This window comes from Bombella apis, assembly GCF_018221685.1.
Classification (GTDB): Bacteria; Pseudomonadota; Alphaproteobacteria; order Acetobacterales; family Acetobacteraceae; genus Bombella; species Bombella apis.
In genome coordinates this window covers 1-57,089 of record NZ_JAGJTM010000003.1, presented here as the reverse complement: position 1 = coordinate 57,089, position 57,089 = coordinate 1, and the positions used below count along the sequence as shown (strand labels likewise).

Below are 57,089 nucleotides of genomic sequence, written 5' to 3'. Positions count from 1 at the left end.
GGGTGGCAAAATTGACCATGGACATTCTGAGGGCTGTCTCTGCTGATTCAGCAAGGGCGCCATGAGGCCGGATGTCCGCCATCCCGGCTGAGAGGATCAGGATGTCGATCGGCAGCTGGTCATCGGTATAGGCAAGGGCTTTCAGGGCCTCATCGGCCTGTGTCAGGTCGATGCTGAAGATGTCCACGCTGGCACCTTTTGCACGCACTGCGGACGCCGTTTTTCCCAGCCGCTCTTCACTCCGTCCCCACAGTGTCAGATGTACGCCGGGACGGGCATAATACTCCGCCAGAGCCGCCCCGATGCCGCTGGAAGCGCCAGTTATGAGGATGTGATGCCGAGGCATCGTTGAGTTTTTTTCTGGTCTGGACATGAAGCCCCTTTCATTTTTGCCCTCTAGCGGGAAGGCTCGTGTACGAGTATAGCCATTGCTATGCAATGTGAAGCGCCAAACTCTCAATCTGCCAAGGTCGATGTTCGTCCCGTGACCACACGGGGAGATTTACGTCGTTTTATCACACTTCCGCGCCATATCTATAAAGGAATGGACGGCTTCGTCCCCCCGCTGGACATGGAGCAGAGGCACCTGCTCAGCCCCAAGGAATCCCCGGTTTTCCGCCATGCGGAGATACAGTATTTCTTGGCTTGGTGCGATGGTCGCCCCGTTGGACGAATCGCCGCGATTGTCGATCATAAGGCAATTGATCACTGGCAGGAAGTTATTGGGCAGTTTGGTGCGCTTGATGCCATTCCTGAACGGGAGATTGTCTCAGCCCTTCTACAGGCTGTTGAGGATTGGCTGAAAAAACGGCAGATTTCCAAGATCCGCGGCCCAGTCACGCTGAGCGGAAATGCGGAGACCGGGACCATGGTGGAAGGGCAGCGCTCCGCCCCCATGATTGCCATTCCCTGGCACCCGAAAGGTCTGGATGCCCTCATCCGTCAATGTGGATATGAGAAGGCGCAGGACCTGCTGAGCTACCGGCTGGAGTTGGATGGAACGACGGAAGAGCGCTTCAAGGTTCCAGGCAATCTGAGACTCGGTGAAGGGCGGCTCAGCACGATTACGACCCGCAATCTTTCCAAGAAGGAAATCACTACCCAGGGAGAGGTGCTGCGGAAGCTGTATAATGATGCCTGGTCACATAAGTACAATTTTGTGCCCATGCAGGATTACGAAATGACGGCCATGATCGAGCAGATCAAGCCGCTCCTGCGCCCTGAGCATTATGTCCAGATTGATCAGAATGGCGAACCGGTTGCCATGGCCATGGTTCTTCCCAATCTCTACGACATTGCGGGGGATCTGGGAGGAGCACCATCACCTCTTGGGTGGATGCGGCTTGGCTACCGGCTGGCAACGCACCGTTTTCGGTCGGCCCGTGTGATTCTGCTGGGTGTTTCCAGCAAAATGCGCGGAACGATGCTTGGGTCGCTTCTGCCTTCTCTCGCCATTGTGGAACTGATGCGTCGTGGTCATACGCTGCCTTACAAATGGGTTGAACTTGGCTGGGTTCTGGAGAGTGATGTCGGAATGAGGAATCTGGCGGAATCTCTCGTGCCTCATCCACATAAAACACATCGTCTTTACGAAAAAAATCTTTCTGCCTGATGAGGCTGGGTGGAGGAAGTGCCATTCTTCCTCCATCATGGTCTGGCAGTGATCAGAAATGCTGCCAGCCGGTCCGTGAGAAATTGATGGGGGCGTGCTGTCTGTCCAGCATGGTCACGCCTTCGCCTTCTGTCACCATGCCCACTTTGGTGAGGGGCACGCCGTGCTGTCTGCAATGGGCCTGCAAAGCGTCCTCGCTGGCGGCGGGGCAGGTCAGCAGAAGTTCGTAATCATCCCCTCCGAGGAGGATTATCTTCCGGTGAGTCGCCATATGGGCAGCAACCTCAGGGACAAGAGGCAGCTTTTCTTCAAAAAGGGTGATGGCCACACCAGATTCTTCGGCAATATGGCCAGAATCCTGCAACAGACCGTCCGAGATATCCATGGCGGCACTGACGATACCATACAGGGAAAGGCCGGTACGAGGTGTCGGTATACGATAGGCCTCTACAAGAGAAGCGTCCCCTGTCGCCAGTTTGCCCAGTCGGATCTGCAATCCCAACGCAGCCCGTCCGAGACTGCCGGTAATCCAGACACCATCTCCTGCTCTGGCACCATCACGGCGTAAAACCTGTCCCCGCCGGACTGACCCCAGAATGGTGACATTCAGCATCAGCGGGGAAGGACTGCCAGTTGTGTCGCCTCCCAGAAGAGAAATGTCATACTGTTTCTGATCCGCTGCCAGCCCGGCAGCAAATTCCGTAAACCAGGCTTCATCATAATGCCGTCCTGGCGGAACACTGACATTCAGCATGTAATGGCGTGGCCGACTGCCCATGGCAGCCAGGTCTGAGAGATTGCAGCGTAGCAGCTTGCGGGCAATCGTCCCTGCCGGATCATCTGGGAGGAAATGAAGCCCCTCAACCATGGTATCGCTGGAGAGAACAAGTTCTTCCCCTGCTGGGAGAGCCATGGTTGCTCCATCATTGCGAAGCTCCATGGCGCCCGGCCCTGCAAGTGGACGGAAATGCCGGGCTATGAAGTCAAACTCGCCCATCTGTACCGTCCTTTACCGTGCGCCCTGCTCTCCGCCCAGCTGACGGGCAAATCTGTCCAGAATGCCATTGACCATCTTCGGTGCATCCCCACTGAAAAAGCCATGGGCGACATCCAGATACTCATTGATGGCAACCTGGGCTGGCAGCCCTGTCATCATTTCTCCAATAGCCGTGCGCAACAGGGCACGCAGGACAGGGTCAAGACGGTCCATCGGCCAGCTTTCAGGAAGCAGTGCTGTCAGAGTCGTGTCGATGGCATCCTGTTTCAGCACGGCATTGCGGACAAGCTCTTCCAGCAGGTTCAGGTCGGCATCAGGAATATGGCCATCTTCAAAACAGGCCGTAGAGGCAACATGCCGGTGCCGGATGAACTCCATGAGGACACTCTCGGGATTGGCACCTGTCTGTTCGCACTGATACAGGGCCTGCGTGGCTGCCATGCGGGCAATTGTCCGGCTGCGTTTACGTGATGTAGTGGATGACGGTTCGGTCATGGGGTCTCCTGAGAGGGGGGATTGGCGGGGCTGTTCATATCGACAAGAATTTTGGAGAACGCCTCAATCTCCCGAAAATCTTTATAGACACTGGCAAAGCGGACATAGGCAACGCCATCAATCTCACGCAGCGCATCCATGACGAGCTCTCCGATCCTGTAGGATGGGATTTCCTGTTCGCCGGAGGCTTCCAGCTGTCTGACAAGGCCATTCAGCAGGCGCTCCTGCTGTACCTCATCGATAGGCCGTTTCCGCAGGGCAATCCGGATGGACCGGGCCAGTTTGTCACGATCGAAAGGAATGTGGCGACCATCGGCCTTGATGACGGTCAGTTCACGCAGCTGCACGCGTTCAATGGTGGTGAAGCGTTGCGCACAGGCACAGCAGACACGCCGACGGCGGATGGCAGCACCATCTTCTGCCGAGCGGCTATCCTTGACCTGCGTTTCCTGATTTCCGCAAAAAGGGCAGTACATGGCATAATCCGAAAAGCAACCAGAGCAGGGTCTTTCTTGACCCTGCCTGCTGCACAGTTTATCGGAAATGGCAGCATTGAGGAATATGAAAGGGCTTTTTTCTTTATGATTGCCCTGTCTTTTCCCAGGCCATATGGCAGGAGCGAGGATCATGAACAGGACAGGACGCAACTCCCTGACAATAGCAGCCCTGCTGATCGGTCTCGGGCTGGAAAGTGCCGCCGCTACCGACAGCGGTGTAGCCCCCCCGCCTCTTTCCCTGAAGAGCATCATCATCAATGATGCCGCGCTGCACACACGCTACAGGGAAGCTCCGTTTGCTTTTGGGACATTCTCGCTGAGCAATCATGGGGTAACGGACATGCTGCTGCGCGGTATCACATCTCCCGGATGCAATTCCGTCACGTCGAACCGGAACAGCCAGGTTGCGATCCAGTCTCCCCGGCAGACATATGATATTTTCCAGCGCATGGCTGTGCCGCATGAAGGGACGCTCGTTTTTCCGACAAGTGGCTATCATCTGATCTGCCACGGGCTGAAAGTCCCCTATCGGGCTGGCAGCAAACTTGATTTCACGTTTCATTTTCAGGATGTGGGAGACGTGACGGCTTCGTTTGTCATGCAGCCGATTGTGGAAGAAAAACACGTCGGCCCCTGATGCTCCCCTTTTCAGGGAGCTTCCTGCAGAATGGCCAGAACCGCATCGCCGTAACGTTCGATCTTGCTCTGACCAACCCCACGGATATCTCCCAGCTCCTGCCTGTTGGTTGGACGGGCCCGGATGATCTCCCGCAAGGTGGCGTCACGAAAAATGATGTAGGGCGGGATTTCCTGCTGATAGGCTTCTTCCCGCCGCCACATCTTCAGCGCCAGGAAATGGCGATATTCTTCATCGGAAAGCCCTTCATTGGGGTCATTCCGTGGCGTGTCCCTCATGCTGGCCATGTGGCGTGACGTTGCATCTTCCCTCAGGCTGACGGACACCTCTCCCCTGAGAATGGGCCGTGCTGTCTCCCGCTTCAGTCCCAATCCGCCATGATCCCCCACCATGCCAATCGCACCACGGGCTATGAGCTGCCGGATGACCATACGCCACCAGACATCCGTTCTGTCTTTCCCAATCCCGAAGACTGAAAGGTGCTGAAGGGCGTGGCGTTCCACCGCTTCTGTCATTTTGCCCTTGAGAACAGCAATGAGCTGCACGGCTCCAAACCGTTCGCCTGTCCTGTATATGGTGGAGAGAACCTTTTGTGCTGCTTCAGTGGCATCAAAGGTAGAGGGAGGATGCAGACAGTTATCGCAATGGCCGCAGGGTTCATGCAGCGTTTCACCGAAACAGGCCAGAATGGCCTGGGTCCGGCAACCTGTTGTTTCTGTCAGGGAAATCATGCTTTCCAGCCGTCCCTGCATCGCCCGTTTTTCCGCCTCCGGCACCTGGGCTTCTTCCAGCCAGTAGCGGGCTCTGGCGACACCTTCTCCGCTGTAAAGCAGAAGAGTATGCGATGGTTCACCGTCACGTCCAGCACGGCCTATCTGCTGGTAATAGCCCTCTGGTGACGTCGGCATGTCCAGATGGATGACGGTGCGGACATCTGGGCGGTCGATGCCCATGCCAAAAGCTATGGTTGCCGCAACGATCATGGGCTCACCAGAACGGAACCGCAACAGGACATTCTTCTTGTCGGCGGGGGACATGCCAGCATGAAAAGCAAAAGCTGTATGGCCTTTTTCACGCAGCTGCCGGGCCAGTGTTTCCGTCTTCTTGCGGCTACCGCAATAGACGATGGCTGCACCCTGTCCCATATGGCGGTCCAGTGCATCCAGAACCTGACGTGTCTCCGAGTGTTTGGGCTGGGCCTGAAGAAACAGGTTGCTCCTGTGGAAACTGCCCATCAGTATGTGAGCCTGGGGCATGTCCAGAGCCGCCAGCATGTCACTTCGTGTACGAGGGTCTGCCGTGGCTGTCAGCGCAATGCGGGGAACTCTGGGGAACAGCTGCTTCAGATTGGCCAGCTCTCGATATTCCGGCCGGAAATCATGGCCCCAGGCGGAAACGCAATGCGCTTCATCAATAGCAATGAGCGACAGGCTGCATCGCCGCAGCAGGTTGAGGCTGTACGGTGTCAGCAGTCTCTCGGGTGAAATATAGAGGAGGTCGAGCTGATCACAGAGCAGATCCTCCCGGACTGTCTGCTGATCCTGATACTCCATTTCGGAATGAAGGGCTGATGCCCTCACCCCGAGCTGCCTCAACCCGGCAACCTGATCTTCCATCAGGGCGATCAGGGGGGAGATGACGAGCCCAACCCCTTTGCGGCAGAGAGCCGGTACCTGATAGCACAGGCTCTTCCCGCCGCCTGTTGGCATGAGGACGAGAACGTCCTCCCCTTTCATGACGGCCTGAACGGCACTCTCCTGAAGGCCCCGGAAGCTCTCAAAACCAAAAACCCGGTGCAGGACAGCTTCAGGAGTTTCACCAACATGACGGGGAAAGCGATCAATGGGGTTCCCTATTCCTTCGCAGGGTTCCCCGTCATGCTGATCGTGCTCCTGAATCAATGTGCGCCCAGATGGACCGTGACACGACGGAAGGCGACGCGTGAATTCTCGACATCTGTTGGCACGAAGGGTTCCTTGCGGATATCCTCACGCTTGATGCCATCCCGCACCAGCACATCAACCACAGAATCCGCACGGGCATCTGCGAGTTTTTTCAGCACGTCCGCATCCTCATTTTTCCCGGCAGAACCGGAAACCGTGATGTGCGAGATATTCCGTTTGTGGGCGGCATCAACGGCGCTGGCGATGATGGCCTCCCCTGTGGGGCTGAGGGTCACAGACTCCGTATCAAAAAACACGACATAATCATCCCGCGGCGGATGCGATACGCAGCCAGCCAGAAGCCCGGCCACCATGAGGGAGGTCGCCCCCACGGGAGCAAGACGACGCATGAAAGCAGAAACTTTCTTCATGGGAGCATCCTTCTCGTTACCTATGGAAAATGATCATCTTTAACTGCCCGTGCTTTGAGCTCCGGTCAATATGGGTCTGGGCCCTGGGAGTGGTAAAAATGCATCCATGGCTCAAAGAGGCTGGGACTTCAGGCGTCCCTCATGGAGGGTCCAGAGGTGATCCAACTGTTCCACTCCTGTAAGACGATGGGTAATCAGCAGGATGGTACGGGAGCGGTCTAGCTGGTTGAGTGTTGCCAGAAAGGCACGTTCCGTCTCCAGATCGAGCCCGGTACCGGGTTCATCAAGGATCAGTACCGGGGCTTCAGAAAGCAGCACGCGGGCCAGAGCAATGCGGCGCCCCTGCCCGCCGGAAATGTGGGACCCGTTTTCACCAATCCAGCTATCCAGCCCAGCAGGCAGGGAACGCACGAAATCAGCAATCTGCGCCTGTTCCAGAGCAGCCCAGAGGGCTTTGTCAGAAAAGCCCTCCCGTCCCAGAAGCAGATTGGAGCGGATTGTGTCGTCAAAAAGATGGCTTGCCTGAGAGAGCCATGCCACCTGCTCCCGCAGGGCCTCGGTCTGGATGGAAGCCATGTCCTGCCCACCCAGTGTAATGCTTCCTTCCTGAGGCGCCACGACCTTGAGCAGCAGCGCTGCAAGACTGGACTTCCCGGCACCTGATGGTCCGACAAGTGCGGCCCTTTCCCCTGCCCGGAGTCTGAAATTCACATTCTGCAGAACGGGTTTTTCCGGTGTCCAGCCAAAGGTGACGTCCCGCCCTTCAATCTCATGGCCAGCGGGGGCAGGCGCTGTTCCTTCTGCGGGAGTGCCTTCAGGCATGACCGTGGCATCCACCACACGTTCTGCCGCATGGCGGATGCGCCCGAAAAGAAGGCCTGCCCTTGGTAGATCCACGATGCTGTCCAGAGCAGTCATGACAACAAAAAGAATGGTGATGCCCATGACAGCCTGCTCTTCAGGGAAGAAGACTCCCGCACATCCTGCCAGAGCAAGGATGATCCCCAGGCGGGTCAGCAACAGGGAGATGGCATGGATGTGTGCCATGGCCTGTCCCTGTCGACGCTGCACGGTGTAAAAGGCTTCCTCTGCGGCCAGAAACCGCTCTGCAGCGGCATCTTCCTGCCCGAAGATGCGCAATTCACGCATCCCTCCCACGAGATCAAGGGCCTGATTGTTCATGTCAGCCTGCGCCTGTTGCAGCTCTGGCCCCCAGCGATAGGACAGTTTTGCCATGAGTGCCGGCAAGGCAAAGGCGACCAGGCAGAAAATGACACCGATACTGAGTGCCAGGAGCAGGCTTCCCTTCAGACAAACCCAGATGACGATGGGCAGACTGAACAACGCCGTTGCCAGCGGGACCAGAATACGCAGATAGAGACTGTCCAGACTCTGCACATCGGCCACGAGGCGGGAGAGCAGATCACCAGAACGCCGGAAGCCCAGCCCAGCTGCGGCTCCTTTGGCCAGATTTCTGTAAAACCAGAGGCGGATGTCTGCAAGAACCCGAAAGGTGGCGTCATGCGTGGCCAGACGTTCCAAATAGCGGAGAATGATACGGGCGGCGCCAGCAAAGCGGAGGATGCCAAAGGCAACGACCCCACCAATGGCGATCAGCCCGAGGCGGGAGCCGGTCTGCCCCATGAGCAGGAAAGCGGCACAGACGGAAAGTTCGGCCAGAACCAGCCCGATAAGCAGGCGTCCCCCACGGGCTTTCCATACATTCCATAATGGCTGCAATTGCCTCATGCCAGTGTCTCCTGTTCCGTAAGCCGTCCCGTCTCCATGGTAAGACGCACGGTCTCACCAATATTGTGGAACTGGGGCGAATGGGTGGAAATCAGGGCTGTACGACCCTTCAGCAGCCCCCGGAGAGACATGAGGATGTCCTGCTCCGTCATGGGGTCAAGATGGGCGGTAGGTTCATCCATGATGAGCAGCGGGGCATCTTTCAGGAAGGCACGGGCGATGGCGATCCGCTGGGCCTGCCCACCTGAAAGGCCGAACCCTCCTTCACCCAGTCTGGTCTCCAGCCCATCAGGAAGCAGGGGCAGATATCCCGTGATGGAAGATGCTTCCAAAGCCGCCTGAAGCTGCTTTTCAGACGCTTCAGGTGCAGCGAACATGATATTCTCACGCAGCGTACCTGCAAAAATGACCGGCTTCTGACCAATCCAGCTGATCTGTTGCGTGATTTCTGCCGGGCCCAGCGCCTGGAGGTCGACACCGCCAAGACGTATGGAACCTTCGAGGGGCCTGATGAAACCCAGCAGCATTTCAATGAGGGTTGATTTTCCAGCTCCTGATGGGCCCGTCAGCAGGGCCACGTCACCCGCCTTGAGCTGGAATGATACATCGTCAAGCGCCAGTGGCCGATCCTTTACCCACTGATAGGAAACCCCCTGCACATCAAGCTCAATACCCCGAGCCGTCCGCTCGGCACGTGGCTGGTCAGCAGATGTGCCAGCTGCCATTTCTGGCAGGGTCGGCAGTTTCTGTATGGCCTCGCCGCTGCTGGTAATCTGTGCTCTGTCCTGATAGGCCGCTGAGAGTGCACGGAATGGCGCAAAGGCTTCTGGTACCATGAGCACGGCAAACAGGATGCTGGTTGTCTGCGCAACAGACCCGCCATGCATGAGACCGTGGCGCTGGTCGATCACGATCCAGACCAAGGCAACGATCATGGCAACATCAGTGGATGCTGATGTCAGAAAGGCCAGACGCAGCACTTTCATGGTCCGCTGTCGCAGTTCATCAGCAGCCTGCCCCAAGCCTTGGGCATCTTTTTCCGCATTGCCGGAAAGAACGATGGTAGCAATGCCCCTGATCCTGTCCAGAAAACGGACCTGGAGGCGGTTGAGGGCAAGAAGCTGACGGCGTGAGGCAATGGCTGTAGCAATGCCGAACACGGCCTGGAAAAAAGGAAGGGAAAGGCAGCATCCCCCCAGAATGAGCCCTGCCCGGTGATTCTGCCAGAACACAACAAGAACGACAGACCACTGCGCTACCACCCAAAGGGCCGAGGCAGGCAACCAGCGGGCAAAATAGCCCTCCAGCGCTTCGATGCGGTCTGTCAACAGAGACGCCAGTGCAGCACTGTGCTGATGCCGGAGCAGCGCCGGCCCCTGTGCAAAAAAGCGGGACAGCAGCTCGCGCCGCAGGCGTTTGCGGGCCAGCTCACCGCTGGAGACAGCCAAGTGTTCCTGCACATATCCCAGAATGACACGGACGACAGACATGAGGATGAAGATACCCAACCAGCGGGCATCCAGCCTCCCCCCGCCTGCCAGCAGGCCTGCCAGAATGGAGGCTAGGCTCCATACCAGCACCATTCCGGCAAGGACGTTGCACATTCCGATCAGGGCCATACACATGGTGGCTGGGCGATTGGCGCCATTCTGCTGCCGTACCCAGCCTTTGAGCATCTTCTTGTCTGCCTTCATGGGGAGACATATACAGAGGAAGCGGGGAAAAGAAAAACAGACAGAGTAAAAGTTTTCCATCGGAAAAATCTTTCTTTCACCTCTTCATCCGTTCCATATTGCAAATCTGCTTCGGTTTCTTCACATCAGGCCCATGTCTGCACCAATCCTCAATCTACAGAACATTTCATATACTCTGGGTGGCCGTCCGTTGCTGGACGGTGCCACGCTCTCCGTGTTGCCGGGTGAACGGCTCTGCCTTGTCGGGCGAAATGGCTCGGGCAAATCCACCCTGCTCCGCATTGCAGCGGGGGAGCTGGAACAAGATGATGGCGAGCGTTTCCTCCAGCCAGGGCTGAAAGTACATTATCTGCCGCAGGAACCCGACCTTTCTGGGTGGGACACGGTTTTCGATTATGTGACGGCGGATCTGGACGAGACAGCCCATTACCGGGCCCGAGCCATGCTGAGTGAGCTCGGCATGGATGGTCGTGAAAAATGTGCCAGTCTTTCTGGAGGGGAAGCACGCCGAAGCGCCCTTGCCCGGGCTCTGGCAACTGAGCCGGACCTTCTCCTTTTGGATGAACCGACCAACCATCTGGACCTCCCCTGCATCGCCTGGCTGGAGCGGGAGCTTCTGGCCTCGGGAGCGGGGATGATCATCATCAGTCATGACCGCCGCTTTCTGGAAACATTGTGCAAGGCAGTCATTTGGCTGGATCAGGGGGGCACGCAGAGGCTGGACGCCAGCTTCGCCCATTTCGAATCATGGCGGGACGAGCAGATTGAGCTTGCCGAACGGGCAGCGCACAAGCTGGACCGTCAGATTGCCCGTGAGGAAGACTGGATGCGCTATGGCGTCACAGCACGCCGAAAGCGAAATGTCCGTCGTGTTGCTGAACTGGCCGCCCTGAGGGCGGAGCGGCGTGATCTTGCCTCCCGCCAGAGAGGCTCCCTGAAGCTGGAAGCCAGTGAGACGGAGAATACCAGCAAGATTGTCATGGCTGCGGAAGGTGTTGGCTGGGCCTATCCGGAGCGTCCCCTCATCCGTGATCTGACGCTGAAGGTGACCAGAGGCGACCGGTTGGGAATCTGCGGGGCCAATGGGGCCGGGAAAACGACGCTTCTGCGCCTGCTGACCGGTGAGATGACCCCACAGGCCGGTGAAATCAGGCGTAGTCCGTCCATCCAGATGGTGACGCTGGACCAGCAGCGCAGCGCCCTGGATGGCGACCAGAGTGTGGCCAGCTTCCTGACGGACGGACATGGCGAGATGGTACAGGTCGGCACGGAAAAACGGCATGTCATTGGGTACATGAAGGACTTCCTCTTCCGGCCGGAGCAGGCCCGCACGCCAGTCAGCCATCTCTCCGGGGGAGAACGGGGGCGGCTGGCGCTGGCGGCTGCCTTGGCCCGTCCTTCCAATCTGCTCGTGCTGGATGAGCCTACCAACGATCTGGACCTTGAGACGCTGGATCTGTTGCAGGACATGCTGGGCGATTATGCTGGGACGGTTCTGCTCGTCAGTCACGATCGTGATTTTCTGGACAGACTGGCAACCTCAACTCTGGTGGCAGAGGGTGATGGCAGCTGGATTGAATATGCTGGTGGCTATTCAGACATGCTGGCCCAACGCAGGGGACGGTCTCCCGTAGAGAGACGCCAGAAAGACACGGCCCCCTCCTCCAGCGATACAGGTTCTTCCCCTGTACGTACTGTCAAACAGACCGTCAAACTGAGCTACAAGGAACAACGGGAGCTGGACCGGCTGCCTGAGCTTCTTGAAAAACTTGAAAAAGACGCCACGCTTTGCCGGAATGCTCTGGCTGACCCCGGGCTGTACAACCGGGACCCTGTCCGGTTTGAAAAGATTACGGCTGCGCTGGAAGACACCGAGACAAAGCTGCGCCAAGCGGAAGAGCGCTGGGTTGAGCTTGAAAGCAAACGGGAAGAACTGCTGGAAAACTGATCTTCGGCAAAGGTCCTTCCAGCCTGCAATGGCGGGCTGGAAGGACATGCCGTTACAGGCGGTTGATGAGACGTTCCTTGGCCTTGGCGAATTCAGCTTCTGTCAGGGCGCCACGGTCTTTCATCTGGGCGAGCTGCTCCAGCGTTTCAGTTGGCCGGTCAGAAGATGATCCTCCAAAAGATTGGGTCCGATCATGTGCCTGATAGGGGCCCCAGCCCTGTCCATCCTGAAATGCAACCAGTTTTTCTTTTGGCCAGAGTGCCCAGATGAGCAGGCCGATCCAGAAGAACCCTGTCCACCCAGCAAAGACATTCAGACCGATGAGAAGCCATTTCTGGGGATGCTGCCGCATGATGGCAATGATGCTGGGCAGGAAATACAGCGCCAGCATGGAGAGCATGAGGATGGCGAAGATCAGCAGGCTCAGATAAGGATTTATGGCGTTGATCTGCTGCGTGTAGTCAGTCATGTCCATGATGATTGTCCCTTCATGTCGTAAGGAAATGCACTATAGTGTCCTGATCAGTCGATCAGACCTGCATGCCGGATCAACTCCTGCGCAGCCCGTATCTCTTCGCCAACTCTCAGGGCAGCGTCAAGAGCCCTGAGACCGGCCTGTCCATCCACCATCACGGGAGCACCATCCAGACAGGACGCCACAAAAGCATCATGCTCGGCAGCCAGGTTGTCATGGTCATGCCACCGCACACTCTGCCGCCGGAAGCCATTGCTGCCCGGGAGGGGTATTCCTTCATGACGGTTTATGAAAACCAGCTGTCGACTCATGAAATCCGCCGAGAGATAGCCTTCTTGAGAGAAAAGACGCATTTTCCGTTCGGTCTTGAGAGAAATGCGGCTGGCCGTAATGGAGACAACGCAGCCATTGGCAAAACGGACACGTGCATTGGCGATGTCTTCATGAGCACTGGATACGGCGGCGCCCATCGCATCAATATGGAGGATGGGGCTGTCCACAAGGGACAGGATGAAGTCGAGATCATGAATCATCAGGTCCAGCACGACTGATACATCCGTGCCCCGCTCCTTGTAGGGAGCGATCCTTGTGGCCTCGATGTACAGAGGCTGTTTCATGCGGGCTGAAATGGCCTGATGCTCGGCCGAATAACGCAGCAGGTGTCCGACCTGGAGGATGCGTTCCTGCTCTCCAGCACAGCGTACCAGTGCGGCCCCTTCTTCTTTTGTGGCGGCGAGAGGTTTTTCAACCAGCACGTGGCAGCCGGACATCAGGGCCTGTTGTGCCATCTGATAATGTGTTTCGGCAGGGGAAGCGATGATGACAGCCTCACACCGTTCCAGAAGCTCCTCGTAGTTTCTGAAGGCAGAGGTTCCCGTTTCTTCCGCAATGCTTTGGGCACGACCATGATCAGGGTCGTACAGCCCGACCAGCCGCTCCCGGGGGTGTCTGGCAGCCTGGAGGGCATGGTAACGGCCAAAATGCCCGGTACCCGCAATGGCGACATCAAGGAGCTTTTCCGTCTTCATGAAAGGAATCATAGCACCCGGAAATGCTTGTGCAAGGCGCCATGCAGCCATGCATAATGGTTGCAATAAAATACTGGAGAGGGCATGGTCGCACCCATCTGCGAGATTAGTTCTGGCCTCTTCATTTCCACGTTTTTGAGGTTCTCTGACCCCTTATGTTGTATTACAGCCGCCTCAGGATGTTAGGCGTGGTGGGCATCTGTCTGATCAGTGCCCTGCTCTGCCTGCCCAATTTCATGAAATCTCCCTCATCATCCCTGCCCTGGCATCAGGTACATCTGGGGCTTGATCTGAGGGGAGGCTCCTATCTCCTGTTGCAGCTGGATACGAAAACCCTCCAGCATGACCGGCTTCAGTCACTGGAAGGTGAGATCCGTCAGGGGCTGCTTAGTGCCCACCTTGGCTATCGGCTCATCCAGCGGGATGATGCTACGGCCTCCGTGCTGCTCACGCCCCGCTCCGAAAGTGAAAAGGAGAGCGACCGGAAGGTTCTGGAAGAACTGACGCCCTCCATTCCTGGTGAACTGGCCATCAATGAGAAAGATGGCCGCTTCGTCATCAGCCTGACACCGGAATCCATCCGGGCCCGGGCCCGGGAGGCTGTGTCACGCTCCATCGAGATTGTCCGTCGCCGTATCGACAGTACCGGAGCCATCGACCCGAGCATTGCCCGTGAGGGGGAAGACCGCATCGTGCTGGAACTGCCGGGCATCAGCGATCCTCAGCGGATCAAGACCCTGCTGGGCACAACAGCCCGCATGACCTTCCATCTCGTCTCTCCAGACCCGCTCCATGCTGGTCCCGGCACGACCATGCTGCCCCTGCCTGAGGGGCGTGGAGAAATCGCCGTGGAGGACAGGGTCGACGTGGATGGTGCCAACCTGACAGACGCCGCTGCCACAATGAATGAGGGGCAATGGGTTGTCGAACTGAAGTTTGACAATAAAGGTGCAGATGACTTTGCCCGCATTACGACAGAGAATGTCGGCAAGCCGTTCGCCATCGTTCTGGACGGTCATATCCTGACAAGCCCTGTCATCAACGGCCCCATCACGGCGGGGCGCGGGATCATCACCGGGCGCTTCACGGCTCGTTCCGCCTCCGACCTGGCGCTGCTGCTCCGTGCCGGGGCCCTTCCTGCTCCCCTTGCCGTAGTGGAACAGCGCAGCATCGGGCCGAGCCTTGGTGCGGCCTCCATCCATGCTGGTGTGGTCAGTCTTGTGGCTGGCTTTGTGCTGGTCGTACTGTTCATGCTGCTGTTCTATGGCCGGTTCGGCCTGTATGCGGACATTGCGCTGTTTGCCAATCTGGTCATGATCCTGGCCATCCTGTCGCTTTTTGGAGCAACACTGACCCTGCCGGGCATGGCGGGTATCCTGTTGACCCTCGGCATGGCGGTGGATGCCAATATTCTTATCAATGAGCGTATCCGGGAAGAAGTACGGAACGGCCGGAAACCTCTTCAGGCGCTTCAGGCCGGGTTCCAGCGGGCCACGGGGACCATCATCGATAGCAATGCCACGGCCTTCCTCGCCCATGTCATGCTCTTTGTCTTTGGTACGGGGCCGGTCCGCAACTTTGCCCTGACCATCACCATTGGCATCGTCACCACGCTGTTCACGACGCTGGTGCTGTCCCGCATGCTGATTGTCCGTTGGTATGCTCATAAACGTCCACAGGAATTGCCGGTCTGATCGCCATGTTTTCTCGCCCTCTTCTCCGTTTCGTACGTGATGACCGACAGATCCACTTCATGCGTGGCCGTCATGCCGGTCTGATTGTCTCCGCCCTTCTCTCCATCGCCTCTGTGGTGCTGTTCATCACGCCGGGCCTCAATCTGGGGCTTGATTTCCGGGGTGGAATCATCGTGGAAACCCACTCTCCAGCAGCGGAAGATCCCGCCCATATGCGGGAGGTCCTCAAGGCTGGTCACATCAATGCGGCCTCTGTACAGTCTTTCGGGTCTCCGCAGGATGTCCGCATTGCCATCAACCTTCCGCCAGGGGGTGAAGATGAGCATGTTACCCAGAAGCTGGTGGATCAGGTCCGCACGGTCATCGTGCAGGCTGTTCCTGGTGTCCAGATCCAGCGGGCTGATGCTGTCGGCGGGTCCGTGTCGTCCGAACTGTTTCGGGATGGTGTGCTTGCCCTCCTCTTCAGCCTCGGGATGATTCTCATCTATATCTGGTTCCGCTTCGAGCGCGAGTTTGCCCTGAGTGCTGTCATCACACTCGTGCTGGACCTGACAAAAACCATTGGTTTTCTAGTGGTTACACGGTTCGAGTTTGACCTCGTCATGGTTGCGGCACTGCTCACCATCTTGGGTTATTCCACAAATGACAAGGTGGTCGTGTATGACCGTATCCGTGAGAATCTCCGCAAATACAGGACAATGCCTCTGCGGGAATTGCTGGATCTTTCCATCAATGAAACACTGAACCGGACACTGGGTACGTCCATGACGGTGTTCCTTGCCGCTCTGCCTCTGGCACTGTTTGGTGGAAGCACGCTGACCGGCTTTGCTACGGTCATGCTGTTCGGCATTGTCGTGGGGACATCATCATCCATCTTCATTGCCGCACCACTTCTGCTCCTGATGGGGCAGAAGCGACTGCGCAAAGCAGGCTGAGACCAGCCTTTTCACCGGAATATGGTCAGAAAAAAGGGGGCTCTGGAGCCCCCTTTTCTGTATCCTGTCCAGCTCCCGGGAACTATTTCAGAATAAGCCCAAGATAACGGGTCAGTATCTGTTCCGCCTTGAAATCCGACCTGATCGTCTGTGAGTCCAGATTGTGGATCACAGCCTTGCGGGTCACCTCATCCATCTGGATCAGCGTGGGCATATCTTTCTGGTGCAGTTGGCCCAGAAGGAAAGCGCCACGTGCCATTCCATTGATGATGAAATATGAATAAAGGTGCGCATTGGGCGACAGAGGGACCCCGAAAGCTGTACCATCCGCCTTGGCGGAACTGGCAGACAGGACGCCTGCCAGAGCAAGACCCGCCAGGGCGCATCGTGCCGTCAGTTTCATGGGGAAAAAACGGGTCATTTCTCTACTGCGCGTGCCGCCAGGAGGTCACGGATCTCCGTCAGCAGCACTTCTTCTTTGGAGGGAGCCGGCGGGGCGGAGGGCTGCGCTTCTTCCTTGCGGTGCAGCTTGCCGACCAGACGCATTACCCAGAAGATGAAGAAGGCAATGATGAGGAACTGGAGGACCGCATTGAGGAACAGGCCCACATTGATGGTCACGGCTCCGGCCTTCTGTGCCTCTGCCAGTGTATCCTTGACCGGCCCTTTCAGGGTGATGAAGATGTTGCTGAAGTCCACGCCCCCCGTCAGAAGACCCAGGATCGGGGTCAGGAGATCCTTGACGGCGCTGTTGACGATGGAGCTGAAAGCAGCGCCAACCACCACACCGATTGCCAGATCCACGACATTCCCGCGCATGATGAATTTCTGAAAATCAGAAACCCAGCCAGGTGTTTTGATAGGACTCATATAGCCTTTCCTGAAATTTGAAGAATCTAGACCGCACGACAGGCATGATCTGTGCCATGTAGCCGAGCCCTGCCGTAGCATACAGCGTATTATGGCAAAACTGTATGAAGTCTTTAAGAATCGCTTTATCAACAAAAAGAATGATGCCCAACCTTTATTTTCCGAGCCATATCCTTTATGGAGGGCTCCGTCTGCTCCGGTCGGTATCGGAGCTTCTTTCATCAGGTTCAGGAAATATTATGAAACCCGGTATCCACCCCGACTATCATGAAATCACGGTCGTGATGGCTGATGGCAGCGAATATACAACGCGTTCCTGCTACGGCGAGCCCGGCGCGAAGCTGCGTCTGGACGTTGACCCCAAGACCCATCCGGCTTGGACGGGCGTTCAGCGTATTCTGGATACAGGGGGGCAGGTTGCCAAGTTCAACAAGCGCTTCTCCGGTATTGGCAATATCAAGAAGTAAGACAGTGTCCCTTTACGGGATGTCTGGATAGAGAAACCCTCCACCCTTTTCCTCGGGTGGAGGGTTTCTTTTTATTTCTTTCCATCTTGACCTCTCATGGTCTCTGACGCATCTTGGCGGCACTGTCGTGCATTGTCGCAGGCACCGCCCCTCATGCGGGTGGCGGGTGATTCTTTTCCAGAGTGGCCCAGGCCCTGCCAGATGCCGGACCATATTATCGCTCTGCAAAGGACTGCGTTGACATGACCTTGCCGCTAATGCCGAAGGCAACTGCCGTCTGGCTGATTGAGAAAACCGGCCTTACCTTTGACCAGATCGCCACTTTCTGCGGGATGCACCCGCTGGAGATTCAGGCTATTGCTGATGGTGAGGTTGGCGGCGGGATCAACGGCTATGATCCTGTAAAAAACAATCAGCTGACTGAGGCCGAGATCAAGCGCTGTGAGGCCAATCCCGCCGCCCGGCTCAAGCTGACAGCCACTCCCAATCCCGTGGCCCGTCGTGCCAAGGGGGCACGCTACACGCCGGTGGCCAAGCGGCATGATCGCCCCGATGCCATCGCTTTTGTCCTGCGCCAGTTCCCGCAGCTGAACGATACCCAGATTGTCCGCCTGTTGGGCACAACCAAGGATACGATTGCCAAAATCCGCAACCGTGAACATTGGAACAGCCCCAACATCAAGCCTCGTGACCCCGTCATCCTTGGCCTCTGCACCCAGACAGACCTGAATGCTGCCGTTCAGGCCGCCAATGACCGTCTCGTCCGGGAAGGGAAGCCGCTTGAGAATGATCATGAGGCAATCGACCCGGAGAGCCTCTTCCCGTCCCGTGATGAAACCGGCAACAGCTTCTGAGACAAAGAGGGACAGAACACGATGAGTGTCTCACCAACGCCGTCAGTCGGTGTGATCATGGGCAGCCAGTCGGATTGGGAGACCATGAAGCATGGTTGTGAGCAGCTGGACGCTCTGGGCATCCCCTATGAGGCCCGGATCGTTTCCGCCCACCGGACGCCGGACCGGCTGGCTGATTATGCCAGAACGGCTCGTGAACGTGGCCTGAAGGTCATCATTGCCGGAGCGGGTGGCGCAGCCCATCTGCCAGGAATGTGTGCAGCATGGACGACCCTGCCTGTTTTTGGAGTGCCGGTGGAAAGCCGCACGCTCAAAGGGCAGGACAGTCTGCTCTCCATCGTGCAGATGCCTGGCGGGGTGCCTGTCGGCACACTGGCCATCGGCAAGGCTGGAGCCATCAATGCAGCTCTGCTGGCTGCATCTGTCCTTTCCCTCTCCGATGACAGCATAGCCGAAAGGCTTGAAGCCTTCAGGGTACGGCAGACGGCTTCCGTGGCTGAGGTTCCTGCAGGATGAAGACGGAAGCATTACAGCCTGGCGCCTGGATCGGCATTGTTGGGGGGGGACAGCTTGGTCGCATGTCTGCCGTGGCCGCTGCCCGGTTGGGCTATAGGGTCCATATCCTCTCCAATAGTGAGCCAAGCCCGGCAGCGGAAACATCGGCCCGTTTCACGGTTGGTGCTTACGATGATCCGGTGTGTCTGGAGCAGTTCGCCCGTTCCTGTGACGTCATTACGTTTGAATTTGAAAATATCAGCGCAGAGGGTCTGGCCCATCTGGCACGGTTCTGTCCGGTCCATCCATCCGGTCATATTCTGGAAACCAGCCAGGACCGTATCACCGAAAAGACCACTCTGGAATCCTTCGGCCTGCCGGTTGCCCCCTGGAGGGAAATCGGTTCGGCAGAGGAGTTTCATGCTCTCCCATCATTCGGCTTTCCCTGCATCCTGAAAACAACCCGTTTCGGTTATGATGGGAAGGGGCAGTTCCGTCTGGAGAATGAAGCCGCTTTCAACTCTCTGGCAGCAGAGGCAGACACCCTCCCCTATCCGCTGGTTGCGGAGCGGAAAATTGATTTTGCCCGTGAGGTCAGCGTGATGGTTGTCCGCAATGCAGCAGGCACCGTGCGCTGCTTTGATGTTACGGAAAATCATCATCGCCAGGGGATCCTCCGTGTCTCCATCACACCAGCCCCCATCATGCCCGATCTGGCTGAAAAAGCGCAGACCCTGGCCGCAACGTTGGCTGAAAAACTCGGGCTTATCGGTATCATGGGGGTGGAACTGTTTGAGGATCGGGATGGCAGGCTCCTTGTCAATGAGATTGCGCCTCGCCCTCATAATTCCGGCCACTGGACCATGAGTGCCTGTCTGGTAGACCAGTTCGAAATGCATGTCCGGGCTGTGACCGGGCTGCCCCTGCCGCCTGCCCGACGCCATTCTGATGCCTACATGCATAATCTGATTGGCCCGGATGACATGGCGCTCCTGCCAGAGATCGTGGGGGAGGAAAATGCCTCCATCCACCTCTATGGAAAAGAGGAAGCTCGTCCGGGGCGCAAGATGGGCCATATAAACCGCATCTTCCCTCGTGGAGGACTGCCCGGAAGCATGGTTCTTTCCCGCTATCAGCCCCAGCTTGAGGACTGATCAGTCATCATCAAGAAGCCCAAGCTGGCGGAAGCTGGTCTGGGTTTTTCTTGTTATGATGACATGGTCTATCAGACAGACATCAATGACAGCCAATGCCTTCTGAATGGCCTGGGTCATGGTGATGTCTCCCCGGGATGGGTTTACCTGCCCTCCCGGATGATTGTGGACCATGATGATTCCGGCTGCGCCCAACGCCAGACAGCGTTTTGCTATCTCACGTGGATAGACCGAAACATGGTTGATTGTCCCGTGGCTCTGCACTTCATCGCGGATGAGGTGTTTCCTGTCATCCAGAAAAAGCAGCCGGAACTGTTCCACTCTTTCCCTGGCCATCTGGACCATCAGATAGTCCTTCAGCAATTCCGGTTGCTCCAGCAGGTTGCCCTCTGGCAGCAGGGACCGTCCATACCGATGGGCCAGCTCTTTCAGCACAGCACAGAATACGGTCAGAGGCACATCATCCCGGCTTATGGCCTTTCTGTCCGTTGGCTGAGATGAAATGAGTTCAGCCAGTGAAGAATGATGCCGCAGAAGGCGCTCAACCAGTTCCTTGCGGGCATCTTTCCCGGCAACAACAAACGATGCGATTTTGTGAAAGCTCTCCCTGACGGAGGGCAGACGGTCCGTAATGGTCATCCTCCTCATAGAAGCCCGGATTCACTCATGCTGACATACCATCCCTCACCAATCAGGATGCCTTCATGGACGATGACATCCAGAGACCGCAAGGCCTGTCTCAGCCCCCGTACCTCTGGAGCCAGTGCCGTGGCTGGACTGCGTGGACGGTAATAGACGACGATGGCCGCAGTGGCGTGGCAGTTGAGAAGTGTCTGTGCAATTGATCGGTGGAGGGCATGAAGGTTACTGGCTGCTGGCAGCAGCTTTTCCATGATCAGGCCGTTGTTGCTGTCCAGGCAGATCAGACCGATGGCTGGCTCATCTGTCCTTTGCAATGTGCCTTTCAGATAATTCATCAGAGCCTTGGCATTGCCCAGCTGAAGCGGCATGTCTTCATCACTCTCCATGAGGGAGCGTGCTGCCAATACGGGCAGTTCCAGAAGGCTCATGATGCGCTCGCTCAGACCATGCTGCTCCAGTCTGGCAGAAGATGCCTGCAACAGCTTCCCTATCGACCCGAAAGCGGAAAGCAGCGCTTTGGCCTGCGGGTTGGTGTCCCTACGAGGAATGGCGTAGAAAAGCAGAACCTCCAGGAGCTCATAGTCGGCCAAGCTCTCGGCTCCATGGGTGAGGATGCGCTCTCTCATCCGTGCCCTGTGCCCCTGTTTGGATGAAACTGCTTTTTTCACAATCTATGGTTATGTCCTAGCCAGCGGGTATGAGCCGCATTATACCAGATAATTGTGATGGATGATCTTTTTTCCCCCCGTTTTCCGTCTTCCGGTCCTGATTATCTGCACGGGCTGAATGAAGAGCAGCGTCTTGCCGTGGAAACGACGCAAGGCCCCCTGCTGATTCTGGCTGGTGCCGGTACCGGGAAGACCCGGGTTCTGACAACACGGTTCGCTCATATCCTGCTGGAAAAGCTGGCATGGCCCGAGCAGATACTGGCCGTGACCTTTACCAACAAGGCTGCCCGGGAAATGAGGGAGCGCATCAGCGCCATCCTCGGCCGACCAGTGGAAGGCCTCTGGTTGGGAACCTTCCACTCTCTCTGTGCCCGCATGCTTCGGCAGCATGCGCCACATGTCGGGCTGGAGCGCAACTTCACCATTCTCGATACGGACGACCAGCTCCGTCTTCTCAAGCAGGTCATCGAGCCCTGGAAACTGGACCTCAAGCGCTCTCCTCCGGCACAGATCATGCATCAGATCCAGTTATGGAAAGATCAGGCCCTGCTGCCCGATGGCATCACTGCTGCGCAGACACCTGAACTGGCCAATGGCCAGCTCCCGGCCATCTACGCTGCCTATCAGATACGTCTGAAGGAAATGAATGCCTGTGATTTCGGGGATCTCATGCTGCATGTGGTGACCATCCTCCGTCAGCATCCCGATGTACTGGAGCAGTATCAGAAACGCTTCCGCTATATTCTGGTTGACGAATATCAGGATACGAATACCATCCAGTATCTGTGGTTGCGTCTTCTGGCCAGAAGGCAGGATGGACAACCCTCTAACATTGCCTGCGTCGGGGATGACGATCAATCCATCTATTCATGGCGTGGTGCCGACATCGCCAATATCCTCCGTTTCGAGAAAGATTTTCCCGGTGCACGGATCATCCGGCTGGAGCAGAATTATCGTTCCACCCCCCGCATCCTGACCGTGGCTTCGCAGGTCATTGCCCATAATGAGGGACGGTTGGGCAAGGTTCTGCGGCCTGGGCTCGACATCATGGAGGGTGATCCTGTCGAGGTCATCAACATGCCGGACTCGGATGACGAGGCCCGTGTCATTGGCCGCCGGATACAGGAGTTTCACACAAAAGGTCATCCTTACGGTTCCATCGCCATCCTGATGCGGGCTGGTTTCCAGACACGTCCCTTTGAAGATGCCCTGATGAAAATGGGCATCCCCTATCAGATTATTGGCGGTTTGCGTTTTTATGAACGGGCCGAGATACGGGATGCCATCGCCTATATGCGGGCAGTGCTGTATCCCGTTGACGATCTGGCTTTTGAGCGCATCGTCAATCTGCCCAAACGGGGATTTGGCAGTGTTGCCCTGACCCGTCTGCGGAATGCTGCCAGAGAGAGGGGGCTGTCCCTTCAACAGACGCTTCAGCATCAGCTGGAACAGGGGCAGCTGAAGGGCAAGGCGGCCGCCACGCTGTCGGACCTGATGGACAGCCTCTCCAGGGCCAGAGACACTGTCGGCAAGGAAGGCCATGTTGTCGCCACTGACATGGTGCTGGAAGAAAGTGGGTATCTCGCCATGTGGCGGGATGACCCGAAGACCATAGAAGCCGCCGGCAGGCTGGACAACATCCGGGAGCTGATCCGGGCGATTGGTGAGTTTCCAACAATGGATGCGTTTCTGGAACACATCGCCCTTGTGATGGACAGCGACAATGCCGAGGACGACCCGGACAAGGTCAGCCTGATGACGCTCCACGCCGCCAAAGGGCTTGAGTTCCCAACGGTTTTCCTGCCCGGATGGGAGGAAGGCCTTTTCCCGTCCCAGCGTTCTCTGGATGAAGGTGGAAACCAGGCTCTGGAGGAAGAACGGCGCCTCGCTTATGTCGGCCTTACCCGTGCCCGTGAGCGGGTAATCATATCCCATGCAAACAGTCGTCGGCTTTATGCAAACTGGCAGGATTCCATACCAAGCCGCTTTCTGGATGAACTGCCTGAAGAACAGGTTTTACGGAATGTTGCAGAGGCCGGTCACGCCCTGCCCTCAAGGTCATTTTTCAGGCACAGGGCTCAGGTTCTGTCAGGACAGCAGCGGGCCAGACCGTCCGCTATGCAGCCTGCCGTCCCCATCGGAGCGACGGTGCGCCACAACCGTTACGGTGAAGGTGTGGTCATCGGGGTTGAAGGGGATCGTCTGTCCATCAATTTTGAAAATATCGGTCTGAAGCGGATCATGGCCGGTTTTATAGAGGTCGTATCGTGAAGACAAAACAGAGCCCTATTGCCCCCACCCATGTTGGTTCCCGCCATGCCCGGGCGCTGGAGACGCTTTCCATTGTGGTGGAGGAAATACACGTTCCACTTTTCGAGCAGGCCCTGCTTGGGGTCTGTGACACGGTCGGCATGTTCGAAGAGGATGATGAGCAGCGTTACTGGCGGCTGGAAGCCGTCAAGGAAAAAGGGCGGAATGAGGAGGAGCTGGATAACGCCCTGGCGCTTGTCCGTGCCATGACAGGCGTGGACGCACCCCTGTACCGGCAGAACACCGAGGCCGAGGGCTGGCTGGCCCGTACGCAGGAAGCCTTCCCTCCCCAATATGTCGGACGGCGGTTCTGTATCCGGGGGACACATCTGAAGGAGACGTCACCTTCCAATCGGCTGGACATCATACTGGATGCCGGGATCGCTTTCGGGTCCGGTGAACATGGTTCCACCCGCGGGTGCCTGCGTGCCTTGGAACAGATTGCCCATCGGCGCCCCCGTCATATTCTGGACATGGGATGTGGGTCCGGTATTCTGGCCATGGCAGCGGCTCGCCTGCTGCATCGCCCTGTTCTGGCCGTGGATATCGAGCCATGGTCTGTCCGTGTTGCAGCTTCCAATGCCCGGCTGAACAGGCTCGGCCCCCTGCTGGACTGCCGCTTCGGCAATGGCTGGCATACGGAAGCTGTTCGCCGCAATGCTCCCTATGATCTTGTTTTTGCCAATATTCTGGCTCGTCCTCTCTGCCGCATGGCCAAGGATCTTGCCCGCAACCTTCAGGCAGGGGGAACAGCCATCCTGGCCGGACTGCTCAATACCCAGGCCCGCATGGTGCTGGTTGCCCACCAGAGGCAGGGCCTGATCCTTGAAAAGCAGCTCAGGGAAGGTCCCTGGAGTACCTTGATCCTTCGGAAACCAATCTGACTGTTCTCTCCCGTTTTTCCATGGTGGCGTCTGTGTCTCTTTCATCCATTCCTTTGCAGGACCGTCCTGCTCTCGTCCGCCAGCAATTCGACAGACTTGGCATTTCCGGTGTCATCGTCACCCGGGGTGATGAATATCTGGGGGAATATGTTGCGCCCCATTCTGAAAGACTGGCCTGGCTGACCGGTTTTACGGGCAGTGCTGGCCTTGCCATCCTGCTGGCAGAAACCGGCTGTGTTTTTTCCGATGGCCGCTACACCGTACAGATGGCCGAGCAGGCTCCGGCGGCATTGTGGGAAACCCGTCATGGCGGCCAGCATCCTCCCCGGCAGTGGCTGGCTGAGAAAGCGCAAGGGCTGCGCATCGGGTATGACCCCCGGCTGACCAGCCAGAGAGACCTCTCATCATGGGAGACGGATGGTATTCAGCTCGTACCCCTGTCTGACAATCCAATAGATATGTCATGGCATGATCAGCCTCCCTCACCAGCCAATCTGATCCATCACCAACCATTCGAATTTACAGGGGAAACAAGCCGGAGCAAGCGGGATCGTCTGGCCCGGCAGCTGCATGAAGCGGGGCAGGATGCCATGATCCTTGCGGACTGCCCGTCCCTCGCCTGGCTGTTGAACATCAGGGGAAGTGACATTGCCATGACCCCTGTCGCCCATGCGTACGGTCTGCTTTATGCTGATGGTTCGGCCGACATTTTTGCTGATGTGACCCGTTTCCATGATGCCCCGGAAGATTCAGGCATACGTCCATTCCCTCCTTCCGAACTGTCGAAGGCCTTGCAGGCCCTGGCCGGAAAAACCGTACGGCTGGACCCTGCCACGACGCCAGTCTGGTTCAGCATGGTCCTGAAGGACGCCGGAGCTCACATCGCTGATGGGCCGGACCTGTGCACTCTTCCCAAAGCCATCAAAACAACCGTGGAACAGGATGGCAACCGTCGGGCGCATGAACTGGACAGCATTGCTCTGGCCCGGTTCCTGCACTGGCTGGAAGAACATGGCCCCGGCCATCGTGAAACAGAATTGGCCGATCGCCTTGAGGCGTTCCGGGCCATGTCCCCTGATTATCGGGGCCCCAGTTTTGAGACAATTTCTGCGGCTGGTCCCAACGGCGCTTACCCTCATTACCGGGCCGAAGCCGGGCATGACAGCATCCTTCAGAAAAACAGCGTCTATCTGGTTGATAGTGGGGCGCAATATCCTTTCGGCACCACGGACATCACACGGACTATCTGGACTGGCCCGGATGAAGCACCTGCCGCCATCCAGAAAGCTTTCACGGCAGTTCTGAAGGGGCATATTGCCCTGAGCCGCCAGCGTTTCCCCATGGGACTGCCAGGTTACAGGCTGGATACTCTTGCCCGGGCGGCTCTCTGGAATCAGGGACTGGATTTTGATCATGGTACCGGCCATGGCATTGGCAGTTATCTTTCCGTCCATGAGGGGCCTCAATCCATCTCCGTAGCGCCACGGCCGACCGGCCTTGTACCAGGGATGATCCTTTCCAACGAACCGGGCTATTACGAGGTTGGCGCTTACGGCATCCGTATCGAGAACCTGCTGCTCGTTCGGGAAAGTTCCCTGCCCGGAACCGTACGGCCCTCCCTGGAGTTCGAGGTGTTGACCCACACCCCCATAGATCGCCGTCTCATCGCCATGGGACTTCTGACAGCAGAAGAACGGCACTGGCTGGACCAGTACCATGCCACGGTTCTGGAAAAGCTCCTGCCACTGCTGGAAGATGAGCTGCACCCGTGGCTCCGTCAGAGCTGTGCACCTCTGCTTTGAAAGCAGTACCTGCATATGAAAAAACCTCTCACCATCAAGGATGAGAGGTTTCCTGCTGTACCGGTAAGACCGCTACAGGTCAGGCAGGAGGGAGGTCTTCTTCCAGCACTGTCATGTTGACGGCATAGGAGACCTCGCCCTCATCCTCATCGCGATACACAGTCCCCACGACTGCACCAGCCACTGCGATTTCCACACTCATGCCCTTGCGTGGCGGGACCTGAACTGTCAGCTCTGGAGAGCCCAGCAGACGGCGCAGTGCCTTTTGCAGGCGGGGAACCTCAGCAGCGGAAATATCGGCCATAAAGCAAACTCCAAAAAGGGAAACGGCTCCTCCTTCTCTAACCGATTGCACTGGAGACTAAAACCCATCTTTCAGACAGAAAGAAAAACATGATAAAGCAGTCCCCCCATTGCCTGCCTTTCTACTCTGATGGAGAGAGAATGACATTTCAGAAAATCCTGTTCCGGCTTACCTGTATGCTGCCGCTCGGCCTCTCTGCCTGCGGTTATTGGGATGCCCATGAGGCTCACAAAGCTCAATATGAAATGATCGGCATGACAAGCTATGATCTGCAGGCTTGTGCGGGAGCTCCCAATTCGACCAAATCACTGAATGACAGTACGGCGATCTGGGAATACGACATTTCCCGTTCGATCGCCCCTCTCCCCAGCTCTGGCCTTCTTCCAGTAAGTTCAGCTATCAGCGCCTATCAGTCTATTTTTGGTGGAGCTGGCTCAAGCTGCCGGATGCTTGTCCGTATGGATCATGATCGGGTTGCCGAGATCCATTATGCGGGCGACGATGACGAATATATTGGCGAAGATGGTATCTGCTCCATGCTGACACGCGGCTGTGCACGACAGCCTGAAGGAACAATGCGTGATGCTCCGGGCGTCTGGCCCATGGGGCCGATTTCGGCATTTCATTCCATGCCCACGGAAGAGCAGCGGCCAGAGGCCACCTATTCCGACAAATCAAGTAAATTTGTTCCGAATTACGATCATAAGCCGAACGAACCTCTTATCCAGCCAGCTCCTAAAGACGGGAGCATCCCTAAGGTCCGTCGTAACAATGGGCTATTCAGTATCCAGCAGGGCAATAATGGATTGCCCATCTTCAACACACAGCCCAACTGAATCCTGAGAGAGGTCCCAGTGACGGGACCTCTCCATGACGGTTGATGAAGTCTTCAGGAAAGCAGATCTTTCATCCGCCGCACGGAAGCTCCCAGCCCGACAAAGACGGCTTCGCTGATCAGGAAATGGCCGATATTGAGTTCTTTCAGCCCAGGCAGTTCCGTGATGGGAGAGACATTCTCATAGGTCAGACCATGACCGGCATGAAGTTCAATCCCGCATTCAGCTGTCATATGGGCAGCCCTGTGGAGACGTTCCAGCTCGCCTTCTTTCCCCAGAGCGTAGGCTCCCGTATGCAGTTCAACTACTGGAGCTCCCAGAGCAGCCGCCGTGCGAATGGCTTCCGGCTCTGGATCGATGAACAGCGAAACACGGATGCCAGCTTCCAGAAGGCGGCTGACATGCGGGGCCAGACTTTCTCGTAATCCTACGACATCAAGCCCACCTTCTGTTGTCAATTCCTCCCGTCTTTCGGGCACAAGGCAGCAGGCGTGGGGCTTCAGTGCGCAGGCCATGGTCACCATTTCGTCCGTGACAGCCATTTCAAAATTGAGTGGAGCCGAAAGCGCCCGGAGGCGACGGATATCCTCATCCCGAATGTGGCGGCGGTCCTCACGCAGATGGGCCGTAATACCATCAGCCCCATTCTCCAGAGCCAGCTCAGCAGCACGGACAGGGTCGGGGTAGCGCTCACCCCGTGCGTTCCGCAATGTTGCAACATGATCAACATTGATACCAAGACGGATCATGGGCTGTTCCTTTCCCTCTTCATGGAGTCTGCGCATCACTCATGACACGCTGGCTTGCCATATCATGGGCCATGGCAAGCGCTGATGAAAGGCTTGAAATGCTTGCCTTTCCTGTCTCACCCGGACCGACGGCAATATCAAAGGCTGTTCCATGATCTGGCGATGTGCGGATGATGGGCAGACCCAGTGTGACGTTGACACCTCCAGCCATGTCCAACGCCTTGACCGGGATGAGGCCTTGATCGTGATACAGGCAGATTGCCGCATCGTACCGGGGACGGACAGCGGCACTGAACATGGTATCTGGTGGCATGGGGCCACTTACCTCCAGCCCTTCCCGCTGCAAGGCCTCTATAGCGGGTTTGATGATGCGGCTTTCCTCATCCCCCATCATGCCATTTTCACCTGCGTGAGGGTTCAGCCCTGCAATGGCAAGCCGAGGCTGGACCAGACCGAAATCACGTTGCAGGGCAGATGCCGTTACCCGGCTCACAGCCATGATGCGGTCTGCCGAAAGCGTCTCGATGGCCTGTCTCAACGATACATGAATGCTTGTCAAAGCAACCTTGAGCTGCGGGCAGGCCAGCATCATGACTTCCCTGCCACTGGCACCACACAGAGCTGCCAGAAACTCTGTATGCCCCGGATGGGGAAAACCGGAAGCTGCAAGCACATGCTTGGCAATAGGGTTGGTCACGACAGCTCCGGCTGCCCCTGACAGAGCGTAATGAACAGCTTTTCTGATGCTCTCGATCACCGCTACGGCATTGCCTGTTGAGGGATGCCCGGGTTTGACTGGTTCCGGGCAGGAAAGCGCCAGTACGGGCAGGGCTTCTGCAAAACAGGCGGCTGCCTCGGACGGATGGCATATCTCCCGGTAGGGTGTGTTGCCTCCCAGCAGCACCGGGTCCCCTATCCAGAAAAAAGGTCGCCCAGCCGTTCTGAGACACTCCCAGACACGGCGTGTCAGCTCCGGCCCCACGCCAGCCGGGTCTCCCATGGTCAGGGCAACAGGTTGCGCCATGCCTGGTCTTATACGATTCATCGGGCCAGGGCAGCCAGGATGCGGACCCATGAGCGTATCCCGTGGAAGAATGAATCAAGACCATACTGCTCGTTGGGAGAGTGTATCCGATCATCAGCCTGAGCAAATCCCACCATGAGTGCATCCATGCCCAAGGCTTCACGGATTTCCTCTGCTACCGGGATCGAGCCTCCACAACCAGTCATGACGGCCGGTTTGCCCCATTCCTTACCCAGAGCGTCCAATGTTGCCAGAAGAAAGGGACTGTCCTGATTCACGGCAAAACCGGATGAAGCTCCATGCCCCGTAAAGACAACCTCGACATCTTCCGGCAGGGCTGCACGGACATAAGCCCGGAAGGAGTCCCGAATCCTGAGTGGGTCCTGCCCCGGTACCAGACGGAATGATACCTTCGCCGAAGCCCGGGCCGGAATGACCGTCTTGAAGCCATCCGCCTGATACCCGCCAGCAAGGCCATTGACCTCAAAACTCGGACGGCACCATGTCTGCTCAATGGCACTGAAGCCCCGCTCACCAGCAGCATGGGACAGGCCGACATCTTCCAGCAGGGCTGCATCATCAGGATAGAGTGTCTGCCACTGCTGGCGGGTATGCTCATCAGGCACGGTCACACCGTCATAAAAACCGGGCAGTGTGACCCGCCCCTGCTCATCACGCAGGCCACTGATGATCTGGCAGAGCAGAAAAGCCGGATTGGCCGCAGCATTGCCATACATGCCGGAATGAAGGTCCTGGCTGGCAGCGACGAGCTCGATTTCCTCGGCAACCGTGCCACGCAGAGAGGTCGTGATGGCCGGGGTCTCCCTGTCCGGCATGGCGGTATCACAGATCAGGGCAATATCAGCTTTCAGCTCTTCCTGATTCTCCCTGAGAAAGGGAAGCAGATTCTCACCACCGGATTCTTCTTCACCTTCCAGAAGAAAACTGACAGCCACGGGGAGATCCCCATGAACAGCTTTCCATGCCCGACAGGCCTCGATGAAGGTCATCACCTGCCCTTTGTCATCACTCGCTCCCCGGGCCACGAGGACCTTCCGGCCATCGCCGGTTTTCTTCAGGCAGGGTTCGAACGGATCCGTTAACCAGAGGGCTTCGGGGTCTGTCGGCTGAACATCGTAATGACCATAGAAGAGAACGTGGGTCTGCCCGTTCCGTACCTTCTCTGCATTGGCATCATCATGCCCGACAACCATTGGATGCCCCGGTTCTGCCCATGAAACATTCCGCAAAGACGTCGTAAAGCCAAGCCCCTGCAATTCTTCCGCCAACCAGCGTGCGGCTTTCCGGCAATCATCCCTGTGCTGCTTCTGTGTGGAAATGCTGGGAATCCGCAACAGTTCACAAAGCCGCTCCAGTGCCGTCTCCTTGGTGGTCTCCACATGCTGGAGGACTGCGGCCATACGTTCAGTCATTGTCAGCCTGTTCCTTCTGATTCTGGTCTTCTTCAGGCAATGTCACACCCAGATGAGTGGGAAGCGGCATGAATTCATCCTCCAGCCCGTCTTCCGACTCTTCATCTTTATCTTCGGCGGCAGGGGGGTCTCCAGCCGGTTTCAACACGATGCGCAGAGGGGCTGGCGCAAAGGAGCGATGTAGCGACACCCTTTCCTTCCCGGCAGGGGGGGCTACCGTAGCGGGCCCATTCAGTAATGCCTCGATGAACCGCCCAAAAGCTTCATGCAGGCGACCATGGCCGTGCCTCTCCCTGACCGTTTCATGCGCTTTGCGCCGTATCCGGTCCCAGAGAGCCGGATCTTCATACAGACGGATGATCTGCTGGGCGAAATGCTGCGGATCGTTGAAACCACCATCCAGAGCTTCTTCTTCATCCTTCCAGCCCAGACGTTCCATCTGAACCTTGTTCAGCACGGCCGGGATACCCTGACCGGCGGCTTCCAGTATCTCGGTAGCCTGTGTGGCCGGGACCCGCGAAGGGTCCATGAGAATACGGCATCGCTGCATCATCCTGGGCAGCGTATCCATTTGGGCCAAGCCATCCAGTGGTGCCAGGCGCTCATAAAATCCCAGATCGACCAAAGGATGATGATACCCTCCGATCCCGATGGAAGGTGGCAGACTGAAATGACGTTGCAAGTGGGGCATCACGGCAAGGCAGAACCAGTCAAATCCGTCATGTCCGGAATCCCCTGCCCGGTAGATGGAAAGAGGGAACAAAATACCCTGCCGCCGTTCAAATTCGTCCTGTTTGCCCAGCTGCCGGCACGAAACAGCATAAGGCAGAGCTGTGACATTGCCGTAGCCCAGCCTGTGCAGCAGTGCGGTTGTCTGCTCATCACCCGTCACGATGCCTTGGCAGAGCCATGCATAATCCAGTTCTTTTCTGGCTTCTCTCATGAGACGTGCCGGCTCATCCACAATGCCAACGAGACGTCGCAGATGCTCTTCCACAGCTCTGAGGGCCGTGCCGTCCTGATTGACAGTATCAAGAACGATCAGCTTGTCCTGAAGGGAAATGTCCCCTGTGGCAAGAACCGGCCCCAGACGGGACAGAACATGCGTTCCACCAATCCAGAGCAGTTTCATGTCGGTCAAGCGGTCCCGCAGGAAGGATGAAAAATCATCCACACCCCGCCAGCATTCCACATCAGCTGGATAATCATGAGGAATGACGAGCCTGTCTTCTTCTTTCCGGTCCAGACCGACAACCAGCACCTGCCAGCCCAGCCAACGGAAAGCATCAATCTGCTGCATGACCCGCCGTGCTGCACCACCTTCAATCAGGCGTGGAAGATGGGGGAAAACCATCATGACAAGAGGGCGATAGCTCTTGCCCATGCGGGCGTCCCCTCGTGCCACGGCATGTCTGGGCAGAAAAACGGGGAATAGACGCCGCAAGGCATCCTTTCCCATGGTTCGCCTCGCATAACTTTCCGGCGTGGCATTCAGCAGTCTGGCCTGTACGGTTGGCCAATAAGACAGGGTCCGCCCCGTGGCCCGCAACGCCATGGAAAAACAGGTAAAGAAAGGCTCCACCCTGTGCCCTTCCAGGTAGTGTAGTGCCTGTTCCATCGCTGTGCGATGGCAGAACAGCAGCCCCCCCTGAATGGCTTCCACCATCTTCTGGAAACTGACAGACTGGGCCTGTCCTTTTTCTCCCTGACCATGGCACGTGATGCTGCCATCACGCCATACAGCGCTACCTGCTTCCAGTACGGTATTGATGCTTGTAAGAAGTTTGCCGCCCCCCTCACTTTCTTCAGCCATCATGGAAGCCATGGCAAAGGACAGGGCCATGGGCAACAGCTGCACGCCGGATTCCAGAAGCAGGATGCGCTCACCGGCAAGGAAAGGCAGACTCTCCCGCAACTGCTGCGCCAGGGGCTGGAGCTTGTCGCTGACAACGTGCCGCAACCCCTCTACTGCCTGATCCAGCCGTTGCCGGGAAAGGGTGTTGCCCGTACTGGCCACGACGACCTGCATGTCGGGAATACCCTGCGCATGCAGGGAAGCAAGCGTTGCAATATCGAGCAGATAATTGCCCTGTGAAAACAGAACGACACTCAGCTGGGGAGACGCCTGATTCACGAATCTCAAAGGCTTCCTGAACAGGGAGGGCAGACTGGCTTCGACCTTGCATAACGCCAGCCTGTTGGCGGCAGTAATGGAAATCCCGGGAATTTCGGCACCTGTCCGCCCTTCCTGCTGTAAAATCCAGAGCAGAAAGGGATTGTCCACGTGTGCCTTGTTGAGTGACTGGGGCATATCCAGCGTGGCCACAAACGCCCTGAAATCCAGATCAGCCGATGGATTGCGCAGCTCACTGATCCCTGCCCGGATGAAATGGGCATAACCATTGCGGAACATTCCGCTTTTCACGGCATCAGCTACGTCAGGGTTCTGAGCCAGATAATAGGATTCATCAAAATAAGGGTTCGGATCATAAGCGCTGGGATTGTCACATCCCATGTAATGGTGAAGTGGCCCTGTAAATACGCCATCCTCTATCAGCTTGAGAACATCGGGATATTTTTCAAGATACCAGACAGGATCGAAGTACCAGGACGTCCTGACTGTTTTCATGTCAGGATATTCGAGGGCCAGATATTGGCTGAAGGCCCCCTGGGAGGGATCAAACGGAATGTTTTTCCCCAGACATTCACGAATGAAGAGTTCGGCATCGAAAAGGAAATGAGGCGACCGGAAACCATAATCCCCGACACGGAGAAAATGGTCATAGGCATTGACATGCCCTGCCTCACGCATGGCCCGGAGACTGTAGTCCGAATTCACCTTGAAGTAGTATTCTGCCGAGAAAAGCCAGTGTCCAGAGCAGCTCTGGCAGCCTACATCCACATAATGCTGGAACCCGCTCTGAAAGATACCTTTCTCCTGCACGCCACGCCGGACATCAGGATAGGCATTCAGGTACCATTCTTCATCAAAATACCTGTTGGGTGAAGTTCCTTCCTGTCCCTCACCGCTCTGCCATCGCTCGGCAAGCTGTCCGTCCGTCCAGACCGTCCCCGCCTCTGCCAGCTGCCGGGCATAACGGCGACGGTACCAGGCGGCATCAAATTCACTCCAGACAGGAGCCCTTGCCCGATCATTCGCTACCGCCTCGAAAAAGGTCCCATCCGTGTCCATCTTGCTTCTACCAGCCTTTCCAGCATTGAGACGACGCCTGAGCGCCTAATACCAGAGTTTCCCCTTTTTAGGGAGGATAACTACACCTCCTTTCATCAAGATCATGTAAAGGCAAAACAGATGGATGACAGAATGGGCGAGTTCTTCTAGAGTCCGCCAACAACATTCACCAGCATTCTTCATGACCCTCTTGGTCCATCTTGTTTACTGCCACAAGGCAGGGTAGGAGCAATCCGCATGATTCGCCTTCTGATCATCGTTCTTTTTCTGGCCTTTACGGCCATTTTCGCCATGAGCAATCTTGATGATGCCACCGTCTGGCTGGCCTCATTCGGCTTCTCCATCAAAATGGGAAAACTCATCACCCTGCTTGCCGTGCCGTCCCTCGTGCTGGGGCTGCTGCTTGGCCTGACAGGCGAACTGCGCCAGCGTCGCCGCGCCCGCAAGGCCGAATCACAGCTGCGTACATCCCAGAAACAGCTGATCGAGCTGCATCAGCGGCTCGACCAGCTCAAGGCGGGCAGTGTTGCTCCCACTTCTGATGCGATCCAGCCTTCTTCACAGAAATAAGACCATTTCCTCATGTCTATTCGTCGTACCCGCCTCATTGCCGCATTGGATACCGCCTCCCACGACCAGGCCCAGCACTGGGCAGCAGCGCTGGAAGGCAAGGTTGATGCCATCAAGCTTGGTCTGGAATTCACCTATGCCTGCGGGCTGGATGCCGTAAAAAGTCTGGCCGCCCGGCAAGAGCTTTTTCTGGATCTGAAGCTGCATGACATTCCCAACACGGTTGCCTCTGGCCTCCGGGCTCTGGCTCCCATCCAGCCGAGCCTGATGACCATTCACGCACTTGGTGGTGCCGAGATGATCAGCCGCTCCCGTGCAGTTCTGGAAGAGGCTTTCGATGACGGGCGGAAGCGCCCCAAGCTCCTTGCTGTGACTGTACTGACCAGCATGAATGAGGAAAGCCTTGCGGAGATAGGCATCAACACCACACCGCTAAAGGAAGTGGTACGGCTGGGCCGGATGGCTGTCCGGGCCGGAGCTGATGGTCTGGTCTGTTCAGCTCATGAAATTACGGCGCTGCGTGATGCTCTGGGTGACGGACCAGCACTTGTCGTTCCGGGCATTCGTCCCGCAGGCAGCAGCACGGATGACCAGAAGCGCATCATGACACCAGCACAGGCAGCACGGGCTGGTGCCGACTGGATCGTGGTTGGCCGTCCCATCACCCGGGCGAATGATCCCGCCGCCGCCGCACAGGCCATTCAGGATGAATTGCAGGCTGCGACCTTGTGAAGGTTGACGTCAAAATCTGTGGTCTGACACGGGCAGAAGATATGGAAGCCTGTGCCGTATCGGGTGTGCGCTGGGTTGGTCTTGTGTTCCATTCCACCTCCCCCCGTTTTGTCCGACCAGAACAGGCAGCCCGGCTGCATGAGGCCATAGCGTCTCCCTCTGCGGGGGGGCCTCTTCGTGTCGGGCTTTTTGTGCGGCCAACCCATGAGCAGATTGCTGCCGTTCTGGAGCGTATCCCTCTGGATATTCTGCAACTCTATACAGATGAAGCCACTGCTTTCACCCTGAAAGAGCAGACAGGTCGGCCCGTCTGGTTGGCCCGTGGCGTCGCCCAGCAGCACGATCTGCCTGTCTCGAAAGCCATGGATGGGTATGTCATCGAAGCACCTGCCCAGAAAGGAGATACCCGCCCCGGTGGGCTGGGGCGTGTGTTTGACTGGACGCTGACACGCCAGTGGCAGGCTCCTGCTCCGTGGCTTCTTGCCGGTGGACTGACCCCTGACAATGTGAGCGAGGCTGTACGGGTCAGCCGCGCCCAAGCCGTTGATGTCTCATCCGGAGTGGAAGAAGCTCCTGGAATCAAGTCTGCGCTTCTTATTGAAAAATTTGTGAAAAATTCTCAGAAAAAGGCTTGCACTCGCAAAGAATAATGGTATTGTCCCCCCATCGCTCGCGGAGAGATGGCCGAGCGGCTTAAGGCGCACGCTTGGAAAGCGTGTGTACGTTAATAGCGTACCGAGGGTTCGAATCCCTCTCTCTCCGCCACTTCCCCTTGAAAATCTGCTTTCCGTTCAGCGCTCCGAGTGCATGCCTGTAGACCCCACCGGAAGATCGTAATCCCCCGGTGAAGCCTTGTGTTGCTCAGGCCTTCGAAAAGATGCTCTCAGGTGCCAGGCGGGATTTCGGGCATGTCGCATTGGCATCTTTGTCAGAATGATAGCCAAGCGCAACAATGACCAGAGGTGTCAGCCCTTTTTCTTTCAGGCCGAATTCTTCTGAAATGACATCCGGCAGGAAGCCCTCAATTGGTGTTGCATCAACACCCAACAGCCCCGCGGAAAGCAGCAGAAAGCCCTGTGCCAGATAAACCTGTTTCTGGTTCCAGTGGGCGACATCGCCAGCATCCAGATGCTGCTGGACATACCCGGCACGGGCTGTATCCAAACGCTCACGGGCCGCAGCATCAGCGTAGCGTCCGTCCTGCTCTTCTTTGTCGAGCACTGTCTCAAGATAAGATTCCGGCAGCTCATTGCGGGCGCAGAGAACCACTACATGAGAGGCCTGCGTGATCTTGGGCCGATTATAAAACAGGGACCCGGAAGCTGGTGTTGCCTTGGCCAGACGCTGCTTGCCTGCATCATCATCGGCAATGATGAAATGCCAAGGCTGGGCATTGACCGAAGACGGGCTGTACCGCAGGGCTGCCAGCAGCTGCTGCACTGTCTCCTCCGGGATACGGCGAGCCGCATCGTAGGCCTTGGTCGTGTACCGTGTTTTCAGAACGTGGAGAAGATCCATGACATCCATCCTTCAGTTATGTGGGAATATGTTCTATTTATATCAAACAATAAGGATTTAGCAAACGATTCCATCCTGTTCCCAGTATCAAGATGGGGGGTGTGGGCATCAGGAGCAATGAAAAGAAAAACTTATGGGATAAACAGGATTTTTAAATATATATCGAAATGACAAGAAAAACCATGAAATACTCACCGTGCGATTTTGATAATCTTTCTTATAAAGTCTCTTTGATAATGATTATCAAGTACGAATACACCGTAATTTAATTTTTATATTGCAATCCGTAAAGTTGAAGACTATACCGACCTTCGTTGGAGATAATCCTACAGTTCATACTTCATGCGATGGAGAGAAAAATGGCCGCAAAAGACCCGAAAGTAATTGAATATCTCAATGCTCAGCTTGCCAATGAGCTGACAGCCATCAACCAGTACTTCCTTCATTCCCGCACCCTGAACCATTGGGGCGTCACCAAGCTGGGCAAGAAGGAATATGAAGAGTCCATTGAAGAAATGCGTCATGCCGACTGGCTGATCGAGCGCATCCTCTTCCTGGGTGGACTGCCGAACCTGCAGCATCTGAACCCGCTGCACATTGGCGAGAATGTCAAAGAGATCCTGGAATGTGATCTGAAGGTCGAGGCTCTGGCTCTGGAGAAAATCCGCGAGGGCATCGCCTATTGCGAAAGCGTCCGTGACTTCGTGTCCCGCGACCTGCTCTTCCGCATCCTCGCTGACGAAGAAGCCCATGAAGACTTCATCGACACCCAGCTGGACCTCATCAAGCAGATCGGCCTGGAACGCTACATTACGCTGAACTCTGAAAGCGCCGACCAGAATAGCGGCCACTGATCACTGTCAGAAGCCAGACTGATGAAAGAAGCCTCTCTTAAAGGGAGGCTTCTTTTTTTTGTATCGGGTCATCACCATTGGCTATCTGTGCAGCCATCCCCTGCTCTATTGCCATAGTTGTCGGGCAGGGACAGGTTTTCCGCTTTGCTTCTTTCAGAAGGCAGGCGACTCCCTTTACACAGTTGCCGCATTTCACCTGACACTTACGGGCAGAGTAAACCTCGGAGACTTTCACAACTCCGGCCTGAATGGCCGCCTGCACGTCCCTGTCAGACAATCCGTTGCATGAGCATATAATCATCTGGAGCCCGCCTTCCATTCTGCTGCACTCCTGTGACGCTAATGATAATGACATTCTTTCGCAACTTAATTCTCTCCTTTCTTTTTCGAAGGATTTTCAGAATGATAACGAAATGGGTATGAAAAAATTCAGGTTTCACCGAAAACAGAAAGTGATTCATGACACGACCATGGAATATCTCTACCATTCGCCAGATATCCCGGGCGATAAGGGAGAACTGGTCGCTGAATATACAAAATTGAAAAAAAATCATCTTTATGATATCAGAAGCGTACTTCTGCGTCTGGACAGGCATACTGAATTCCTATTTCAGGGCTCCAATAAAACGCTTCCTGTACGGACGCTAATTCAAGGGCCTGAGCACTCTCGTAAGGCCAGTCAATCATCTATTGAGGAATGAAGCGCCACGGACTGGCTTTTTTCATCCCTCCCCAACCAATGGAGAGATTTCATGGCAGGCACGCCAGACAAGAAACCACACTTTGTTGAAAAAATAGGCATACCGGCCGCCCTGTTCTGGGCCTTTGTCGGACAGCTTCTCTTCATGGTCGGCGATGGTGTCGAGGCGGGATACCTGGATACGTTCATGCTGCACACCGGCCACCCCCAGAGTTTCGTCAACGAGCTTTTCACTTTTTACGGCATCACCGTGATGATTGCCGCCTGGTTTGCCGGGCCACTATCCGATCTCATGGGACCTAAAAAGGTCATGTGGAGCGGTCTGGTCCTATGGGCTGTCCTGGAGGTCTGCTTCCTTGTTTTTGGGCTTACCCCCAACAACAGTACATGGATATTGACGTTCTATGCTCTCCGCGGGTTTGCCTACCCGCTGTTCGCCTATGGTTTCTTGGTCTGGATTGCTGCAGCGACACCAACATCCATGCTTGGAGCGGCAGCCGGCTGGTTCTGGTTCTCTTTCTCTGCCGGCCTGCCTACTCTCGGCTCCCAGTTTGCCCGTTTTGCGATTCCTGCCATCGGTGAAATCAACACCTTCTGGTGCTCTCTGGGGCTGGTTGTTCTCGGCGGACTGATCGCCCTGCTTTTCACAAGGGAGCCAACCGGCAATCGCCGTCTTCTACCTGCCGATGTTCCTGCCCGACAGATCTTTCTGGGCTCCATCAGCATCATCTGGCGTGAGCCCAAAACTCTCATTGCCGGTATTGTCCGCACGGTTGATACATCATCGGAATATGCCTTTCTGGCCATCATGCCCGGCTTTTTTGTCGATCATCTGGGGTTCACGCTCGGGCAGTGGCTCAACCTGCTGTCACTCATCTTTTTGAGCAACATCATCGTCAATCTGATTTCAGGCATGGTGGCGGACAAAATGGGCTACCGCTTCGTCGTGGCTGTTTTTGGAGGTATCGGTGGCTTCATCACCATTCCCCTCTTCTATTATGTTCCCCTCTGGTATCCGGGCAATTTCGCAGCGGCTGCGGTTGTGGGCATACTTTATGGAGCCTCCATCGCTGCCTTCGTTCCTCTCTCCGGTCTTATGCCCCAGATCTGCCCACGGGAGAAAGCCGCTGCGCTGTCCATACTCGGGCTGGGCGCTGGAGCGTCGACATGGGTAGGGCCTGCCATTGTTTCCCTCTGCGAAATGATTTTCGGCGTCGGCATGGCCTACGTCATCTGGACATTTGCCATCATCTATCTGCTGACCGCCGGTCTGACCATGACACTGACCGTTTCATCAGAGGCTCGCCGTTTTACCGAAGAGCAGGAAAAGAAGCAGGGAACCCCCTGATCATCCCTTCCATGCCCGATCAGAACAAAGGCCATCCCCTGCGGGTGGCCTTTTTCTCTCCGTCCCTGTCATGCCTCATAACGGCTATGCTCTGACAGACGGCATGAAGTGAGGCTGAGCCCTTGCAGTTCAGGCTGTAGTGGCGCAATCTCCCAGTGTTGCTAAAACCTTATACATTAAGGAGATCATCATGGCCGTAACAAAGCTTGTTCTGGTTCGTCATGGGGAAAGCCAGTGGAACCAGGAAAACCGCTTCACTGGCTGGTATGACGTCGACCTGTCAGAGAAAGGGCGCAGCGAAGCCAAAGCTGCCGGCCAGTTGCTGCACAAGGAAGGCTATTCCTTCGATTACGCTTATACCTCCGTGTTGAAGCGTGCCATCCATACACTCTGGAACATTCTGGACGGTGTGGATCAGGCATGGCTGCCCGTTGAGAAGAACTGGCGTCTGAATGAACGTCATTATGGTGCTCTCCAGGGCCTCAACAAGGCTGAAACAGCCAAGAAATATGGCGATGAGCAGGTCAAGCAGTGGCGCCGTGGTTTTGCTGTCACGCCGCCTGCTCTGGAGCGTTCCGATGAGCGTTTCCCCGGTCATGATCCGCGTTATGCCCATCTGAGTGCTGATGAGCTGCCCGTCACGGAAAGTCTGGCCCTGACCATTGAGCGTGTGATTCCCTACTGGGAGAAGACCATCCTGCCGCGCATCAAGAAGGGCGAGAAGGTCATCATCGCTGCTCACGGCAATTCCCTTCGTGCTCTGGTGAAATATCTGGACAACATGACGGAAGATGAAATCCTGAACCTGAACATTCCTACAGGTGTGCCGCTGGTTTATGAGTTCGATGAGAACTTCAAGCCGGTCAAGCACTACTATCTGGGTGATGCCGAGGAAATTGCTGCCAAGGCAGCAGCTGTCGCCAACCAGGGGAAAGCCAAGTAATCCTCTCTGGCGTATGAAAAGAAGAAGGGCGCCTCTTCATCAGGCGCCCTTTTTTTATAGCGTATCTTTTCAGGAGCTGACGTGATGAAGAATGCTCCGATGGAGCTCGGCAGGTGTTACATCTACAGGCTCAGATGATACGCGACTTCCCTCTGGCCCATTGGGCCGCAGTATGACATAGGGTGTCCCCCTCTCCAGTCCTTCAACAGCGGGCAATGCTTCCAGCGCCGGACGATGGTCCCCAAAGAATACCAGCATGATGTCCCGCCCGCTCCCTTTGATCTCTGCAAGCAGTTCCCGCAACATGGCATCACCATTCTGCACGTGCTGATGCCACGCTTCTGCACCACTCGATTGCTCCAACCGCCCTTTCTTCCAGGGACCATGATTTTCGATTGTCACACAGTAGGCCAGAAAATGATCGTTTTTCTGGAGATATGTCAGCAGCCGTGCTGTTAGCGCAGCATCACCTACATACGGGCCAACCCTGTCCTGCTCGGAAAAACATTCCCGCCCGATGACGTCATTGAACCCCCATAAGGGCAGCAGACGATTCCGACCATAAAAACGCAGATCATAGGGATGCAGGAAAAGAGCCGTTTCATAAAAATGTTTCAGACGATTCGGCAGGGCATGGGACGGAGACTGATCCGCTGTCAGGAATGGATCAAACCGGCGATATGAGAGCATCTCCTCATCATCGCCACACAGAACCCCATATTCACTACGCATCGTATAGGCACCTAATCCGCTAGGCAGGAGCCTTCCCCATTGTACCGCTTCCTGCCGACATCGGACGAGCTCTGGCAGAGGCGACCACTCATTCTTCAGCTCCGCAGGATCGGCAAATGATTCACACTGGATGACGATGACAGACTCTGGTGCGGCAGCCGTCCGCAACAAGGCAGGCCTGACGGGTAGCGGTGCCAGCTCATGGCAGCGCCAGGCATAAAGCAGCAGTGTTGGCAGCAGCCCTCCCTCACGCACATCCCGCCACACGTCCGGCCCTGTTTCATCGGAACGACTTCCCCGTGCCAAGAGCCACCAGAGGCATAGTCCCACGGCGACTGCCTCGATACAGCCCATCAGCCGTAACCCGACAGACAGTGATGAAGCCCATGCAAGCAGGTAGAGCACCCCTGCACCACCAGCTACGACAACACACCGCACAGCAGGCGGAATGCCCTGAAGATAAAAACGTGGATGCTTCATGAACGCATCGATCAGGGCAAAGTCCGTGAAAACCAAAGGTTCATTCAACAGGCGCAGCTTCAGGTTGGATGCCGTTACCAGAAGCCCCATCAGGATGGCACTCAGCAGCAGGGAAAGCCAGATGACACCTGTCAGGCAAAGAAAAATACCGGTTGCCATCATGACTGGAAAACAGCGTAAAAGGACCAGGGAGGGCTTTCTTACAATACGGACAGGGTGAACAAAAAGGTCGATACCTTCTCCAATGACAAGGCTCCCTACAATCATCAAACATAATTCTATAATGTAATATGACATTGAAGATACTGGAACTCCGAAAGAAATGACAGAATAAACGGATTCATGAAGTTTTCCCCTGGACATTTCAGGGATGGATTGATCAATGAAATGGAAATTTTGCCAATAAACTCCACTTATCGGTCGAATTATTATTCAATCGTGGAAATTAAATTATATTCACCACCCCTCTCTTCCCAAAAAAAAGACTTCCTGATAACAAGCTAGTGTTTCTACCACCTGTCCGGTATGGAAAAGGCCCCATTTCACCATGTCATGCCATGTCCCTGCGTCTGGAGCCAGAGCCATCAGGCCTGTCGTAGCCTGCCATGGAATAGCATGGTGGAAACAGCGCCGCATTCGTTCTTTTCTTGAAGGAAGAGACCCCATCCGGTTTTTCTGGTCGTCCCGTCGGGCTCTGGCCTATGCCCGGAAAAAGAATGCTGGACTGGCTATTTGGGCAAACCGCATCACACCAGCCCTGCAGGCACAGGCTTATGCCATGCGGGTGCCCCTCTTCTTCGTGGAAGATGGCTTCATCCGGTCCATGGGACTGGGAAGCGGGTTTCTGCCTCCATGCTCCATTATCCTGGACAGCCAGGGCGCTTATGTTGATCCCTCCCATCCCAGTGATCTGGAGGACATGCTGAGAGATACCGAGGTTGCACCAGCCCTCCGTAGAAGAGCCGATACTCTCATGGAGCGCCTCAAAACGCTTCATGTTTCCAAATATGCCGCTACGCCTGATTCATCTCCCGCCAAAATAGAGCATCCTGAGGGCGTGCCGGTCATTCTGGTTCCGGGGCAGGTTGCTGGAGATCTGTCTGTCGTAAGAGGCGGAGGCAAGATTACGGATAATCTCGCCCTACTGCGTGAGGTTCGCCGCAGGAATCCTAGAGCATGGATCATCTATCGGCCCCACCCTGATGTGGAGGCCGGCCATCGTTCCGGTCATCTTTCCGAAGCAACCATTCTTGCCTACGCCAACAGCATTGACCGCAGTGGCAGCATGAGCCAGCTCCTTACACATGTTGACGAGGTACACACCCTCACATCCCTGACAGGTTTTGAGGCGCTGATACGTGGCAAAAAGGTTACAACATACGGTGCCCCCTTTTACGCTGGCTGGGGACTGACAACACATCTGGGACCATCTCTTCCCCGCCGGGGGCGTCAACTGGATGTAACAGACCTTGCTGCAATCGCCCTTATTCTGTATCCGCTCTATATCAATCCAGAGACAGAACAGCGATGTGACGTGGAGGAGCTGATTGACTGTTTTGGCAAGACTGAGCTCTGGAAGCTAACATACGCCATGAAATTACGGCAGAGGCAGGGCCAGCTACGCCGTTGTTTCACACATTTCATTTCATCATGCCGGGCCCCTCATGCTTGACAATACCCAGACAACATATTCTGGCCACCCTCCCGAAGAGACGGAACACGCCGAATATCCATCCAATTTTTTTGAAGATCCGAGCCTGACAGAAACCAGCACGCTTGTGCCCATGTCGCTCCAGATCCCCCCAAAAACAAAACGCAATTTCCTGCTGCTCCAGGGGCTCATGGGGCCTTTTTTCCAATCTGTTGGCCGTGCCCTGAAAAAACGGGGGCATAATGTGTGGAAAATCAACTTCAATGGAGGGGATGAGCTTTTCTGGCGTCTGGGAGGTGGTATTGCCTTCCGCAGCAATTATGGGACATGGCCCGCCTTTCTGGGGCATATCCTGCAAAAACATCACATCACGGACGTGCTGCTGTTTGGTGACTGCCGGGAACTCCATCGGCAGGCCATCCTCATCTGCCGTGAAATGAATATTGCCGTCCATGTTTTTGAGGAAGGCTATATCCGGCCAGACTGGGTCACCCTGGAACTTGGTGGCGTTAACGGTAATTCCACGCTACCCAAAGACCCTGACTGGTACTATCAGCGTGCCAGCCAGCTGCCTCCTGCCGCCCCACATGAGCCTGTCCCCTCCTCCTTCCCACGTCGTGCACTGGAAGGCGTGGCCTATAATGCGGCCACCATTCTTCTGAAGTGGCGTTTCCCGCATTGGACAGATTATCGTCCCTGGCCGCCCCTGGTGGAAGGCGTTGGGTGGTTGCGACGCCTCTGTCGCCGTAAAAAGGCTAAAAAACGCAGTCACGAACTGACTGAATGGCTGGTTGAAGGGCCCAAGCCTTACATGCTGTTCCCTCTGCAACTGGATGCCGATGCCCAGTTACGCCTGCATTCTTCCTATTCAGGCATGGCGGAAGTCATCACCGAAGTTCTTGTATCCTTTGCCAAGAATGCCCCACTGGAGATGCGTCTTGTCATCAAAGAACATCCGCTCGACAATGGTGTGCAGGACTGGAAGAAACTTGTCCAGCGACTTGCTGCTGCGCATGGTGTCAGCAATCGTGTGGATTACATGGAGCTTGGAGATATAGCCAGGCTTGTGCGTCATGCCCGTGGGGTCGTAACCGTTAACAGCACGACTGGTACCCTAGCTCTGGCTCATAATGTCCCTGTCATTACCTTGGGTCACGCCATTTACGACATGCCGGGACTGACTGCGCAATCGACATTGAAAGCTTTCTGGCGGGCACCCCAGCGACCTGACCCACTCATCTTTGCGGCTTTTCGTCGTGTACTGATTGATCAATGCCTTATCCCTGGAGGTTTCTTCTCTGAAGAAGGGCTTGAAAAGCTGACGTTAAGTACCATTTCCCGTTTGGAAAATTATTCCACATGCAGAAGGGTACAATAAAATGACAGTACCATCAATTTCATTTATTCTTGACATATCACGCTTGCTCTCAAGAGCAGGATCTGCAGTTCCTACGGGGATTGATCGAGTTGAACTCGCTTATGCTGAATACCTTTTAACACATCATCAAGATCAAACCTATTTTGTCGCCCTTTCTTTAACTGGACGCCTTGGAAGACTTCCACGCAGTACTGTTACCACGTTTATCTCAAATTTACTTAATGGATGGAATTTAGGTCACAAAGAGAAAATAGCGGAAGCAAAGAATATTGCAAAAAAACTAAAAATATATTTGTTTTTTCCTAACGCTTTGCCTGATATTAATGGTATAAAATTCTATTTTCTAGTATCTCACCATCATTTAATGCATAAAAAAATAATAAGAAATTTTCTTTCTAAGACAGGATCCTACTTCATACCCATGGTACATGATCTTATTCCTATTGAATATCCAGAGTACTCACGACCTCGCGAAAAAATACGTCACAAAGCCCGTATGGATAGCGTCATAGAACTGGCTCGAGCTGTAATTGTACCAACTGACTCTGTGAGAGAATCATTAAAGCCATTTTTCTCCCAAGCAAACCGCCATGGCATCCCTATTTGGAAAACACCACATGGGGTCCATAAGCAGGCCATCTATCATACTAATCAAGAGTGCAAAAATTATAAATATAAAAAGCCATATTTCGTGTATATCAGTACAATCGAACCGCGTAAAAACCATCTTTTGTTGCTCCATTTGTGGCGTTACCTTGTCCAGCAACGTGGGGAAGAGGCCGTCCCCTATCTTATTCTTATTGGTAAGCGTGGATGGGAAAATGAAAATATTCTAGACCTATTAGAAAGGTCACCAGCTTTGCAGAATCTTGTTATAGAGGAAAGTGGTCTTTCTGATGAATGTGTTGCCTCCTTATTAAGATATTCTAACGGTCTTCTTTTCCCAAGCTTTACAGAGGGTTATGGTTTACCGCTCACAGAAGCTATGAGTCTGGGAGTGCCCAGTATTTGCTCCAACATTCCTGCATTACGTGAGATAGGCCAAAATATTCCATCCTATGTGTCTCCACTTGATGCAACAGAGTGGGAAAAAATAATAGACGACTTTTCACAATACGGCCCTCTATGGCAGGCTCAAAAAGAGCGCCTTAAAAAATGGTCTCCCTTTTCATGGTCTCAGAGCGTAGCTCTTACTCTCTCTCACTGTCTCACACTAACCCAAAACGACTAATAAAAATAATGGATAATTCTTTTCTTTCATCCCACAGAAGCCACTCGACAATATGGTTTGATGGACGCAATATTGGACGTAGAAATGGGACTGGCGTTCAGTATTACGCAATCAATCATAGTAATGTAACTAGAGAACTTGGTTATAGTACAGCGTGGCTATTAGAAAGCATGGAGGGATATTCTAGCCTATCGATTGTATCTCGCATAATCGCTGCTCTACTTTCCCGTGCTCCTACAATAAGCAATATGTTTCAATCCGTCTGGGGAGATGCTTTCCTAGCAAACGACCTCTATCGTGTAGCACATCTTCATTATCGATATCATAAGCGACTTTTAAGACTAACCCCTCTTTCTCCACCAGACATAATGCACTGGACATATCCGCTTCCTCTTTTTATGGAAGGATGTCAAAATGTAGTCACAATTCATGATATAATTCCGCTTACACATCCTTCCTTAACAGGTATTGATCCTACTCGGTTTCGTAGAATTTTATCTTCTTTAATAGAAAGTCCTGTCCATTTTGTCGCCGTTTCAGAAACAGTTCGAAATCAAATAATTAATTTACTTTCTGTGCATCCAGATCGTATAACGACTCTATATCAACCCGTTGAATTTAGTAAACAAGTAAGAAATTCTATATCGAATGCTCCCCGAATTGCTCCAGCTGATTCATTTGTATTTTATGGTCGCATTGAACATCGAAAAAATATTGAAAGATTATTGGAGGCCCATGCTCTTAGTGGAACAAAAACCCCACTTATTTTAATTGGTCCTGATGGAGATGATAGACCGAATTATAAGCCGTATGGTTCAAGTAGCCAAGTAATTCGGTTACCATGGAGCAATCGTTTCTCTCTGTTACGGACTCTTCAAGAGTCTAAAGCCCTTCTTTTTCCAAGCCTTGCAGAAGGATTTGGACTTCCAATTATTGAAGCCATGTCATTAGGTGTTCCAGTTCTTACTAGCCGTGGAGGTGTTACAGAAGAAATTTCCGGTGATGCAGCCATGCTATGCGATGCTACTAATATAGTAGAGATGGCAAATTGCATAAATATACTCGATCAGCTAAGTGAGAACGACAAAAAAAGAATGATTAAGGCAGGATTAGAGAGAGCAAAATTCTTCTCTTCCAACCTGTATAAAAGAAATATTTCTTCTTTTTATGAAAAGATCAAAATCTATCCTTCTAATACTATACTATAAAATTCCAACAACCTCTTTTTATAATTCTCTTCATCAAAATAAACTGCACGCTCCTTACCCTTATCTTTTAATGAGTTGCAAAGAAAATCATCTTTATCTAATCGTTCGATTCCGGCTTTTATCGCATTAACATCATATGGATCAACCAATAGAGCTGCATCAGAAGCAACTTCTTTCAAGGCTCCAGTATTAGAGGTGAGAACAGCTGTTTTTAAATTAAAGGCTTCCAAAATAGGTAGACCAAAACCTTCAAATATGGAGGGAAATAACACAGCACGTGCATGTTGTATTAAAGACCTTAGTAATTTAACGGGAACATATGGAATATGAATAATCACCCCCATAGCAATTCCCTGCTCAAGAAATCTCAATTCCTCTTCTTCTTTCCACCCATTAGATCCTACCAATACTAAAGGACGATTAGTTTCAGATAATAAGAAGGCTTCTAATAAACGACCGATATTTTTTTTAGGCTCAAGCTGGCCAAAATATATAAAGTACCCCCCATCAGAAATACCAAATAGTTTATTTATTTCTCGCTCTGTCCGTTCATAAGAGATATCAGAAAGAGTAAATGGTGTCGATTGATATGTATTGAAAATCTTATTTCGAAACTTTGGAAAGAAATCAACAATAGTATCCTTAGAATATTCAGAAACCGTACAGATATAATCAGCCTCATTAGCTAATGAATTCATTAAATTATAATAATAAATCTTATTATCTAAAGTTGTATAAGGCATCTTCATTGGAACTATATCATGAATAGTATAAATATTTTTTGCTCCAATAACCTTAATAGGCAAAGGATACGTCCAATGCACTATATCTTGATTCATTGTATTTTTTATTTTTAAAAAGCATCCAGTTTTCTTAAAAAAACCAGCTGCCATCTGGAAAATAAAAGGAATATTAAAAATACAATCAAACGTAGGCATGTGCTCCTCAAAGGATCGTGCCTCCACGCAATTATTAAATCTAATCAACTCAGCTTTATGCCCCAAAAAATTGAAAGCCGTTTGTCGCCACCACCCAGGAGAATACAGCCGAGGCCTCCTGTATCGCATATCTGCAGCTAATTGATTAAAAAACATAACTTCCTGTAAATTCTCATTCAACCTCCTAGGGATATTTAGTCCATATAGTACGTTTACCTTAAATCCCATACTACTTAATGTCCTAGAAAGAACGCGACCGTAAGTAGCAACCCCCGTCCCTTTAGGAAGAGCTAAATTGAATCCATCAACTAGTACTCTAGGCGCAATTTTCATAAAACATCCCCTTTTCTAATCTGAAAACCTAAATAGATTCGTCCTAAATTTTAAGAAAGAAAACTTACTATTTTTTTCATATTTCTCCTCTGGGGCGGCCTTTACCTTTTCAAGAGAGAGTTGAGAAATTCCACCTTGAAAATCCCCGTCAACATACAACACGAACTCAACAAATTCTTTCCTCTTAGATAGAAAAAAATCATACGTCTCGTTAGAACGTTCCGCCTCAGTGGGATACCTGGTTTCAAAATTTTCGATTGTTTCCTGAGCAAAGGCAGCAGTTACTGCAATCTTTAGATTTTTAAAAACTGTTCCCTCAATGAATTTAATATTAAGTCGATAAAATCCTGCTTCCAAATCAACATGAGGGCCATACAAAATCTTACCAAGATCTTTTTTGGTAACAAGAATAGAATTCTCATCCTTCTTACCTCCATCAGCCAGACGTAGAGTAGGATGCCTAGCATCCCAAACATAATTGGAATTATCTTCAATAACTATACCCGTTACCCCTCCAAAAAAATCTCCAAAAGCACTCATCCTAAATTCAACGGATTTCTTATTAGAATCAAAATTAAAGAAAAAAACTTCTTTATCGTGCTCACTTACAAAGCCATAGTCAAAATCATATTCTCTATATATCGTATTTTCGGTTGCAATATCTAAAAAAATACGCCCATACTTGGTATTCGGCAAGAAGTTAAGAGTTATCTTATAGCTACCCGCAGGCAAATCAACATACGGACCAAAAAAAACTCTTCCTCGAGCATGGGAAACATAAATCACCCCATTTTCCTTTTTTATTTTTTTATTCCCTATAGGAATAATATGCTGATCACTAGCAAGCCACTCATAATTCTTTTCTCCAAATACTTTTTTTTGCTTCCAAAGAAGGCAGTAACTATTAGCTCCCTTAACACCCAATTCTGATATATTGCCCGCTACGCTCTTGTTTCTCAATGCGACAACCCTTCTATCAGGGCTTACAAAAGTGACATTCTGCACAAACCTTTCAGGCGTTATGTATCTAACTTCTCCAATATATTGATCGTCGATATCCAACATATTAGAATTCTCACTAATAACAGTAGCAAAGCTACGTCCCAAAAGAGGTGAGCCTGTAACATAATGATCATGTGGACCATAATATCTATTACGACAATTATTTACAATTTTTTCAATAAGTACCTTCCACTCCTTGCGTTTAGGTAAAGACCATAAAAGGCTATTTTGCAAACTAGCCCAACATTCCATTCCATCATATGTTTCATAAAAAGCGGCTACACCACACTGTCTCGGAATCTGCCATCTATTTAGCATGTACATAGAAAGATCAAAATATAACCCACCGTAAATATACATTAAACAATATCTAGCCAAATCACTTTTATAGGCATAAGGCGTCAAGGTATCAAAAGCTTTCAAAACATCTTTTGAAAAATGACGTTTAATAAATTCTCTTATTTCATTGCCAGACCACATTTTATATGCGGCTTGAGGATATAATGAACGAGCCACATCAATATGATGCTGAATAGTAGGAGAAAAACTACGGGGCAAGACAAAGTCATCAACAATAAATATTTGATGAAGATATTTTATTTCATGAAACTCATTTGACATTTCAAATTCCTCTCACAAATTTTAAAAAACCACCTAAAAGTCCAGAGGATACCCCCCTTTCTCCTGGAAGGGGAGGAAAAGACCTCTCTTGATTCTCTATTAGAATTTTCTTTATCCCCCCCAAAAAACCATTTGGCGTATAAATTTTAAATTCCACCTTCCGCCACAGTTCCTCGACATCAAACGTGTAGGAAAAAACATTGGAGACAAGCTCATCACAGGAAAAAACAATAGAATGGTGATCTATTTCAGAATAATTAGACACTATAGATAACTTTATTTCATCAAAAAAACTTTCCTCCTCGAAGACAATAGAGAATCTATATTTCCCTTTTGGGAGAGAAACGTATGGCCCATACGTCATACCCTCCTTCCTATCTAAGGAAATAATCTGCCCGCTTTCCGTTTTACTCAATCCACCTTTTACAAATATAAGAGGATCATCTGAATTCCATATCATAGGATTTTCAGCATAAACCTGCCGTGTATGCCAAAACTCATTATAATTATTAGAATTTTTGAGACCTATCTCCTTCAAATCTCCACCTGTTTTCTTATTCCGAATCGCTACAACAATACCCTCTCTTGATACGTACGTCATATTAATAATATCAGCCTCCGCAGTAACGCAACGTGTCTGACTTACATACTGACTATCTGCTTCTAGAGTATCCTTTCTAGAAGCCATAACAGACAAAAAGACCTTTCCCAACAAAACCGGACCTGTCGGATACAACGGATTGAAGCCGTAATATTTTTTACGACAGTTTTCCACTATGAGATCAATTGCCAAACGGAATTCTTCCCGTCGAGGCAACGCCCACAAAAGGCCAGTTTGAATTGCCGACCAACTCGGAGAAATAAAAGAAGGCTCCTTAAAGGCCGCAACATCCTTAGAGAAAGGTATATTCCAAGGCTTTAACAACAAGACACCAATATCAACACACAACCCTCCATAAACATACAACAAAGCATATTTAACAAGATCTGCTTTATAAGCATATGGACATAACGTCTCATAGGCCTCAAAGACAGAAGTAGGAAAATTTTTCTTCAAAAATTTTCTAATCGTCCTATCATTCCACAGCCTATATTTTGCCTTCGGATATATCTTTTTGATCGCTTGTCTATTATTTTTCACGAAATCAGGAAGTTTCCCACTTTCCTTGTCAAGAATCAAAATTTGATGAACAGCTTCTATTTTATGTGCTTTCATTAACGCTCACCTCAGCAAGTTTTCATAAGCTGTAATATTTTTCAATTCCCTCGTCAACAGAAGAAGAGAGAAATACCTTCTTGTCATGAATCAAAGCGGCCCTATTGCAGGTATGCTTAATAAAATCAGTATTATGCGAAACAATTAAGAGTGTCCTATCCGCACGTTTTGCAAAAAGCTCATCTTCACACCTTTGCGCAAAACGTGCATCTCCAACCATAATTACTTCATCAATCAAATAACAGTCAAATTCTATCGCCAGAGAAAGCGAAAAAGCCAATCGCGCATGCATACCTGATGAATATGTTTTTACAGGATCATAAAACTGTCTACCTAACTGGGCAAAGCCTTGCACATAATCCAAGGTCTCTTCATAATCTAAATGATAAACACGACAAATAAAACGCAGGTTATCATGCCCAGAAAGACTACCTTGGAAAGCCCCTCCAAAAGCCAACGGCCATGAAACCGTCATCCCATAATGAATTGTTCCACTAGTCGGCTTTTCAATTCCACCAATCATCTTAATTAAAGTAGATTTTCCTGCTCCATTTCGTCCCAATATTCCCAGCCTATCTCCATAATTAACCTCTAAATTTACACGATCTAAGATGAGTCTTCTTTTTTTTCCAACATGATAAGCTTTCGAAAGATCTTGACATATCAACCTACTCATCAACTTCGCCTCCATATTACGATAACTCTATATGAGGTCTAACTCTTAAACAAAGATACACCCCAACCATAAACGTAAGTAAAGACGTATAAGTCATAAAGCATATAGAATAATGTGGAACAACTTTAGAACCAAAAAATCCAGACCTCATCATTTCAATTCCATTGGCTATAGGAGAGGTATATTCAAGAACCCACCTATATTTTGGAGGGATCCAATCAATCATCACAAAAGCCCCAGTCCACGGCAGGGCAAGATATGTCAAAACACTAACCGTTTTCTCCAACAAATCAGAACGTTCAGTCAAATAGGAAAATATAAACGAAATACCATAAGTAAAAAAAACAACAAATCCAAACCCAGAAAGTGTTAAAGCCCAATCCTCTGGGAGTTCCATGTACCCCAATGAAACAGCACCGCAGAGAACAAGGATAGCAGCCATCATGACACCTATCACTTCCAAAGTAATACGTGCAGTAATGATATCTAGAGGAGTTACCAACCTATGATAAAGCAAGCTTGAATTAACAGCATAAGCTTTCGTTGATCTAACAACAGCATGCCGAAAAAGTACCAAAGGAACATATCCCGTAACAACCATAGCAGTCATCCGGAGACCATGCTCATGCGAAGGACGAACAAGTGTCCACATAATTGTCACCCCTCCGCAAAAAAGAATAGGTTCTCCCACCACCCAAAGAAATCCTATATTCTCACGACCATACCTTGTTAACGTTTCTCGCATAATTAACGCATAAATCACACGCAACTGCGTTAAAATGGACTGAGACAATGTCAAATTGACATGTTTTTTAGCGCTTCGTACCTTCTTGTTAACCATTTTTTCTCTCACTGAAGAGTATGCTCTTTCGCACCTGAGACAAGAAGAGACCCAATAACATAAAAAATCAGCATCGTTATGAAGGTCAACACAATAAACACAGCAGTTCGTGGATAAGCAGCATAATCTGGCAGACTGGGTTGAGCTACAACCGTGACATACAACATTTGACGATCCGCTTGAGCCTTCGCCATTTCCAAGGCCGTCGTCTCTGCTGCCAATTTTTTCTCAATTATCGTTTTTTTGACTGCCAGTTCATCATAACCAAGCAATTTAGGTACCAACGACCCAGAATTCATCTCATGACCAGTTATATGAGCCTGGGCATTTTTCATTTGCGTCTGAATTGATGCAATCCGCTGGGCATATACCTTCCTCAAAGGGCTATGCGGCGCCGTAAGATCCAGTTGTTTTTTTTCGGCTTCCATCATGGAAAGCGTTGCTTCTAAGGAAAGAGCTGTTCCCATCATAGGAACAGCCTGCTTCATTGGATCAATTGTTTCATTGCTATACCGATAAGCCGCCAACTGCATCTCCGTCTCGTGCAGTTCCTTCAAGGTTACGTCAAGCTCCGACTGTACAGCGTGTAAAGTATTATAGCGCTGCCGATCGTTCATCTCATTGACAAGTTTTTCACCAGCATCCAAGAGAGCTTGCGCCACCTTTTGCGAGTCTTCAGCTGAGAACGTGCGAACCTTTAAATGTGAAATCCCAGTCTCCTCATCAATTTGGGCTTTCACATGTGTTAAATAAAAAGAGTAGAAGCTCTCAAAATCATTGCGGGTAACTATAGAAGGAAATTTAGCCAAAAAATCCGCATATGACCGGGAAAAAACAGCCCTTAGATCAACCTTCTGAATCAGCATACGCAGCGCATCACGCGACATCATATAATCTTGAACAGCATACGTGTCCTGCGTACCTCCATGATTAGCCTCCAAAAGACCAACCATTCCACCAAATCCTGAACTATTTAATGATTTTCCACGTACCAAAAAATGTGTTTCTGAAACATACTGGGGGGAGGCAAAAAACCACAAATAAGAAGCAACCAGCAAGGTTGGGAACAAAACAACGACAGAAAACATCCATTGCTTACGGAACCACCTTGGCACCTTCATGATGAGCCCATTTACCACATACTCACCTAAGTATCGGATTGTTGATTTTGCAGATCCAGATGAAAGCTCAATGTTTCTCTCCTGAGAAGAAATCATCCGTCCCTCACTTTCAACCTCTGAGGCCGTATCACCCAATCTCCTGCCCTCCCCAATCATCCGCACAGAACTCATCCCGACGGTAGCCAGCACGCTCTTACCAATGCCAATCTTTACTCGTCAAGCTTCCTACAAAAATACCACTCTTAATATGGTCTTCCCTATATGCCGACGATACATGCTGGGCTTGCATCGTTTATAAAAAATGGATAAGAACGGGGCATCTTTTCAGAATTATCATCATCAGGACGATAAAATGATCCGGTTTTCCTCGTGTAGAAAAGCGTTCGCTCATAACGTAAGAGCATCTGCGTTGCTTTTCAGAGGTACAACTGGTTTGGCAGCTTTGCTTTTGGCCAGCTGCACCTGGGTTCCACGCTCCAGCCCAACACAAAAACAGGTCCACCAGTATACTAAATCTTCTGCCAATACGACGGCCCTTCATTATAGATTGTTTCCCGTAACACCCGAAATCGCCGACATACTCGCCTCCCAGGTGCGTCCACTAATCTCGACATTAGATAAAAGCAATCTTAGAGTTTCTCTTAATGACCACATCGGCGCAGGAGACATTTTGGGGATTACTATATTCGAACTAGGAAATGGTCTCTTTTCTTCATCCGACAGAAGTGTAAGCGGCACCAGCTCCAATGGTGAGAGTGTAATTGGCGCAGCACCTCGTATTTCATCGCAAAATCTCCCTCCCACTCAAGTGGAAGGAGATGGTACAATAATGGTACCATATGTTGGGAGAATGAATGTTTTGGGGAAAACTCCAAGCCAAGTGGCAATGATTATCCAAAATCATCTAAAAGACAAATCTCAAGATCCACAGGTTATGGTCCGTATTCAGAATGATATAGGGAATACTGTAATAGTTTCGGGAGAGATATTGCGACCAGGTCGTGTCGTTCTTTCTCTAGCGAATGAACATTTGTCAGATGTGATCGCTATCGCTGGAGGGGCCAAGTACCCACCAAAAGATTCACAGGTGGAATTGGTTCGACAAGGCAAGATTGGCGCAACTGATTTAGCAACTCTTGAGGATCATCCTGAGGAAGATATTAGAGCTGATCCTGGTGACCGCATCCGTGTTATCTATCAACCACGTACCTTCACTGCTTTTGGAGCTGTTGGACAAACCCAGCAAAGGAACGAAGTACAGTTTGGAACAGCTAATCTAAGCTTAGCGGGAGCCATTGCTCGAATTGGCGGACCAGCCGATAATAGAGCGGATGGAAATGCCGTCTATTTAATCCGCTACGAAGATGCAGAAATTTGTCGTCGTCTCGGGGTACCCATCAAGGAAGGTGAGCACTCAGCTCCAGTCATTTATGAAATTGATATGCTGAACCCTACGCAATATTTCTTGGCTCAGAAAATTCCTATGAAGGATCATGATGCTATTTTGATTGCTGATGCTGCTACGGATGCAATTTACAAGATAGATATGTTGATAGGCACATTCATGGGACAGGCCGCCACTATTGGTCTATATGGTGTTCGTTAAGAATCTGAAATATGGTATTGAAGGTCACTCTGGGTAGTACGCAGGGTTGGATTAGTCTGTTTTCCTATGACGGGATTCTCGCAAAGAGCGTAAGCTTTCGATCCTAAAAGTAGCTAATAATCGTCGATGTTGCCGGTTTGGAGCAGTGTAGTCATGTCAGAATCTTCTTCCAGACTTATTAGAACAGCCGATCCAACACAGCCTTCGATTCCACATCATAAGCTTTCAAAAAAAGCTCCTCCCGTTCGAATTTTTCGTCAGGATTGGATGGAGTCTTTGACATTTATCTCCTTTCGGACCTTCCTGTGTTGTTGTTTTGTATTTGAAAGCATAGTGTTAACTATAACAGTAGAATACAATGTGCACTTTTGGCATACCATACTATATATAGTCTATGGTTTGTTTATCTGGCTTTTGACAGAATATACACTCCATCGTTTTATCTTTCACTTTTCAAGTGAAAGAAAGATGATACAACGTCTTGTTTATATTTTCCATGGCAATCATCACATTCAGCCCAATCACCCTTATCGTACTTTGATGCCTGTCATAGTAACCCTTCCCGTTGGTTTGATCATTTGGGCCCTTTTTGTCTTTTTATTGAAAATTGGTTTAGGGAGTGCTCTCTTTTTAGGTTTTTATCTTGGTTATATTTTTTATGATTCTGTACATTTTGCAACACATAACTTTCAAATGAAACGTTTTCCTTTTTCTCTTTGGAAAAGACACCATTTACTTCATCATTATCGAACTGAAGAGCATAACTATGCTATTAGCGTACCTTGGCTCGATAAGGTATTTCGTACACACTTTAAGTTGTAGCTTATTTATTTAATAAATTTTACTCTTTTGTTGAGATTCTCATTTATAAAATTTAGACTACACATAGTATCAGTATACCGTCTTTCAAACTTGAGATACTTGCTCCATCAACTTTCTCTTTCAAAGGACAGGACACCGGTGAGCCGACCAACGCCGTGACGGACCGTGACGTGGAGGATGCCGCCTCCATCAGCCTGTCCGGCTGGTATCAGATTGAGGATGAAGACTGATGAAAAAGACACTGACCGCCACGGCCCTGCTGCTGGGCATGGCCGGGTCCGCCCATGCCGGTATCCTGAGCGGCACCCTCATCAGGAGGGTGATTGATGACCGGGCCTTCTATCAGCCCGGAGACAGGGCCACCATCAGCATCGAGATGACCAACACCACGGGAGCCGATTTCAACGGCAAGCTCAACCTCACAACATGCTCCCGTGGCCATCTGCTGGCCATCGACGCCCACAATGTCAGCATCCCGGACGGGGCCAGCCAGACCAGCAGCTTCACCATCACTGTGCCATCCCTCGTGGCCAACGGTTACCAGCTCTCCATCAATGCCCTCCAGGCTTCCGACAGCGGGTACGCCATGTGCACAGGGACGGGGAGCTCTTCCTCAGACCCGGTCGATGTCGCAAGCGGGGCCATCAACGTGGCCAACCATGCCCAGGATGACCCCATCGAGGGCTTCGTCGATCCGCAGGCCATGCAGTCCGTCACCGATTACGAAGCCGTCGCCCGCAACATGGCGCAGTATCACATCAACATCGTCCAGTTCTATGACTGGGGATCCCGCCATGACGCCCCCTAC

At 52.6% G+C, this 57,089-nt stretch carries 56 protein-coding genes and 1 tRNA gene (1 of these 57 running past the window's edge); 28 read left to right on the top strand and 29 right to left on the bottom strand.

Translation table 11 applies throughout. The annotated features are described in order from the left end of the window. Positions 1-346 carry the 5' end (the start) of an SDR family NAD(P)-dependent oxidoreductase gene (locus tag J8Z04_RS02090; RefSeq protein ID WP_232086329.1) on the bottom strand. 449 nt of this gene lie to the left of the window's left edge, so 346 of the gene's 795 nt are visible here — the first part of the coding sequence; the start codon lies at positions 344-346; its stop codon lies beyond the left edge, outside the window. 87 nt (positions 347-433) lie between these two features. Here J8Z04_RS02090 and J8Z04_RS02085 point away from each other — a divergent pair, with 87 nt between their 5' ends. Next, positions 434-1,612 carry a hypothetical protein gene (locus tag J8Z04_RS02085; protein WP_043560144.1) on the top strand — a complete coding sequence of 393 codons (1,179 nt, stop codon included), beginning with the start codon at positions 434-436 and terminating at the stop codon, positions 1,610-1,612. 52 nt (positions 1,613-1,664) lie between these two features. Here J8Z04_RS02085 and thiL read toward each other — a convergent pair whose 3' ends face one another. The 3 genes from thiL to nrdR are packed head-to-tail and all read right to left on the bottom strand — an operon-like array spanning position 1,665 to position 3,580. Next, the gene (gene thiL, locus J8Z04_RS02080; RefSeq protein WP_192848203.1) at positions 1,665-2,609 is read right to left on the bottom strand and encodes a thiamine-phosphate kinase; all 945 of its coding nucleotides are present in this window, start codon (positions 2,607-2,609) and stop codon (positions 1,665-1,667) included. Between the two features lie 12 nt (positions 2,610-2,621). Then, the gene (gene nusB / locus J8Z04_RS02075) at positions 2,622-3,104 is read right to left on the bottom strand and encodes a transcription antitermination factor NusB (protein WP_154981445.1); all 483 of its coding nucleotides are present in this window, start codon (positions 3,102-3,104) and stop codon (positions 2,622-2,624) included. Continuing rightward, entirely contained in the window at positions 3,101-3,580 is a 480-nt protein-coding gene (gene nrdR / locus J8Z04_RS02070; protein WP_192848202.1) for a transcriptional regulator NrdR, read from the bottom strand. Before nrdR ends, nusB begins: the two co-directional genes overlap by 4 nt. A gap of 151 nt (positions 3,581-3,731) precedes the next feature. On the opposite strand from nrdR, the gene J8Z04_RS02065 reads away from it, so the two are divergent. Then, positions 3,732-4,238: a copper chaperone PCu(A)C gene (locus tag J8Z04_RS02065; RefSeq protein WP_192848201.1), complete on the top strand. Its 507-nt coding sequence runs from the start codon at positions 3,732-3,734 to the stop codon at positions 4,236-4,238. A gap of 11 nt (positions 4,239-4,249) precedes the next feature. On the opposite strand, the gene recQ is transcribed toward J8Z04_RS02065, so the two are convergent. The 4 genes from recQ to cydD all read right to left on the bottom strand — a co-directional run bounded on the left by recQ (position 4,250) and on the right by cydD (position 9,995). Then, on the bottom strand, positions 4,250-6,094 hold the full coding sequence (gene recQ / locus J8Z04_RS02060) for a DNA helicase RecQ (protein ID WP_192848346.1): 1,845 nt from the start codon (positions 6,092-6,094) through the stop codon (positions 4,250-4,252). A 41-nt stretch (positions 6,095-6,135) separates the two neighbouring features. Next, entirely contained in the window at positions 6,136-6,552 is a 417-nt protein-coding gene (locus J8Z04_RS02055) for an OmpA family protein (protein ID WP_043560156.1), read from the bottom strand. 111 nt (positions 6,553-6,663) lie between these two features. Further along, complete coding sequence (gene cydC, locus J8Z04_RS02050) at positions 6,664-8,301, bottom strand: thiol reductant ABC exporter subunit CydC (protein ID WP_192848200.1); 1,638 nt, start codon at positions 8,299-8,301, stop codon at positions 6,664-6,666. Further along, on the bottom strand, positions 8,298-9,995 hold the full coding sequence (gene cydD, locus J8Z04_RS02045) for a thiol reductant ABC exporter subunit CydD (RefSeq protein ID WP_086431511.1): 1,698 nt from the start codon (positions 9,993-9,995) through the stop codon (positions 8,298-8,300). The genes cydC and cydD overlap by 4 nt, the downstream gene beginning before the upstream one ends. A 133-nt stretch (positions 9,996-10,128) precedes the next feature. On the opposite strand from cydD, the gene J8Z04_RS02040 reads away from it, so the two are divergent. Next, a complete protein-coding gene (locus J8Z04_RS02040; protein ID WP_192848199.1) occupies positions 10,129-11,943 on the top strand; it encodes an ABC-F family ATP-binding cassette domain-containing protein in 1,815 nt (604 codons plus the stop codon). Positions 11,944-11,995: 52 nt separating this feature from the next. On the opposite strand, the gene J8Z04_RS02035 is transcribed toward J8Z04_RS02040, so the two are convergent. Together J8Z04_RS02035 and J8Z04_RS02030 are read right to left on the bottom strand one after the other, a co-directional pair. Further along, positions 11,996-12,418, bottom strand: coding sequence for a superinfection immunity protein (locus J8Z04_RS02035; protein ID WP_052349062.1), 423 nt, complete (start codon positions 12,416-12,418; stop codon positions 11,996-11,998). Between the two features lie 47 nt (positions 12,419-12,465). Continuing rightward, positions 12,466-13,446 carry a Gfo/Idh/MocA family protein gene (locus J8Z04_RS02030; RefSeq protein ID WP_192848198.1) on the bottom strand — a complete coding sequence of 327 codons (981 nt, stop codon included), beginning with the start codon at positions 13,444-13,446 and terminating at the stop codon, positions 12,466-12,468. A gap of 155 nt (positions 13,447-13,601) precedes the next feature. Here J8Z04_RS02030 and secD point away from each other — a divergent pair, with 155 nt between their 5' ends. Next, positions 13,602-15,140 carry a protein translocase subunit SecD gene (secD, locus tag J8Z04_RS02025; RefSeq protein ID WP_192848197.1) on the top strand — a complete coding sequence of 513 codons (1,539 nt, stop codon included), beginning with the start codon at positions 13,602-13,604 and terminating at the stop codon, positions 15,138-15,140. Positions 15,141-15,145: 5 nt separating this feature from the next. Continuing rightward, a complete protein-coding gene (gene secF / locus J8Z04_RS02020; protein ID WP_086441623.1) occupies positions 15,146-16,075 on the top strand; it encodes a protein translocase subunit SecF in 930 nt (309 codons plus the stop codon). A gap of 82 nt (positions 16,076-16,157) precedes the next feature. Here secF and J8Z04_RS02015 read toward each other — a convergent pair whose 3' ends face one another. Then, positions 16,158-16,496, bottom strand: a complete 339-nt coding sequence (locus J8Z04_RS02015; RefSeq protein ID WP_192848196.1) for a hypothetical protein — start codon at positions 16,494-16,496, stop codon at positions 16,158-16,160. Next, positions 16,493-16,945, bottom strand: coding sequence for a large conductance mechanosensitive channel protein MscL (gene mscL / locus J8Z04_RS02010; RefSeq protein ID WP_043560173.1), 453 nt, complete (start codon positions 16,943-16,945; stop codon positions 16,493-16,495). The genes J8Z04_RS02015 and mscL overlap by 4 nt, the downstream gene beginning before the upstream one ends. A gap of 239 nt (positions 16,946-17,184) precedes the next feature. Between mscL and rpmE the strand changes: the two genes are divergently transcribed. The 4 genes from rpmE (at position 17,185) to J8Z04_RS01990 (ending at position 19,915) form a co-directional block, all read left to right on the top strand. Continuing rightward, a complete protein-coding gene (rpmE, locus tag J8Z04_RS02005; RefSeq protein ID WP_043560174.1) occupies positions 17,185-17,412 on the top strand; it encodes a 50S ribosomal protein L31 in 228 nt (75 codons plus the stop codon). A 242-nt stretch (positions 17,413-17,654) separates the two neighbouring features. After that, complete coding sequence (locus tag J8Z04_RS02000; protein WP_052349063.1) at positions 17,655-18,266, top strand: DUF1013 domain-containing protein; 612 nt, start codon at positions 17,655-17,657, stop codon at positions 18,264-18,266. Positions 18,267-18,287: 21 nt separating this feature from the next. Next, complete coding sequence (purE, locus tag J8Z04_RS01995) at positions 18,288-18,782, top strand: 5-(carboxyamino)imidazole ribonucleotide mutase (RefSeq protein WP_192848195.1); 495 nt, start codon at positions 18,288-18,290, stop codon at positions 18,780-18,782. Beyond that, positions 18,779-19,915, top strand: coding sequence for a 5-(carboxyamino)imidazole ribonucleotide synthase (locus tag J8Z04_RS01990; RefSeq protein ID WP_192848194.1), 1,137 nt, complete (start codon positions 18,779-18,781; stop codon positions 19,913-19,915). Before purE ends, J8Z04_RS01990 begins: the two co-directional genes overlap by 4 nt. On the opposite strand, the gene J8Z04_RS01985 is transcribed toward J8Z04_RS01990, so the two are convergent. Both J8Z04_RS01985 and J8Z04_RS01980 read right to left on the bottom strand, forming a co-directional pair. After that, positions 19,916-20,554, bottom strand: coding sequence for a JAB domain-containing protein (locus J8Z04_RS01985; protein ID WP_192848193.1), 639 nt, complete (start codon positions 20,552-20,554; stop codon positions 19,916-19,918). A gap of 5 nt (positions 20,555-20,559) precedes the next feature. Beyond that, the gene (locus J8Z04_RS01980) at positions 20,560-21,183 is read right to left on the bottom strand and encodes a RadC family protein (protein ID WP_192848192.1); all 624 of its coding nucleotides are present in this window, start codon (positions 21,181-21,183) and stop codon (positions 20,560-20,562) included. Between the two features lie 99 nt (positions 21,184-21,282). Here J8Z04_RS01980 and J8Z04_RS01975 point away from each other — a divergent pair, with 99 nt between their 5' ends. The 3 genes from J8Z04_RS01975 to J8Z04_RS01965 are packed head-to-tail and all read left to right on the top strand — an operon-like array spanning position 21,283 to position 26,221. Continuing rightward, complete coding sequence (locus J8Z04_RS01975; RefSeq protein ID WP_192848191.1) at positions 21,283-23,496, top strand: ATP-dependent helicase; 2,214 nt, start codon at positions 21,283-21,285, stop codon at positions 23,494-23,496. Between the two features lie 17 nt (positions 23,497-23,513). Further along, positions 23,514-24,419, top strand: coding sequence for a 50S ribosomal protein L11 methyltransferase (locus tag J8Z04_RS01970; protein WP_192848345.1), 906 nt, complete (start codon positions 23,514-23,516; stop codon positions 24,417-24,419). Positions 24,420-24,451: 32 nt separating this feature from the next. Then, positions 24,452-26,221 carry an aminopeptidase P family protein gene (locus tag J8Z04_RS01965; RefSeq protein ID WP_192848190.1) on the top strand — a complete coding sequence of 590 codons (1,770 nt, stop codon included), beginning with the start codon at positions 24,452-24,454 and terminating at the stop codon, positions 26,219-26,221. 79 nt (positions 26,222-26,300) lie between these two features. On the opposite strand, the gene J8Z04_RS01960 is transcribed toward J8Z04_RS01965, so the two are convergent. Further along, positions 26,301-26,525, bottom strand: coding sequence for a DUF3126 family protein (locus tag J8Z04_RS01960; RefSeq protein WP_192848189.1), 225 nt, complete (start codon positions 26,523-26,525; stop codon positions 26,301-26,303). Positions 26,526-26,665: 140 nt separating this feature from the next. On the opposite strand from J8Z04_RS01960, the gene J8Z04_RS01955 reads away from it, so the two are divergent. After that, positions 26,666-27,361, top strand: a complete 696-nt coding sequence (locus J8Z04_RS01955; RefSeq protein WP_227431435.1) for a hypothetical protein — start codon at positions 26,666-26,668, stop codon at positions 27,359-27,361. A gap of 53 nt (positions 27,362-27,414) precedes the next feature. Here J8Z04_RS01955 and J8Z04_RS01950 read toward each other — a convergent pair whose 3' ends face one another. Genes J8Z04_RS01950 through J8Z04_RS01935 form a run of 4 tightly spaced genes read right to left on the bottom strand, consistent with a single transcriptional unit; the run spans position 27,415 to position 33,760 of the window. Further along, complete coding sequence (locus tag J8Z04_RS01950; protein WP_043560193.1) at positions 27,415-28,110, bottom strand: pyridoxine 5'-phosphate synthase; 696 nt, start codon at positions 28,108-28,110, stop codon at positions 27,415-27,417. 19 nt (positions 28,111-28,129) lie between these two features. After that, entirely contained in the window at positions 28,130-29,134 is a 1,005-nt protein-coding gene (pdxA, locus tag J8Z04_RS01945; RefSeq protein ID WP_192848188.1) for a 4-hydroxythreonine-4-phosphate dehydrogenase PdxA, read from the bottom strand. A gap of 17 nt (positions 29,135-29,151) precedes the next feature. Further along, complete coding sequence (locus J8Z04_RS01940) at positions 29,152-30,567, bottom strand: M20/M25/M40 family metallo-hydrolase (protein WP_192848187.1); 1,416 nt, start codon at positions 30,565-30,567, stop codon at positions 29,152-29,154. After that, complete coding sequence (locus J8Z04_RS01935; RefSeq protein WP_192848186.1) at positions 30,560-33,760, bottom strand: glycosyltransferase; 3,201 nt, start codon at positions 33,758-33,760, stop codon at positions 30,560-30,562. The genes J8Z04_RS01940 and J8Z04_RS01935 overlap by 8 nt, the downstream gene beginning before the upstream one ends. A 237-nt stretch (positions 33,761-33,997) precedes the next feature. Here J8Z04_RS01935 and J8Z04_RS01930 point away from each other — a divergent pair, with 237 nt between their 5' ends. From J8Z04_RS01930 to J8Z04_RS01915, 4 genes are all read left to right on the top strand, one after another. Next, positions 33,998-34,330: a hypothetical protein gene (locus J8Z04_RS01930; RefSeq protein WP_043560207.1), complete on the top strand. Its 333-nt coding sequence runs from the start codon at positions 33,998-34,000 to the stop codon at positions 34,328-34,330. 12 nt (positions 34,331-34,342) lie between these two features. Then, entirely contained in the window at positions 34,343-35,062 is a 720-nt protein-coding gene (pyrF, locus tag J8Z04_RS01925; RefSeq protein WP_086441613.1) for an orotidine-5'-phosphate decarboxylase, read from the top strand. Next, positions 35,059-35,712, top strand: coding sequence for a phosphoribosylanthranilate isomerase (locus tag J8Z04_RS01920; protein ID WP_192848185.1), 654 nt, complete (start codon positions 35,059-35,061; stop codon positions 35,710-35,712). Before pyrF ends, J8Z04_RS01920 begins: the two co-directional genes overlap by 4 nt. A gap of 24 nt (positions 35,713-35,736) precedes the next feature. Then, a tRNA-Ser gene (locus J8Z04_RS01915) sits at positions 35,737-35,827 on the top strand. A gap of 96 nt (positions 35,828-35,923) precedes the next feature. Here J8Z04_RS01915 and nfsB read toward each other — a convergent pair. Next, a complete protein-coding gene (nfsB, locus tag J8Z04_RS01910) occupies positions 35,924-36,580 on the bottom strand; it encodes an oxygen-insensitive NAD(P)H nitroreductase (protein WP_192848184.1) in 657 nt (218 codons plus the stop codon). Positions 36,581-36,939: 359 nt separating this feature from the next. Here nfsB and bfr point away from each other — a divergent pair, with 359 nt between their 5' ends. Continuing rightward, positions 36,940-37,434, top strand: coding sequence for a bacterioferritin (bfr, locus tag J8Z04_RS01905; RefSeq protein WP_081563135.1), 495 nt, complete (start codon positions 36,940-36,942; stop codon positions 37,432-37,434). Between the two features lie 37 nt (positions 37,435-37,471). Here bfr and J8Z04_RS09480 read toward each other — a convergent pair whose 3' ends face one another. Beyond that, positions 37,472-37,735: a (2Fe-2S)-binding protein gene (locus J8Z04_RS09480; protein ID WP_227431460.1), complete on the bottom strand. Its 264-nt coding sequence runs from the start codon at positions 37,733-37,735 to the stop codon at positions 37,472-37,474. On the opposite strand from J8Z04_RS09480, the gene J8Z04_RS01895 reads away from it, so the two are divergent. The 3 genes from J8Z04_RS01895 to gpmA all read left to right on the top strand — a co-directional run bounded on the left by J8Z04_RS01895 (position 37,683) and on the right by gpmA (position 40,425). Continuing rightward, the gene (locus tag J8Z04_RS01895) at positions 37,683-38,135 is read left to right on the top strand and encodes a hypothetical protein (protein ID WP_192848362.1); all 453 of its coding nucleotides are present in this window, start codon (positions 37,683-37,685) and stop codon (positions 38,133-38,135) included. The two genes, J8Z04_RS09480 and J8Z04_RS01895, sit on opposite strands and share 53 nt — an antisense overlap. 51 nt (positions 38,136-38,186) lie before the next feature. Then, entirely contained in the window at positions 38,187-39,482 is a 1,296-nt protein-coding gene (locus tag J8Z04_RS01890; RefSeq protein WP_081563132.1) for an MFS transporter, read from the top strand. Positions 39,483-39,672: 190 nt separating this feature from the next. Beyond that, positions 39,673-40,425, top strand: a complete 753-nt coding sequence (gpmA, locus tag J8Z04_RS01885; RefSeq protein WP_081563131.1) for a 2,3-diphosphoglycerate-dependent phosphoglycerate mutase — start codon at positions 39,673-39,675, stop codon at positions 40,423-40,425. A gap of 69 nt (positions 40,426-40,494) precedes the next feature. Here the strand turns inward: gpmA and J8Z04_RS01880 are convergent, their stop codons facing one another. Next, positions 40,495-41,799, bottom strand: a complete 1,305-nt coding sequence (locus J8Z04_RS01880) for an LTA synthase family protein (RefSeq protein ID WP_192848182.1) — start codon at positions 41,797-41,799, stop codon at positions 40,495-40,497. A gap of 385 nt (positions 41,800-42,184) precedes the next feature. Between J8Z04_RS01880 and J8Z04_RS01875 the strand changes: the two genes are divergently transcribed. Genes J8Z04_RS01875 through J8Z04_RS01860 form a run of 4 tightly spaced genes read left to right on the top strand, consistent with a single transcriptional unit; the run spans position 42,185 to position 47,105 of the window. After that, positions 42,185-43,309 (top strand): capsular polysaccharide export protein, LipB/KpsS family, encoded by a 1,125-nt coding sequence (locus tag J8Z04_RS01875; protein ID WP_192848181.1) that lies wholly within the window; start codon positions 42,185-42,187, stop codon positions 43,307-43,309. Continuing rightward, on the top strand, positions 43,302-44,666 hold the full coding sequence (locus tag J8Z04_RS01870; RefSeq protein ID WP_408610205.1) for a capsule biosynthesis protein: 1,365 nt from the start codon (positions 43,302-43,304) through the stop codon (positions 44,664-44,666). The genes J8Z04_RS01875 and J8Z04_RS01870 overlap by 8 nt, the downstream gene beginning before the upstream one ends. A 1-nt stretch (position 44,667) precedes the next feature. After that, on the top strand, positions 44,668-45,897 hold the full coding sequence (locus J8Z04_RS01865) for a glycosyltransferase family 4 protein (protein ID WP_192848180.1): 1,230 nt from the start codon (positions 44,668-44,670) through the stop codon (positions 45,895-45,897). An 8-nt stretch (positions 45,898-45,905) separates the two neighbouring features. Then, a complete protein-coding gene (locus J8Z04_RS01860; RefSeq protein ID WP_192848179.1) occupies positions 45,906-47,105 on the top strand; it encodes a glycosyltransferase family 4 protein in 1,200 nt (399 codons plus the stop codon). On the opposite strand, the gene J8Z04_RS01855 is transcribed toward J8Z04_RS01860, so the two are convergent. Genes J8Z04_RS01855 through J8Z04_RS01830 form a run of 6 tightly spaced genes read right to left on the bottom strand, consistent with a single transcriptional unit; the run spans position 47,081 to position 53,988 of the window. Beyond that, a complete protein-coding gene (locus J8Z04_RS01855) occupies positions 47,081-48,376 on the bottom strand; it encodes a glycosyltransferase family 4 protein (protein WP_192848178.1) in 1,296 nt (431 codons plus the stop codon). The genes J8Z04_RS01860 and J8Z04_RS01855 overlap by 25 nt on opposite strands. A gap of 15 nt (positions 48,377-48,391) precedes the next feature. Further along, positions 48,392-49,999 (bottom strand): glycosyltransferase family 32 protein, encoded by a 1,608-nt coding sequence (locus J8Z04_RS01850; protein WP_192848177.1) that lies wholly within the window; start codon positions 49,997-49,999, stop codon positions 48,392-48,394. Position 50,000: 1 nt separating this feature from the next. Then, positions 50,001-51,215, bottom strand: coding sequence for a glycosyltransferase family 32 protein (locus J8Z04_RS01845; protein ID WP_192848176.1), 1,215 nt, complete (start codon positions 51,213-51,215; stop codon positions 50,001-50,003). Between the two features lie 22 nt (positions 51,216-51,237). Beyond that, positions 51,238-51,906, bottom strand: coding sequence for an ABC transporter ATP-binding protein (locus J8Z04_RS01840; protein WP_277354975.1), 669 nt, complete (start codon positions 51,904-51,906; stop codon positions 51,238-51,240). Between the two features lies 1 nt (position 51,907). Next, positions 51,908-52,732 (bottom strand): ABC transporter permease, encoded by an 825-nt coding sequence (locus tag J8Z04_RS01835; protein ID WP_192848174.1) that lies wholly within the window; start codon positions 52,730-52,732, stop codon positions 51,908-51,910. An 8-nt stretch (positions 52,733-52,740) separates the two neighbouring features. Then, positions 52,741-53,988 carry a capsule biosynthesis protein gene (locus tag J8Z04_RS01830; protein WP_192848173.1) on the bottom strand — a complete coding sequence of 416 codons (1,248 nt, stop codon included), beginning with the start codon at positions 53,986-53,988 and terminating at the stop codon, positions 52,741-52,743. Between the two features lie 217 nt (positions 53,989-54,205). On the opposite strand from J8Z04_RS01830, the gene J8Z04_RS01825 reads away from it, so the two are divergent. After that, a complete protein-coding gene (locus J8Z04_RS01825) occupies positions 54,206-55,459 on the top strand; it encodes a polysaccharide biosynthesis/export family protein (RefSeq protein ID WP_192848172.1) in 1,254 nt (417 codons plus the stop codon). Positions 55,460-55,612: 153 nt separating this feature from the next. After that, complete coding sequence (locus J8Z04_RS01820) at positions 55,613-56,281, top strand: sterol desaturase family protein (RefSeq protein ID WP_192848171.1); 669 nt, start codon at positions 55,613-55,615, stop codon at positions 56,279-56,281. Positions 56,282-56,388: 107 nt separating this feature from the next. Here the strand turns inward: J8Z04_RS01820 and J8Z04_RS09425 are convergent, their stop codons facing one another. Continuing rightward, on the bottom strand, positions 56,389-56,523 hold the full coding sequence (locus J8Z04_RS09425) for a hypothetical protein (RefSeq protein ID WP_256462231.1): 135 nt from the start codon (positions 56,521-56,523) through the stop codon (positions 56,389-56,391). On the opposite strand from J8Z04_RS09425, the gene J8Z04_RS01815 reads away from it, so the two are divergent. Then, the coding region (locus J8Z04_RS01815; RefSeq protein ID WP_212125559.1) for a glycoside hydrolase family 66 protein at positions 56,511-57,089 on the top strand (579 nt) is incomplete at its 3' end. The genes J8Z04_RS09425 and J8Z04_RS01815 overlap by 13 nt on opposite strands.

Coding starts and splice junctions, on each gene's coding strand:
- secD (WP_192848197.1), top strand. CDS start 13,602: ATGTTGTATTACAGCCGCCTCAGGATGTTAGGCGTGGTGGGCATCTGT.
- J8Z04_RS02065 (WP_192848201.1), top strand. CDS start 3,732: ATGAACAGGACAGGACGCAACTCCCTGACAATAGCAGCCCTGCTGATC.
- J8Z04_RS01990 (WP_192848194.1), top strand. CDS start 18,779: ATGAAGACGGAAGCATTACAGCCTGGCGCCTGGATCGGCATTGTTGGG.
- J8Z04_RS01855 (WP_192848178.1), bottom strand. CDS start 48,376: ATGAAAATTGCGCCTAGAGTACTAGTTGATGGATTCAATTTAGCTCTT.
- J8Z04_RS01935 (WP_192848186.1), bottom strand. CDS start 33,760: ATGGACACGGATGGGACCTTTTTCGAGGCGGTAGCGAATGATCGGGCA.
- J8Z04_RS01865 (WP_192848180.1), top strand. CDS start 44,668: ATGACAGTACCATCAATTTCATTTATTCTTGACATATCACGCTTGCTC.
- J8Z04_RS01950 (WP_043560193.1), bottom strand. CDS start 28,110: ATGATCCGTCTTGGTATCAATGTTGATCATGTTGCAACATTGCGGAAC.
- bfr (WP_081563135.1), top strand. CDS start 36,940: ATGGCCGCAAAAGACCCGAAAGTAATTGAATATCTCAATGCTCAGCTT.
- J8Z04_RS02000 (WP_052349063.1), top strand. CDS start 17,655: ATGACCTTGCCGCTAATGCCGAAGGCAACTGCCGTCTGGCTGATTGAG.
- J8Z04_RS01875 (WP_192848181.1), top strand. CDS start 42,185: ATGTCATGCCATGTCCCTGCGTCTGGAGCCAGAGCCATCAGGCCTGTC.
- J8Z04_RS01985 (WP_192848193.1), bottom strand. CDS start 20,554: ATGACCATTACGGACCGTCTGCCCTCCGTCAGGGAGAGCTTTCACAAA.
- J8Z04_RS01820 (WP_192848171.1), top strand. CDS start 55,613: ATGTCAGAATCTTCTTCCAGACTTATTAGAACAGCCGATCCAACACAG.
- pyrF (WP_086441613.1), top strand. CDS start 34,343: ATGTCTATTCGTCGTACCCGCCTCATTGCCGCATTGGATACCGCCTCC.
- J8Z04_RS02085 (WP_043560144.1), top strand. CDS start 434: ATGCAATGTGAAGCGCCAAACTCTCAATCTGCCAAGGTCGATGTTCGT.
- J8Z04_RS01895 (WP_192848362.1), top strand. CDS start 37,683: ATGGCCGCCTGCACGTCCCTGTCAGACAATCCGTTGCATGAGCATATA.
- J8Z04_RS01850 (WP_192848177.1), bottom strand. CDS start 49,999: ATGTCAAATGAGTTTCATGAAATAAAATATCTTCATCAAATATTTATT.
- J8Z04_RS02040 (WP_192848199.1), top strand. CDS start 10,129: ATGTCTGCACCAATCCTCAATCTACAGAACATTTCATATACTCTGGGT.
- rpmE (WP_043560174.1), top strand. CDS start 17,185: ATGAAACCCGGTATCCACCCCGACTATCATGAAATCACGGTCGTGATG.
- nusB (WP_154981445.1), bottom strand. CDS start 3,104: ATGACCGAACCGTCATCCACTACATCACGTAAACGCAGCCGGACAATT.
- nrdR (WP_192848202.1), bottom strand. CDS start 3,580: ATGTACTGCCCTTTTTGCGGAAATCAGGAAACGCAGGTCAAGGATAGC.
- J8Z04_RS01860 (WP_192848179.1), top strand. CDS start 45,906: ATGGATAATTCTTTTCTTTCATCCCACAGAAGCCACTCGACAATATGG.
- purE (WP_192848195.1), top strand. CDS start 18,288: ATGAGTGTCTCACCAACGCCGTCAGTCGGTGTGATCATGGGCAGCCAG.
- J8Z04_RS01840 (WP_277354975.1), bottom strand. CDS start 51,906: ATGGAGGCGAAGTTGATGAGTAGGTTGATATGTCAAGATCTTTCGAAA.
- secF (WP_086441623.1), top strand. CDS start 15,146: ATGTTTTCTCGCCCTCTTCTCCGTTTCGTACGTGATGACCGACAGATC.
- J8Z04_RS01870 (WP_408610205.1), top strand. CDS start 43,302: ATGCTTGACAATACCCAGACAACATATTCTGGCCACCCTCCCGAAGAG.
- pdxA (WP_192848188.1), bottom strand. CDS start 29,134: ATGGCGCAACCTGTTGCCCTGACCATGGGAGACCCGGCTGGCGTGGGG.
- J8Z04_RS02030 (WP_192848198.1), bottom strand. CDS start 13,446: ATGAAGACGGAAAAGCTCCTTGATGTCGCCATTGCGGGTACCGGGCAT.
- J8Z04_RS01835 (WP_192848174.1), bottom strand. CDS start 52,732: ATGGTTAACAAGAAGGTACGAAGCGCTAAAAAACATGTCAATTTGACA.
- gpmA (WP_081563131.1), top strand. CDS start 39,673: ATGGCCGTAACAAAGCTTGTTCTGGTTCGTCATGGGGAAAGCCAGTGG.
- cydC (WP_192848200.1), bottom strand. CDS start 8,301: ATGAGGCAATTGCAGCCATTATGGAATGTATGGAAAGCCCGTGGGGGA.
- J8Z04_RS01930 (WP_043560207.1), top strand. CDS start 33,998: ATGATTCGCCTTCTGATCATCGTTCTTTTTCTGGCCTTTACGGCCATT.
- J8Z04_RS01980 (WP_192848192.1), bottom strand. CDS start 21,183: ATGAGAGAGCGCATCCTCACCCATGGAGCCGAGAGCTTGGCCGACTAT.
- J8Z04_RS01890 (WP_081563132.1), top strand. CDS start 38,187: ATGGCAGGCACGCCAGACAAGAAACCACACTTTGTTGAAAAAATAGGC.
- nfsB (WP_192848184.1), bottom strand. CDS start 36,580: ATGGATCTTCTCCACGTTCTGAAAACACGGTACACGACCAAGGCCTAC.
- J8Z04_RS01975 (WP_192848191.1), top strand. CDS start 21,283: ATGGATGATCTTTTTTCCCCCCGTTTTCCGTCTTCCGGTCCTGATTAT.
- J8Z04_RS01940 (WP_192848187.1), bottom strand. CDS start 30,567: ATGACTGAACGTATGGCCGCAGTCCTCCAGCATGTGGAGACCACCAAG.
- J8Z04_RS01955 (WP_227431435.1), top strand. CDS start 26,666: ATGACATTTCAGAAAATCCTGTTCCGGCTTACCTGTATGCTGCCGCTC.
- J8Z04_RS01825 (WP_192848172.1), top strand. CDS start 54,206: ATGATCCGGTTTTCCTCGTGTAGAAAAGCGTTCGCTCATAACGTAAGA.
- thiL (WP_192848203.1), bottom strand. CDS start 2,609: ATGGGCGAGTTTGACTTCATAGCCCGGCATTTCCGTCCACTTGCAGGG.
- J8Z04_RS01845 (WP_192848176.1), bottom strand. CDS start 51,215: ATGAAAGCACATAAAATAGAAGCTGTTCATCAAATTTTGATTCTTGAC.
- J8Z04_RS02035 (WP_052349062.1), bottom strand. CDS start 12,418: ATGGACATGACTGACTACACGCAGCAGATCAACGCCATAAATCCTTAT.
- J8Z04_RS02055 (WP_043560156.1), bottom strand. CDS start 6,552: ATGAAGAAAGTTTCTGCTTTCATGCGTCGTCTTGCTCCCGTGGGGGCG.
- J8Z04_RS02015 (WP_192848196.1), bottom strand. CDS start 16,496: ATGACCCGTTTTTTCCCCATGAAACTGACGGCACGATGCGCCCTGGCG.
- J8Z04_RS01880 (WP_192848182.1), bottom strand. CDS start 41,799: ATGATGGCAACCGGTATTTTTCTTTGCCTGACAGGTGTCATCTGGCTT.
- J8Z04_RS01960 (WP_192848189.1), bottom strand. CDS start 26,525: ATGGCCGATATTTCCGCTGCTGAGGTTCCCCGCCTGCAAAAGGCACTG.
- mscL (WP_043560173.1), bottom strand. CDS start 16,945: ATGAGTCCTATCAAAACACCTGGCTGGGTTTCTGATTTTCAGAAATTC.
- J8Z04_RS09480 (WP_227431460.1), bottom strand. CDS start 37,735: ATGATTATATGCTCATGCAACGGATTGTCTGACAGGGACGTGCAGGCG.
- cydD (WP_086431511.1), bottom strand. CDS start 9,995: ATGAAGGCAGACAAGAAGATGCTCAAAGGCTGGGTACGGCAGCAGAAT.